57 protein-coding genes are annotated in these 49,499 nt (G+C 33.5%); 19 read left to right on the top strand and 38 right to left on the bottom strand.

Annotation, left to right across the window (positions count from 1 at the left end):
* From ACFFHT_RS09105 to ACFFHT_RS09085, 5 genes are all read left to right on the top strand, one after another.
* Nucleotides 1-475: hypothetical protein (locus ACFFHT_RS09105; protein ID WP_382375499.1), on the top strand; the 475-nt coding region annotated here is incomplete at its 5' end.
* Complete coding sequence (locus ACFFHT_RS09100) at nucleotides 475-702, top strand: hypothetical protein (RefSeq protein WP_382375497.1); 228 nt, start codon at nucleotides 475-477, stop codon at nucleotides 700-702. The genes ACFFHT_RS09105 and ACFFHT_RS09100, both read left to right, overlap by 1 nt.
* 372 nt (nucleotides 703-1,074) lie before the next feature.
* Nucleotides 1,075-1,269 (top strand): hypothetical protein, encoded by a 195-nt coding sequence (locus tag ACFFHT_RS09095; RefSeq protein ID WP_382375495.1) that lies wholly within the window; start codon nucleotides 1,075-1,077, stop codon nucleotides 1,267-1,269.
* A gap of 304 nt (nucleotides 1,270-1,573) precedes the next feature.
* On the top strand, nucleotides 1,574-2,260 hold the full coding sequence (locus ACFFHT_RS09090) for a hypothetical protein (protein ID WP_382375493.1): 687 nt from the start codon (nucleotides 1,574-1,576) through the stop codon (nucleotides 2,258-2,260).
* Between the two features lie 556 nt (nucleotides 2,261-2,816).
* Nucleotides 2,817-4,637, top strand: a complete 1,821-nt coding sequence (locus ACFFHT_RS09085; RefSeq protein ID WP_382375491.1) for an ATP-dependent nuclease — start codon at nucleotides 2,817-2,819, stop codon at nucleotides 4,635-4,637.
* Nucleotides 4,638-4,706: 69 nt separating this feature from the next.
* On the opposite strand, the gene ACFFHT_RS09080 is transcribed toward ACFFHT_RS09085, so the two are convergent.
* Nucleotides 4,707-5,171, bottom strand: a complete 465-nt coding sequence (locus ACFFHT_RS09080) for a type II toxin-antitoxin system VapC family toxin (RefSeq protein WP_382375489.1) — start codon at nucleotides 5,169-5,171, stop codon at nucleotides 4,707-4,709.
* 8 nt (nucleotides 5,172-5,179) lie between these two features.
* Complete coding sequence (locus ACFFHT_RS09075; RefSeq protein ID WP_382375488.1) at nucleotides 5,180-6,283, bottom strand: AAA family ATPase; 1,104 nt, start codon at nucleotides 6,281-6,283, stop codon at nucleotides 5,180-5,182.
* A 320-nt stretch (nucleotides 6,284-6,603) separates the two neighbouring features.
* On the opposite strand from ACFFHT_RS09075, the gene ACFFHT_RS09070 reads away from it, so the two are divergent.
* Nucleotides 6,604-7,014 carry an H-NS family histone-like protein gene (locus ACFFHT_RS09070; protein ID WP_382375487.1) on the top strand — a complete coding sequence of 137 codons (411 nt, stop codon included), beginning with the start codon at nucleotides 6,604-6,606 and terminating at the stop codon, nucleotides 7,012-7,014.
* A gap of 143 nt (nucleotides 7,015-7,157) precedes the next feature.
* Here ACFFHT_RS09070 and ACFFHT_RS09065 read toward each other — a convergent pair whose 3' ends face one another.
* The gene (locus ACFFHT_RS09065; RefSeq protein WP_382375485.1) at nucleotides 7,158-8,117 is read right to left on the bottom strand and encodes a tyrosine-type recombinase/integrase; all 960 of its coding nucleotides are present in this window, start codon (nucleotides 8,115-8,117) and stop codon (nucleotides 7,158-7,160) included.
* Nucleotides 8,107-9,918: a MobH family relaxase gene (mobH, locus tag ACFFHT_RS09060; RefSeq protein ID WP_382375484.1), complete on the bottom strand. Its 1,812-nt coding sequence runs from the start codon at nucleotides 9,916-9,918 to the stop codon at nucleotides 8,107-8,109. The genes ACFFHT_RS09065 and mobH overlap by 11 nt, the downstream gene beginning before the upstream one ends.
* A 383-nt stretch (nucleotides 9,919-10,301) precedes the next feature.
* Here mobH and ACFFHT_RS09055 point away from each other — a divergent pair, with 383 nt between their 5' ends.
* The 12 genes from ACFFHT_RS09055 to ACFFHT_RS09000 are packed head-to-tail and all read left to right on the top strand — an operon-like array spanning nucleotide 10,302 to nucleotide 20,102.
* Complete coding sequence (locus ACFFHT_RS09055) at nucleotides 10,302-10,625, top strand: integrative conjugative element protein, RAQPRD family (RefSeq protein WP_382375482.1); 324 nt, start codon at nucleotides 10,302-10,304, stop codon at nucleotides 10,623-10,625.
* A 3-nt stretch (nucleotides 10,626-10,628) separates the two neighbouring features.
* Nucleotides 10,629-10,859 (top strand): TIGR03758 family integrating conjugative element protein, encoded by a 231-nt coding sequence (locus tag ACFFHT_RS09050; protein WP_082987545.1) that lies wholly within the window; start codon nucleotides 10,629-10,631, stop codon nucleotides 10,857-10,859.
* A 12-nt stretch (nucleotides 10,860-10,871) separates the two neighbouring features.
* Nucleotides 10,872-11,249: a TIGR03745 family integrating conjugative element membrane protein gene (locus ACFFHT_RS09045; RefSeq protein WP_382375480.1), complete on the top strand. Its 378-nt coding sequence runs from the start codon at nucleotides 10,872-10,874 to the stop codon at nucleotides 11,247-11,249.
* Between the two features lie 15 nt (nucleotides 11,250-11,264).
* A complete protein-coding gene (locus tag ACFFHT_RS09040) occupies nucleotides 11,265-11,618 on the top strand; it encodes a TIGR03750 family conjugal transfer protein (RefSeq protein ID WP_382375478.1) in 354 nt (117 codons plus the stop codon).
* Between the two features lie 23 nt (nucleotides 11,619-11,641).
* Nucleotides 11,642-12,286 carry a PFL_4703 family integrating conjugative element protein gene (locus tag ACFFHT_RS09035; protein WP_382375476.1) on the top strand — a complete coding sequence of 215 codons (645 nt, stop codon included), beginning with the start codon at nucleotides 11,642-11,644 and terminating at the stop codon, nucleotides 12,284-12,286.
* Complete coding sequence (locus ACFFHT_RS09030; RefSeq protein ID WP_382375475.1) at nucleotides 12,286-13,164, top strand: TIGR03749 family integrating conjugative element protein; 879 nt, start codon at nucleotides 12,286-12,288, stop codon at nucleotides 13,162-13,164. The genes ACFFHT_RS09035 and ACFFHT_RS09030 overlap by 1 nt, the downstream gene beginning before the upstream one ends.
* A 1-nt stretch (nucleotide 13,165) precedes the next feature.
* Complete coding sequence (locus ACFFHT_RS09025) at nucleotides 13,166-14,599, top strand: TIGR03752 family integrating conjugative element protein (RefSeq protein ID WP_382375473.1); 1,434 nt, start codon at nucleotides 13,166-13,168, stop codon at nucleotides 14,597-14,599.
* Nucleotides 14,600-14,623: 24 nt separating this feature from the next.
* The gene (locus ACFFHT_RS09020) at nucleotides 14,624-15,019 is read left to right on the top strand and encodes a TIGR03751 family conjugal transfer lipoprotein (RefSeq protein WP_156536695.1); all 396 of its coding nucleotides are present in this window, start codon (nucleotides 14,624-14,626) and stop codon (nucleotides 15,017-15,019) included.
* A gap of 18 nt (nucleotides 15,020-15,037) precedes the next feature.
* Complete coding sequence (locus tag ACFFHT_RS09015; protein WP_382375471.1) at nucleotides 15,038-17,761, top strand: conjugative transfer ATPase; 2,724 nt, start codon at nucleotides 15,038-15,040, stop codon at nucleotides 17,759-17,761.
* Nucleotides 17,758-18,183 carry a hypothetical protein gene (locus ACFFHT_RS09010; RefSeq protein ID WP_382375469.1) on the top strand — a complete coding sequence of 142 codons (426 nt, stop codon included), beginning with the start codon at nucleotides 17,758-17,760 and terminating at the stop codon, nucleotides 18,181-18,183. Before ACFFHT_RS09015 ends, ACFFHT_RS09010 begins: the two co-directional genes overlap by 4 nt.
* A gap of 46 nt (nucleotides 18,184-18,229) precedes the next feature.
* Entirely contained in the window at nucleotides 18,230-18,553 is a 324-nt protein-coding gene (locus ACFFHT_RS09005; protein WP_382375467.1) for a hypothetical protein, read from the top strand.
* The gene (locus ACFFHT_RS09000; RefSeq protein ID WP_382375465.1) at nucleotides 18,546-20,102 is read left to right on the top strand and encodes a conjugal transfer protein TraG N-terminal domain-containing protein; all 1,557 of its coding nucleotides are present in this window, start codon (nucleotides 18,546-18,548) and stop codon (nucleotides 20,100-20,102) included. Before ACFFHT_RS09005 ends, ACFFHT_RS09000 begins: the two co-directional genes overlap by 8 nt.
* 55 nt (nucleotides 20,103-20,157) lie before the next feature.
* Here the strand turns inward: ACFFHT_RS09000 and ACFFHT_RS08995 are convergent, their stop codons facing one another.
* From ACFFHT_RS08995 to pilL2, 18 genes are all read right to left on the bottom strand, one after another.
* Nucleotides 20,158-20,496 carry a hypothetical protein gene (locus tag ACFFHT_RS08995; RefSeq protein ID WP_302500386.1) on the bottom strand — a complete coding sequence of 113 codons (339 nt, stop codon included), beginning with the start codon at nucleotides 20,494-20,496 and terminating at the stop codon, nucleotides 20,158-20,160.
* Nucleotides 20,497-20,693: 197 nt separating this feature from the next.
* Complete coding sequence (locus ACFFHT_RS08990; protein WP_382375462.1) at nucleotides 20,694-21,533, bottom strand: macro domain-containing protein; 840 nt, start codon at nucleotides 21,531-21,533, stop codon at nucleotides 20,694-20,696.
* A gap of 48 nt (nucleotides 21,534-21,581) precedes the next feature.
* A complete protein-coding gene (locus ACFFHT_RS08985; protein ID WP_302500388.1) occupies nucleotides 21,582-22,151 on the bottom strand; it encodes a TIR domain-containing protein in 570 nt (189 codons plus the stop codon).
* Between the two features lie 126 nt (nucleotides 22,152-22,277).
* Entirely contained in the window at nucleotides 22,278-22,754 is a 477-nt protein-coding gene (tenpIN, locus tag ACFFHT_RS08980; protein ID WP_382375460.1) for a type III toxin-antitoxin system TenpIN family toxin, read from the bottom strand.
* A gap of 336 nt (nucleotides 22,755-23,090) precedes the next feature.
* Entirely contained in the window at nucleotides 23,091-23,303 is a 213-nt protein-coding gene (locus ACFFHT_RS08975; protein WP_302500390.1) for a hypothetical protein, read from the bottom strand.
* Nucleotides 23,304-23,305: 2 nt separating this feature from the next.
* Nucleotides 23,306-23,593, bottom strand: a complete 288-nt coding sequence (locus ACFFHT_RS08970; RefSeq protein ID WP_065233008.1) for a hypothetical protein — start codon at nucleotides 23,591-23,593, stop codon at nucleotides 23,306-23,308.
* A 112-nt stretch (nucleotides 23,594-23,705) separates the two neighbouring features.
* Nucleotides 23,706-23,945, bottom strand: coding sequence for a type II toxin-antitoxin system VapB family antitoxin (gene vapB / locus ACFFHT_RS08965; protein ID WP_382375457.1), 240 nt, complete (start codon nucleotides 23,943-23,945; stop codon nucleotides 23,706-23,708).
* Nucleotides 23,946-24,046: 101 nt separating this feature from the next.
* Nucleotides 24,047-24,361, bottom strand: coding sequence for a hypothetical protein (locus tag ACFFHT_RS08960; protein ID WP_382375455.1), 315 nt, complete (start codon nucleotides 24,359-24,361; stop codon nucleotides 24,047-24,049).
* A gap of 442 nt (nucleotides 24,362-24,803) precedes the next feature.
* Nucleotides 24,804-25,160, bottom strand: coding sequence for a DUF4431 domain-containing protein (locus ACFFHT_RS08955; RefSeq protein ID WP_382375453.1), 357 nt, complete (start codon nucleotides 25,158-25,160; stop codon nucleotides 24,804-24,806).
* A gap of 25 nt (nucleotides 25,161-25,185) precedes the next feature.
* Nucleotides 25,186-27,120, bottom strand: coding sequence for an integrating conjugative element protein (locus tag ACFFHT_RS08950; RefSeq protein ID WP_382375451.1), 1,935 nt, complete (start codon nucleotides 27,118-27,120; stop codon nucleotides 25,186-25,188).
* A 12-nt stretch (nucleotides 27,121-27,132) separates the two neighbouring features.
* On the bottom strand, nucleotides 27,133-28,059 hold the full coding sequence (locus ACFFHT_RS08945; RefSeq protein ID WP_382375449.1) for a TIGR03756 family integrating conjugative element protein: 927 nt from the start codon (nucleotides 28,057-28,059) through the stop codon (nucleotides 27,133-27,135).
* Nucleotides 28,056-28,481: a TIGR03757 family integrating conjugative element protein gene (locus ACFFHT_RS08940; RefSeq protein WP_065232372.1), complete on the bottom strand. Its 426-nt coding sequence runs from the start codon at nucleotides 28,479-28,481 to the stop codon at nucleotides 28,056-28,058. The genes ACFFHT_RS08945 and ACFFHT_RS08940 overlap by 4 nt, the downstream gene beginning before the upstream one ends.
* A gap of 171 nt (nucleotides 28,482-28,652) precedes the next feature.
* Nucleotides 28,653-29,351: a TIGR03747 family integrating conjugative element membrane protein gene (locus ACFFHT_RS08935; RefSeq protein ID WP_382375447.1), complete on the bottom strand. Its 699-nt coding sequence runs from the start codon at nucleotides 29,349-29,351 to the stop codon at nucleotides 28,653-28,655.
* Nucleotides 29,344-31,563, bottom strand: a complete 2,220-nt coding sequence (gene traD / locus ACFFHT_RS08930; protein ID WP_382375445.1) for a type IV conjugative transfer system coupling protein TraD — start codon at nucleotides 31,561-31,563, stop codon at nucleotides 29,344-29,346. Before traD ends, ACFFHT_RS08935 begins: the two co-directional genes overlap by 8 nt.
* A 12-nt stretch (nucleotides 31,564-31,575) precedes the next feature.
* Nucleotides 31,576-32,088 (bottom strand): integrating conjugative element protein, encoded by a 513-nt coding sequence (locus ACFFHT_RS08925; RefSeq protein ID WP_382375444.1) that lies wholly within the window; start codon nucleotides 32,086-32,088, stop codon nucleotides 31,576-31,578.
* Nucleotides 32,089-32,136: 48 nt separating this feature from the next.
* On the bottom strand, nucleotides 32,137-32,856 hold the full coding sequence (locus ACFFHT_RS08920; RefSeq protein WP_382375442.1) for a lysozyme family protein: 720 nt from the start codon (nucleotides 32,854-32,856) through the stop codon (nucleotides 32,137-32,139).
* On the bottom strand, nucleotides 32,846-33,610 hold the full coding sequence (locus ACFFHT_RS08915) for a TIGR03759 family integrating conjugative element protein (protein ID WP_382375440.1): 765 nt from the start codon (nucleotides 33,608-33,610) through the stop codon (nucleotides 32,846-32,848). Before ACFFHT_RS08915 ends, ACFFHT_RS08920 begins: the two co-directional genes overlap by 11 nt.
* A gap of 28 nt (nucleotides 33,611-33,638) precedes the next feature.
* Nucleotides 33,639-34,256: a PFGI-1 class ICE element type IV pilus protein PilL2 gene (gene pilL2 / locus ACFFHT_RS08910; RefSeq protein ID WP_382375438.1), complete on the bottom strand. Its 618-nt coding sequence runs from the start codon at nucleotides 34,254-34,256 to the stop codon at nucleotides 33,639-33,641.
* A 442-nt stretch (nucleotides 34,257-34,698) separates the two neighbouring features.
* Here pilL2 and ACFFHT_RS08905 point away from each other — a divergent pair, with 442 nt between their 5' ends.
* A complete protein-coding gene (locus tag ACFFHT_RS08905) occupies nucleotides 34,699-34,911 on the top strand; it encodes a DUF3800 domain-containing protein (protein WP_382375436.1) in 213 nt (70 codons plus the stop codon).
* A 557-nt stretch (nucleotides 34,912-35,468) separates the two neighbouring features.
* On the opposite strand, the gene ACFFHT_RS08900 is transcribed toward ACFFHT_RS08905, so the two are convergent.
* From ACFFHT_RS08900 to ACFFHT_RS08825, 16 genes are all read right to left on the bottom strand, one after another.
* A complete protein-coding gene (locus tag ACFFHT_RS08900) occupies nucleotides 35,469-35,942 on the bottom strand; it encodes a JAB domain-containing protein (protein WP_382375434.1) in 474 nt (157 codons plus the stop codon).
* A 98-nt stretch (nucleotides 35,943-36,040) separates the two neighbouring features.
* The gene (locus ACFFHT_RS08895) at nucleotides 36,041-36,370 is read right to left on the bottom strand and encodes a hypothetical protein (RefSeq protein ID WP_382375432.1); all 330 of its coding nucleotides are present in this window, start codon (nucleotides 36,368-36,370) and stop codon (nucleotides 36,041-36,043) included.
* Between the two features lie 85 nt (nucleotides 36,371-36,455).
* Complete coding sequence (locus tag ACFFHT_RS08890) at nucleotides 36,456-36,968, bottom strand: hypothetical protein (RefSeq protein WP_382375430.1); 513 nt, start codon at nucleotides 36,966-36,968, stop codon at nucleotides 36,456-36,458.
* An 89-nt stretch (nucleotides 36,969-37,057) separates the two neighbouring features.
* Nucleotides 37,058-37,501 (bottom strand): virulence factor, encoded by a 444-nt coding sequence (locus tag ACFFHT_RS08885; protein ID WP_382375428.1) that lies wholly within the window; start codon nucleotides 37,499-37,501, stop codon nucleotides 37,058-37,060.
* A gap of 20 nt (nucleotides 37,502-37,521) precedes the next feature.
* Nucleotides 37,522-38,163 (bottom strand): DUF3560 domain-containing protein, encoded by a 642-nt coding sequence (locus ACFFHT_RS08880; protein ID WP_382375426.1) that lies wholly within the window; start codon nucleotides 38,161-38,163, stop codon nucleotides 37,522-37,524.
* Between the two features lie 97 nt (nucleotides 38,164-38,260).
* Nucleotides 38,261-38,596: a hypothetical protein gene (locus ACFFHT_RS08875; RefSeq protein ID WP_382375424.1), complete on the bottom strand. Its 336-nt coding sequence runs from the start codon at nucleotides 38,594-38,596 to the stop codon at nucleotides 38,261-38,263.
* A 118-nt stretch (nucleotides 38,597-38,714) separates the two neighbouring features.
* On the bottom strand, nucleotides 38,715-39,227 hold the full coding sequence (locus tag ACFFHT_RS08870; RefSeq protein WP_382375422.1) for a DUF3577 domain-containing protein: 513 nt from the start codon (nucleotides 39,225-39,227) through the stop codon (nucleotides 38,715-38,717).
* A gap of 741 nt (nucleotides 39,228-39,968) precedes the next feature.
* Nucleotides 39,969-41,786 (bottom strand): DNA topoisomerase III, encoded by a 1,818-nt coding sequence (locus ACFFHT_RS08865; protein WP_382375420.1) that lies wholly within the window; start codon nucleotides 41,784-41,786, stop codon nucleotides 39,969-39,971.
* Between the two features lie 104 nt (nucleotides 41,787-41,890).
* Nucleotides 41,891-42,400 (bottom strand): DUF3158 family protein, encoded by a 510-nt coding sequence (locus ACFFHT_RS08860; protein ID WP_382375418.1) that lies wholly within the window; start codon nucleotides 42,398-42,400, stop codon nucleotides 41,891-41,893.
* A gap of 1 nt (nucleotide 42,401) precedes the next feature.
* Nucleotides 42,402-43,118, bottom strand: a complete 717-nt coding sequence (locus ACFFHT_RS08855) for a PFL_4669 family integrating conjugative element protein (RefSeq protein ID WP_382375416.1) — start codon at nucleotides 43,116-43,118, stop codon at nucleotides 42,402-42,404.
* A 179-nt stretch (nucleotides 43,119-43,297) separates the two neighbouring features.
* Nucleotides 43,298-43,681, bottom strand: coding sequence for a single-stranded DNA-binding protein (gene ssb, locus ACFFHT_RS08850; RefSeq protein WP_382375414.1), 384 nt, complete (start codon nucleotides 43,679-43,681; stop codon nucleotides 43,298-43,300).
* A gap of 164 nt (nucleotides 43,682-43,845) precedes the next feature.
* Nucleotides 43,846-45,273 (bottom strand): STY4528 family pathogenicity island replication protein, encoded by a 1,428-nt coding sequence (locus ACFFHT_RS08845; RefSeq protein ID WP_382375412.1) that lies wholly within the window; start codon nucleotides 45,271-45,273, stop codon nucleotides 43,846-43,848.
* Nucleotides 45,270-45,845 carry a DUF2857 domain-containing protein gene (locus tag ACFFHT_RS08840; RefSeq protein WP_382375410.1) on the bottom strand — a complete coding sequence of 192 codons (576 nt, stop codon included), beginning with the start codon at nucleotides 45,843-45,845 and terminating at the stop codon, nucleotides 45,270-45,272. Before ACFFHT_RS08840 ends, ACFFHT_RS08845 begins: the two co-directional genes overlap by 4 nt.
* On the bottom strand, nucleotides 45,842-47,293 hold the full coding sequence (locus ACFFHT_RS08835; RefSeq protein ID WP_382375408.1) for a ParB family protein: 1,452 nt from the start codon (nucleotides 47,291-47,293) through the stop codon (nucleotides 45,842-45,844). The genes ACFFHT_RS08840 and ACFFHT_RS08835 overlap by 4 nt, the downstream gene beginning before the upstream one ends.
* Nucleotides 47,294-47,302: 9 nt before the next feature.
* Nucleotides 47,303-48,658: a replicative DNA helicase gene (gene dnaB, locus ACFFHT_RS08830; RefSeq protein WP_382375406.1), complete on the bottom strand. Its 1,356-nt coding sequence runs from the start codon at nucleotides 48,656-48,658 to the stop codon at nucleotides 47,303-47,305.
* A 20-nt stretch (nucleotides 48,659-48,678) separates the two neighbouring features.
* Nucleotides 48,679-49,431 (bottom strand): ParA family protein, encoded by a 753-nt coding sequence (locus tag ACFFHT_RS08825; protein ID WP_382375500.1) that lies wholly within the window; start codon nucleotides 49,429-49,431, stop codon nucleotides 48,679-48,681.
* Between the last annotated feature and the right edge of the window lie 68 nt (nucleotides 49,432-49,499).

Below are 49,499 nucleotides of genomic sequence, written 5' to 3'. Positions count from 1 at the left end.
CAGTGATAGAGCCTTTATCACTGCTCTGCAAGCTGAAAAGGCAATGGGTAAAATTTCGCCTGCATTACAATGGCTAGAAAAACATCCTATAGCGAGTGAAACGTTGATTGCAGGAACAGTTTCAACGGGGTTTGATGTTTATAATGATAAATTTACGCCTGAAGGGGCTATGATGAATTATGTTTTAAATGGGATCACGGCAGGAAAAAGTCTCTCAAAACAATTATCTATTAATACAATTTATCAAGGTATTATATCTGCCAACGATAATACTAAAAATGATAAGGAAGTATTAGGAGATATTATGAAGAAAGATATTTCAACAATAATTTCTATTGGTACGGCAGATAGTGTTTCTAAATTCGGTATTGTAGGAAATAAAGTTATTGTGGGAAGTTCTATTGTGGGTGGAATTATAGAAAATATAAATGTTAACCCTAAAACAGAAGAAGTTAAAACTAAGGAGTTAGAATAATGTTTAAGAAAGCATTTGGTATTCTTATTTTATTTATATGGTTTTATATTTCTTTTTTAATAGTTTATTTTTTACTTATATCTCTTGATTACTTTTATACAGATAAATTTATTTTTAACATGGGAATTTTATATACTCTACTATATAAATCTGGTTTAGCTACCTTTTTGTGGATATTGATAGGAAATTTGTCAAAGAAATTAGGGGTGAATGTAGATAAAAGATAAAATAATATTGATTTAATTATTTATATTAAAGATTATAAAAATCTAAGAAAATAATAATATACAGTTAACACCGTGAATTAGCTACAATTAGTAAAAGACGAAGAAATAGAATAATATTAAAATCTTGGGAATAGTGGTAACGCAATAATTAAAGGGGTTACTACTGTCGAAGCAATAGGCACTATAGTTGCACCAACTTTACAAAAAGTAGAGAGTAATCCAGTCGTACAAAATACAGCTATCGGTTTAGGGGCTAATGGAACAGTACAACTTGTATCAGGTCAAGAGTTTAATTGGTACGAGCTAGGTGGAGCTGGATTTGCAGGTGCAATAACACCTAAATTAAATAGTCTTGATGCTATTCGTGTCAATATGGGTATTGCTATGGGTATAAGTTTACTAGGAAATAATAGTAATGTAGGACAAGATGTTGGATTGGCTGGAATTGGTTCTTTTGTAGGTAGTAAAATTAAATACCCAATTTTAGGAAATTATATTTCTGAAACTATTCAGAAATACCCTTCTTTATTAGAAAAATATTTTGATGAAAAGAAAGAGGATAAATAATAATGATGTTTATTTATCGATTCTTTCGTAGATGTTTTGTTCTGCTTTTATTAACTTTAATATTAGTTGAGATAGCGGGGATAGTTTATTTTTGCAATGAATATAGTATTGTGTTTTTTATTGATAACATATTAAGAATACATAAAACTATTTTGCAAGTTAGTATAGAAAAAGGCTTTGTTTTAATTTTGCTAGGAGATGTTATATCAGGAGGTTTTTTTAAATATATTAAGAATGGATAAACAGCAATAAAAAGAATTAAATTTTGAAGATCAAGAAATAATATTTTTAGGATATATGTAATATGAGCAAAAATAAGATTAATCAAGAACGAGAGGAAAGATTTTATTTTGATAAAATAGAAAATATCCTTAGAGAGAAATATGGTATATACTCTCTTTTGGAGGGGCATAATGATAAACCAGATAAAATATTAGTTTTATCTAATAAAGATAAAGTGGGAATTGAATTAACTCAAGTTGATAATTCTGAGTATAATGAGTATTTTAATAAATCAGACAGTAAAGAAATATTAGAAATATTAGAAAAAGGTATTAATGTTGAAGTCCTTAAAAAGGATAAATGTTCTATAGACAGTGAAAAAGAAACTGTTTTAGAACTAATAAAAAAGAAAAAAAGTAAATTTGAAAATTATAAAACAAAAAATGGTTTGGTTGACTGTTTATTATTAATCTATTCAACTAGGTTTGGTTTAGAAATTAAGAATATAGATAATCTTTTTTATTATCTTGAAAAAGAATTAAGAAATATAGAATTTCCATTTCGATATGTTATTTTTACTAGTGATAAGGATAATTGTGGTAAGATTATATATGATAGAGAAGCTAAAATTGAGCTTACTTTAAGCAATGAAAATACTTCAAAAGAATCAATAGAGAAAGTCCTTTTTTTTATGAAGCCTGATACAAAATATAGTTTAGATGAAATTTTTGATAAACAACCAGTAATCTCTAAGAAAAGGAAAAAATAAAATAAATGGTAAAAAGTAGTTTAATTACAAAACAAGATGAGATTATGGATCTTTAGTAAAAAGCATATGACAAATGTCATATGCTTTAATATGAATTACTTATGCTGCGATTTTATCGGGCAGAAAGAGAGAAAAATAGTGAAACTTTAATCAAACAAAAAAATTCTAGCCTTATCGCATTCGGAATTGGTGAAAAAGATGTACACAGTACAGATCTTTATGAGGTTTCTAAAATTAATTTAACTAGTATAACAATTTTAGTAAAAATTTATTAGATATCTTTGATGATAATTCCTCGGTACATAATTACTATGGATTGGGGTAGCTTCAATGTACTATAACTTAGGTTACCGCTTTACAGTCCCATTATATTGGTGCTTAGCACAAGATGGTGATTATACTAAAATTTGTATGGAAAGTATGAAGTATAGGAATTGATATATAAGTTTCTTTAACTCTATAATACGATAAAAGAGAAATGTAGACTTAGATAAAAAATACCCATCTACTTTTCATATTTGTAACCCATAGATAAATTTTTTTGAGATAGAGCATTATGGAATTTCCTCTTTCTGTTACTTATGAAATTAATATTAAGGAAAAGTATTCTTTAGAACTTGAGATAAGATCACCATTAACGTTTATTATTGGTCCAAATGGTTCAGGGAAAACGCTTTTATTGAAAAGCCTAAAAAATAGCTTAGAGATGAAATATAAGGATAAAACAATTCGTTTTATTTCTTCTGGGCGTTTAAGTCCCTTAGAACAATATCGCTCAAAATGTAGTACAGTCTATTATGACAAAGATACACCTGATCAAGCTCAACATGGAGATAAGTATTTTTCCAAAGAGAGACATAAGATTGAATCTATTAATGGAGATTTACATACATTATCAGTTCGTCAGGATATTTTAATTAAGGTAAGAGAACGTTTACAGAAACTGTTTAAGCGAAACATTATTATTGATTGGGATTCTGGACAGTTAAAAGTTTCATTTTATAGATTAGGTGAAGAAAATTCCAGTTATTCATCTGGACGTGAGGCATCGGGATTATTGCATCTTATTGGTCTTTTAGCTGCATTATACGATGATGATGTCGGTATTTTGCTGATTGATGAACCAGAAATTTCATTACATCCACAACTACAAGCTTTTTTACTTAAAGAGATTTTACGAGTTACAAGAGAGCCTAATGAAAATAGCTATCAAAAAATTATTATAATAGCAACACATTCAGCAGAAATGATAAAAATATCAAAAACTGATGATTTATTGTCTTTTATTTTTTGTGATGATTTAAGAAAAGGTGCTAATCAAATTCCAAATAATGCTGGTGAATTAAAAAATAAAAATATTCAAAGTTTAATTGCTAGATTAGGACACGAACATAAATTAGCATTATTTTCGAGAACACCACTCTTGGTGGAAGGCTCTTCAGATGTAATTATCTGTAATACACTTTCAGATAAACTATACTTAAATATTGAAGCTGCAGGTTCACAGATATTGCCAGTTAATGGTAAAGAAATAATGTCTGATACAATAAAATTATTTAGGTTAATGGGAAAATCACCAACCATCTTAGTTGATGCAGATGCTTTTGCTGATAATTTGAATTTAGTGAAAGCTTATTTTAATAATGAAAAAGTAAAAAATGAAGCAGATAATTTAGCTAGTCAGCTTGGTCAGTCATCTATTTTAAATATGGCTGATTCTATCTATGAGGACTTTTGCAAATTAGTTGATGATGATTGGAAATCCATTGAGAGTGTAGCTACACAACACTCGTATTTTACTGCCTCAGGAAATGAAGTGTTAAAGAAAAGACGTTCAGCTTTATGCACTGTATTTAGTGAGCAAAATTTAAATAATGAGTGGAATAAGTTAAAAGCTAGGCTTGGTGCATTATTTGATATTTTTGAGAAAACAGGGCTATTTATTTTAAGAAAAGGAAATATTGAATGTTATTATCAATGTAATCATCAGAAGAAAAATAAAATTGAGGATGCTGTTATTGAAAGTGAATACATTTTAGAGAGTGAAGATAAGGAATTAGAAAATTCTTCATATCAAGAAATTTTGAACTGTTTGAAATATGCATCTAATAGTGAAATGATAGATGAATCGATCTTAATCAGGGATGAGTTGTTGAGTATCATATCTCCTGTTTTTGCACATTATCAAGTAGGTGAGAATATCTTACCTTTCCCAAATAAACCTTCTTTTTTTGATTATGAGGTAAGTGAGGAAGGTAAATTGAAAATAGAGATAAACAGTAAAGTGTTAGATGTACGAAAGGAACCTATTATATTAGATAAAAATGATCATGATATTATTGGAATTATCAATAAAGCTCTAGGTATAGTAAGGTAGATAAAAAAGTTGGTAAAAAGTGGTTTAAAAGCATATAGTACAAGGCTTTAAACCACGTTTTACCCAAGATTAAGAGTTTTTCTTCCAATTAATCATTTCAGAATATAAATTCTTTATTTTACAAATATCACCATCATTTGAAGTCATTTCTAAATTAAAACACATAGCGCTAGCCACATACATTGTATCAAAGTTATATTTATCTAAGCGCTTTTCTGTACCATCGGGTTGTTTTTGATACCGTTCAGAATAATTTGTTCTTTCATATCTAAAAATATCTGTAGCAATATCAGTAATATTCTTGTCAATATTAATAATTTCTAATGCAGATAAAAACTGCTCCGCTTTTTTATACTCAATAGCATTTGAGTCACTATAATCGTAAAAACGTAACACTTCATGTCTAATTAAAGGTGTTGTGAAAAATAGTGTTTGTCCTTCATTCAATTTTTTTATAAACCAACTACTATCCTGATTATTACCCTTCAAGATACTAATTATTTTATTTGTATCTAATAAAATATTTTGTTGCATACTACCACCTATTTAGATAATCCTAAAATATCAAACAATTTACTTTTCTGATTAACTGAACGTTTAGGTTGAATATTTGTTAATTTAATCTGATTTAGATCAACATTAAACGCAGTAGAAAGTAGATCAACAAAAGCTGCATTACTTGGATTTGGTATTTCTTTATTTTTAACAATACCATTCTCATTAACTAGTTCATAAGCTTTTCCATCATATAATTGAGATAATACTAATGATGAATGGGTTGCAACAATAAAAATAGTATTAGGAAAGGCATCATTTAATGCTGGTAATATTCTGGTTTGCCAGCTGATATGTAAATGGCTCTCTATTTCATCAATCAATACAACTCCTTTTTCATTTTCCAAATTTGTAGAGTTTGTAAAAAAAGCGTAACCAGACACAATCGATTGAACTATTTTAACTAATGAAGCAAATCCACTACTTAACTCACTTAATTTGCGCCATTTTCCTTCTATCATTAAAGATATAAATTTCCCACCTATAAGGCTCAATGAAGAGGGATCATTACTAATTCTTTCATCAATTCTATTTAGGATATGTAGTACTGACAGTAATTCGATTTCTCGATTATCTTCACTATTTTGATAACGATTAGCTGATTGAGCTCTCTGAATAAACCATGTTTCAATAGAATCATTATATTTATTATTATTGATATCTAGATAGATAGCCTCAAAATACGCTTGTTGACGTTCCTTAAATTCCCCCAAAACTTTGATGTAATCGGTATTGTTATTTTTAAAATATCCTCTTTTTTGGGCAGGAATATAAATAATAGGGTAGGGGGTCGTTTTCGCTACATGACTGATAAGATTCATTTTATCGATAAAAAAGTCATTATTATTAATTTTTGCTTTTTCAAATACTAATTTATTAGTTAAGAACCTATCTGGATTCAATTGATACTTATTACTAGAAAATAATAACGCTTGATATAGACTCTCTAGTGTTTTTGTTTTACCGACTCCATTATTTCCAATAAATACATTCATTTTGTCGTTAGGATCGAGATTTATTAATACTCTATCAATTCCCTTAACATTCCAAAATTCGTATTTTGAGGGTATCTTATCTTGTTCTATATTCATATTTACCTCCTCTAAAATAGATTGTAAAAACAATCAAATGAGTTCTAGATATTTATAATATAAGAAAATTATAGCCATTTTGCACTAAATTTTTATTCAATATTAAGTGACTCATCAAGTAAACTATTGCTAGGTATGTAACATGTTTACTTTGTGAAGTGAAAGTATCCTCGTCTGGTGTCAGACTTTCTACTAACCAATGCATAATATTGGCAATGTGTTTTCAGCGAAGTTAAGTGTGTTTGATGTGTTGGGTAATATGCAAAAAAGTGATATTCTATTTCCATTAATACCAAAATATAGACACATAAGGAGCATAAGTGGAAAAGTTATTAAAGACATTGAATAATATTCGTTCTCTGCGTCTTTTAGCAAGAGAACTCTCTTTAGAGCAATTAGAAACAATTTTTGAAAAATTTGAGATTGTTGTTCAAGAAAGAAAAAAAGAGGAAGAAGCACAACAAATTATTTTAGCTGCTCATCAAGAAAAAATTGAAAAATATAAAGAATTACTCAAATCTGAAGGTATTTCACCTGAAGAACTCTTAGAAGTAATGAATTTTCACCGTTTTAATCCATCTCAACATAAAAAACGCGCTCCCCGTCCAGCAAAATATAAATATACAGATTTAGATGGTTCACAAAAAACTTGGACAGGGCAGGGTAGAACGCCAAAAGCAATTCAAATTCAGCTTGATAATGGTGCAAGTCTGGAAAGTTTTGAAATATGATATAGGGATAATCTTTTGGATAGCCAAGTAATTTAGGCCCATATATACCGATTAATTTATGGTTAATAAAATAGAGGTTAGTGGTTTAAATGAAGTATTACTGAACTTTAAACCACTTTTAAACAATTTTTATAGTCTTTTATTTAAAAATATCGCCTCATAACAGGTTTTCGAGTTGACTCAATTGCATTTCTAAGTTGCTCAACATCTGGTTGAATATAGGTTAATGTTACCTTGATATCTCGATGACCTAGAATTTTTTGTGTAGCATATAAATTTTGTTCCGGATTTTTCATCAAGTTGGTTGCCAATGTATGTCTAAATTTATGGGGAGAAAGAGAGACCCCTAATTCTTTAGATATTTTTCCAAAATAATGAGACAATTGATCTGTAGTCATATTTCCTTTATTTCTTGTCACAGACGAAAAATTATTCAAATTGAATAATTGACTATTTTTTGCAATATGTCTTGCTTGTATTTCTTGCAAAAGTCTTTCTAAGTAAGGAAATAGTACCGTTGAAATTGGGATAATATGATCATCATGATTCTTATTAATATCAGATGAAATAAAAATGGTCCTATCAATAAGATTAATATCTCGCACTTTTAGTTTTAATAATTGCCCTCTACGAATACCTGTATAGATAAATGTAAATATAATAGCTTGTGTAAAAAATAAAGGAGAGTAGCTCTCTGGTAATAAGTTTTTATCTGAAACTAAAGTATCTTCTAAAACAGATAAATGAAAATCTCTGATAACTTTTTTGCGTTTTTTACCAACTTTAACCTGCATACTCTTGAATGGATTTTTATTTGTACGAATTAGGTTATTTTTAATTCCAAAATTAAAAATTGCATGGCAATGAGACATGTAATTATTCCAAGTAATAGGACAAATTTTTTGTAGAGAACGTACTCGCCATTTCAATACGAGTTCTTGGGTGATTTCATCAGCAAGAATATTAGGGGCAAATTTTTCAAATTGATTAATCACTTTAATATAACTTTCTTTTGTATCTGGCCTTAAATATTTAAAGGTTACATATTCATTCAATATTTCTTTAAATGTCATTCCTGTTAATGGTATAGCATTATCTATCATAAGTTCCCTCTTTATCTTCATCTTTCAATGTTAAATACATATTGTCGAATAATTGTTTATTAGTGAGTAATTTAATATCTTCAATGATATATCCTTGTAAAACTGATGTTCTTCTAGGTCCTTTAATTTCACATTTCCATATATTATAGTTTCCCGGTTGTCTCTTTTTATGTATACCTAATGCTTGGAAGTTTTTTTGTAGTAACTTCCAGTGTTCATTTGCAGATGAACCTATTTTACTTTGGCAATAAAATTGAAAAATGCCGGGAGATACTAAAAAGACATGTTGGTTAATAATATGTATTTTTGCTTTTGGTTCATTTATAGACAATGATTCATTGACAATAGATTTTTTTAACCAATCTAGGAAGCATTCTCCACTTAATTTATCTTTGCTGTCATTGTAAATTACCTCATTATGTGTAATTGTTTCATTATATTTATTATTTGTTGATGAATTTTTTGATCTATCTTGATTATTTGTATTATTCATATTTTTAGATAATAAATTTAGTGTAAAATCAAATAGATCTGTCTGATTGTTATCTGATGTATCTTGAGTTTTAGTTTCATTTGAGACAATCAATTCATCTTCCTTTTTTGTCATATTATTTATTTCTTGAATGACAGTCACTGTACCATTAAATATTGGTGGGCGTTTTTCAATATGTTCCCAAATAAGAGATGGAGAGAGTCTAAGTAAGGTAAAAGAGTTCTGTGGAGACCAACCATCATGAGATTTTACATGACAGTGCCAAATAGCCTTATTATCAGGTGTTGCTTCAATTATTTTATGTGTTTGCATTTCATCGAATAGTTTACTATTTTGTGTCGGTACAGAAATGCCTTGTTGCATAAGATAAGCTCGAATTTTATCAGTTACTGTTTTACTGATTAGCCAAAGGCTATCATTCGTAAGCCAACCATCAGAGCCGCCGTGTTGATTATTTAAAATAAGATCATGTGTTGTGATATAACGAAGTGCAATAGTTAATTGATTTGCAAAAGATTGTTGTGGTTTTTCTAATCGAGAAATATCACCGCCAAGATGTATAGCAACACTCATTTGATCTGCTTTTTGTATAATTTCGCCAACAATACCTGCTTTATCATAATGTCCTGCGCTTAAATAAAAAAAAGTGGATAAAGCGTCGGGATATTTAGCAATCCAATCTAATGATAATGCAGTAAGCAAATAATTTATCATGTAAGATCCCATTATCGGGTGTAAGTGATAATCACGGGTAGGGATGTATTTAAAACGATAGAAATTGGCAAGTTTACCTTGCCAAGGATACCAACGTTGATAATTAGGGTAGGTGTCAATATGAATATCAGTAATAATCTTTGCAATATCATGAATTAATGCACTATAAAAAATGATAATTGTCCAGATATCACTTTGTTGTGCCTGATCTTCAGCTTTTGCATTTTGTGGCAATAGATAACTTTGGCGTAGTTTGAGAGCAATAAAAATGACATCTAGTGTATGGTCAAGCATACCGCCTAAGTAAGCATGATGATGATTTTCTGACGCCGGAAAATCCTGTACCAGTTCTGCATATTTTTCGATAGGTTTAAGGCAAAGCAGATCAAAATTTTCTTCTGACATAGAAACAGATTGATAAATTTTTTTTAATAATATTCTCCTATGATTCGTATTTAGTAATTCTGCTGCTAATTTTGGTTTTAGCCATTCTGTCGTTGAAGTATCAATTTTTTCTTGATGATTAATTGTATTCTGTTTTTTCTTTTTATTTAGAAAAAGAGTAATTAAAGATAATAATTTAAAGATACTCATTGCCTTTTCGCCTTTTTATTTGCCTTTTTCTTTTTGTCTATAACATCATTCTCGGGGTAGGCCCATTCCTCTTAAAATAACAATTACCCTTATCTTCCTTTAAAGCCTTTTTATTCCTTTATTTCTAGTATGTAGCTGAGAAGTATTTTGAATATTAATTGAAGTTATATAAATAAATAGAGTTAAAAGAGAGTATGAAATTTTTAGAGGAAATGGAAAGAGAAAATTGATTATTCAAAATAATCAATTTCTGATGATGATTAGAAAACAGCAATTAAGATATATTTTTTATTTTTATTCTATAAGTAATTTAGAGTGTATTTATTGAGGAAGTTTTACGGATACTTAATTACCTGATTTATTAATTGTTATTAGGTGTGAGTATGCTGAAACGTTATTTTTTTCTATTTTCATTGTTGTTTGTACTAAATCCAATTATTGCAATGGCTAGTGAACAAGCTGAACTTGCACAAGCAATCAAACAGCTTCAGTCCGCAAAACAGGCTCTGCAACGTGCAAAAGCGCTTGCAGGCACTGAACCTCAACAACGTATCTATTTTCATTACGATCAGGCTAACAAGGATATTAGTTTAGTTGAAAATGGAATTTTCAACTATCTGAATTATTCTCGCGCACAACCTCGTAAGCCAAGTCAATTACAAGAGCTTTCTGGTGATTACCTCAAACAATCACAAACAGTGAGATAAGTTATGAGCTTGGTATTAGATACATTTAATCAATTAATGGGATCTGACGCAGATACATCATCAAAAATTTTCAGAGGACTATTATTGATGATTTTCCTGACAATTTCAGCTTGGATTTTATCCAGTGCGTATAAAGGTCTCGCCTTAGATAACCTGACAAAAGATGATTTTGCCAGTATTGCAATCCGACTCTCCTTACTTTTCTGCATTCTCACTTATTTTATTCTCAGTTAAAGGAGCTTTTTTATGCTTAAAAATTTATTCAAATATCCTATGAAAAGTGAGAAAAGAAAAAGAATCTCACAAAAATTAAGCTGTGTGCTATTTGCATTTTTACCCACTCTTGTATTAGCAGAATTGCCAAAAATGGAAGATCCTTCGCGGGGTGCAGGAAAGGGAATTATGGAAACAATAAAAAATTATGCCTATGACGCAGCTATTTTAGCAGGTTTAGCGATTGCAGCATTTAGTTTTTATCGTGTCGCTTCTAATGTAGTGTCAATTTACGGGGAAATTTCGTCGGGTAAAAAAACGTGGGGTGATCTTGGTATGCACGCTTTAGTAGGGTGCATTTTGTTAGTCGTCGTTATTTGGTTAGTAACAAAAGCCGCTGACATTCTATAAGTAAGAGAGGGAATAATGATGGCAAATGATAATACTATCACGTTTCTACCAGAACGCTTAAATCGACAACCCGTTGTGTTTCGCGGAATGACAATGTCTGAACTGTCTATCATTTTCTTGGCCGGATTTGGCATTGGGTTAGTGATTGGCATTGTTATGATGTTGTTTATCGGTGAATGGGCCATCATTCCCTCTTGTGCGTTGGGCATTGCGTTTTTATTTGTCTTTAAGGGAGGTAATTTAATTGCCAAATTAAAACGAGGCAAACCTGATACCTGGTTGCCTCGTTACCTTGAACAACGATTTGGGCGTAATCGTTTACTTATCAACTCATCTCCACAAAAACGTCATTGGTCAATTCGTCGCTAGCCATTCATTATTAGTAGGTTTCTATGAAAAGTATATTTAAAAATCGTTTAACGGATAAAGAACATCACATTAAGACATTGCGAATTGTTATTGTTGGTTTATTTGCCGTAATCCTTTTAATGGGAATTGGCTGGTCAACTGCACCTAGCCGATTACAAATTTATACACCACCTGATTTAAGAGGTGGTAGTCAGCGTCCTTGGTGGGAAGTGCCAACTTCCACAGTGTATGGCTTCGCATTTTATATTTTTCAGCAGCTGAATAGATGGCCTGCCAATGGGCAAGAAGACTATAAGCGTAATATTTTTGCACTCAGTAATTATCTCACACCTGGTTGTAAAGCATTTTTAGAGCAAGATTACAAAGATAGAGATAGTTTTGGTGAGCTAAAAAATCGGATTCGGGGTGTTTATGAAATCCCTGGACGTGGATTTAGTAACAGTCGGGTACAAGTACTAAGTCAAGATGATTGGATAGTGAATTTAGATTTAACCACAGACGAATATTACGGTGATGAAGCAGTGAAACGTACATTAGTACGTTATCCCGTCAAAGTCGTTAGGATGGAAAGCGATCTTGAACATAATCCATGGGGACTTGCTTTAGATTGCTATGCCGAAACGCCAAAACGCTTGGAATTGATGAATGCAGAAGAAGGAAATAAATAATGAAATTATCTACTACAACGAAACTAACTTTATTTGTTGTTACCAGTGTTATCTCCCTGCAAGCATCAGCAGAGATATTAATGCAGTGGCAACGTACTCCTTTAGTGATTGACTTAAATGTGGAACAAGAACGGATTATTTTTGTTGAGCGAAATGTAAAAATTGGTTACCCACCGTCTTTATCTGGAAAGTTGCGTATTCAAAATGCAGGCGGAACACTCTATTTAAAACCCACACAAGCATTTCCTGAAACCCGTTTGCAATTACAGGATATGCAAAATGGCGAAATTATCCTGCTTGATGTCGAAGCGAAAGAAAATAAAGATAAATTAGAGCCAATTAAGTTAGTTTATGAGCCAAAACAGGCAACAGACAGTGCCACTTTTGGTGACATTGAGCAAGAAAACCAGCCACTTTCAGATGTTGCCCAACCAAAATCCAGTTTACCTACGCCAGCAGCACTAACGCGTTATGCAGCCCAATCTTTATATGCGCCACTTCGCACAGTTGAACCGCTAGATGGTGTACAAAGTGTTCATCATCGTTTGCCTACTAACATTACAACACTGTTACCAGGCTTACCTGTTAAAGCAACACCATTAGCAGCTTGGCAACTAGGTGATTATGTAGTCACAGCCGTAAAACTTAAAAATCAATCTGCTGAAATTATCAAACTTGATCCTCGCTATATTCAAGGACGGTTTTATGCGGCGACTTATCAACACAACTGGTTAGGCGGAAAAGGAACGGCAGAAGATACAACAACAGTTTATCTTATCTCTCTCGGTAGTGCAGATAATGCGGTGATTGCAGAACCCAAACGTGTAGCTAAAAAAACAGTGAAATCTACTCGTACTCATCAATCGGAGGGAAAATAAGATGCAACTCAAGCAAAATAGCCTGTTAAAAATTATTGTACCGTCCGCTATCGCTATTGCTGTTTTTATCGGGATTAAAGCCTATAAATCAAATTCTGATGTCAGTGCTACACAAGTACAATCAACCATTTATGACTTAAAGCCAGAAGAATTGCGTGCATTAGGAATTGATGGTGATACACCGCAGGATACGATTCGTACTTTAGTCGGTACACTAAAGCGAACTCGTCAAGATGTTGAAGATGTGAAAACGCAAAATGCCGATCTCTTAAAACGCAATAAACAGCTAACTGATCAACAAAATAATGTTGATGCACAGATCCAAAGTGCATTAGAACGTGAACGTAATAACCTCACCGTTGAGTTTGAACAACGTGCAGCAAGCTTAACTGCTCAGCTTGAGCAGAAGTTAGCCAATTTACCACAGTTTGATTTTAATGCCACTTCACCAACTCAAACTCAAGAACAAAAGAATATAAGTGTAGATGAGGGCTTTAGCGATATTCCTATTAATGGCGATGTTTCAATGGGTATGCAGTGGGTGATGCCAGCGGATATGCGAGCATTAGACCGTAATGGCAAACCTGTCGCAGCAGGACAACAAGCCGATTCATTCGGGTTTCCAAGTTTATTTAATGAGCTAGATAACTCAATGGTAGGAAAAGCGTACGAAGATTTAACTGGCGTAAAAAGTAAAACGCGTGATGAAAAACCACCTGTACCAATTTATACCTTGCCTGAAAATTCCACCTTAATCGGCTCTGTAGCCATGACCGCACTCTTGGGACGTGTACCCATTGATGGTGTAGTCAATGATCCTTACCCGTTTAAAGTGTTAGTTGGCAAAGAAAATCTCACTGCCAATGGCATCATGTTACCGAATGTAGAAGGTGCGATTCTTTCTGGAACCGCTAGTGGAGACTGGACACTTTCATGTGTACGAGGAAAAGTAACAAGCATCACATTAGTATTTAATGATGGGCGTGTTCGAACGCTTCCACAAGGTCGTCAAGGCAATAGTAATAATGATGGTATTGGTTGGATATCCGATCCTTATGGCGTGCCTTGCGTACCTGGTGATCGTAAAACTAATGCACCTGAATATCTCACTTCTAACTTTTTACTCGGTGGGGTTGCTGTCGCTGCGGATGCGTATGCACAAAGTCAAACAACCACCGTGGTTGATGGTTCCAGTGTAGTTGGGGCAGTAACGGGGGATCAAGGTAAATATCTAATAGGGCAAGCTATTGGTGCTGGTTTAAAAGATACCGCAGAATGGCTACGCAAACGCTATGGTCAAACATTTGATGCGATTTACGTCCCTCCAGGACAAGCTGTCGCAATTCATTTAACTAAATCAATTGAAATTGACTATGAGCCAAATGGTCGTAAGGTCAATTACCTACAACAAAAATCGCGCCGTCAATTAGATTAAGAAATTAAGGAATACATTATGAATATGCTGATAAAAACTGTGACTATCGTAATTTGTTTATGCGGACTTGCGGCGTGTTCAACGTCCCAAGAGAAGCTTTTGCCTCGTGGTGAACAAACAATGTTAGATTTATGGCAGAAGAAAAGCGGAAATGCGAATTTGCTTCCCACTCGTCAGAATGTTGCTCAAGATCCTGTTCGTACCGTAAGCTTTGAAGAACAAGCGAGTTATACCCGCTCTGCTGAAAATGAAGTTAAAAACCTGTTTCCACGTCTCCCAAACCCTGATTTAGTGATGTATATCTTCCCTCATCTCTCTGATACTGATGAGCCAATGCCTGTGCCTGGTTATAGTACCGTTATTCCGTTTTACAGTCGCGTGCAATATGCACAAGCTGGCGAGCGTGTTGCCACTTACTAAGCACAAGAGAGGGACGGAATGACAGAAATTAATACAGTGAAACGTGAAGATTACACTAATAAAGCCTACCAGCAAACATTTCAGCAATGCAGTTCCTTTGTTGCGCGACTACCTTGGGTTGAATTTATTGATGATGAAAATGCAATATTACTTGAGGACGGGCAATCGCTTGGTGCCGTCTTTGACATTAAACCAATTGGAACAGAAGGACGCTCGGTTGAATACTTAAGTCAACTTAGAACACAAATTAAAGACGCACTACAAGATAGTTTTGAAGAACGAGACAACCATCCTTGGGTAGTGCAATTTTATTGTCAAGATGATGACGTTGCCTCAGATTATCGTGACGTGTTAGTTCAGTATATTCAGCCTAATGCGCAAGGTTCAGCCTTTAGTGAAGCTTGGCTAAATTTAATGGGAAAACATTTGCAGGATATTGCCAAGCCTGAGGGTTTATTTATTGATACAAAAATTACTAATACCCCATGGCGAGGGCAACTACGCCGTACACGGATGGTGATTTATCGTTATATCAATACAAAATCGAAAAAAGATGAGCTTTTATCACCATTGGAAAGCTTAAATAATGCGTGTGAGCGAGTAATGAACGCCTTATCTGGGGTTGGGGTAAAGTTAGTCCGTTTAAACGGAAAGCAAGTTCATCAATGGTTACTGCGTTGGTTTAATCCAGCTCCGACATTATTAGAGCCGTCTGAATTTTATCAAAAAATGCAGTATGCCAAACAAGGTGATACCCCTGACGATTTAATCATTTGGAATGATTTTGCCGAAACCTTATTTGTACAATCCCCTACTTCACAAGGCGATTACTGGTATTTTGATGGAAAGCCACATGAAGTTGTTGTCGTTGATAGTCTGCGTAAACCGCCAGAAGTGGGGTTATTAACTGGTGAAATGCAACGAGGGGATAACTTTAACGCATTATTTGACTTATTGCCTCAGGGAACCGTAATGGCAATGACAATGGTTGTCTATCCGCAAGATCTCCTAGAACAGCATATCCTCAATATTATGGATAAAGCCAAGGGCGACAATACTGAATCACGCTATGCAAAGCAAGACTGTATGACAGTACAAGAATATCTCAAAGATAAGCACAAAATGTACCGAAGTAATTTAGCGTTTTACTTACGCGGTGATGATGAAGAAGATTTACGCAAAAAAAGCCGTAAATTACGTGCGATTTTACTGGGAAACGGCTTAGTTCCCGTGCGTGAAGGCGATGAAATTGCGCCGCTCAATAGTTATCTGCGTTGGTTACCGATGGTCTTTAATCCGCAAGATGATCGCAAAAACCTCTACACCAAATTTAACTTTGTACAGCATATTGCCAATTTGCTCCCGGTTTTTGGCCGTTCAACAGGAACAGGACACCCAGGCATTTCCTTTTTTAATCGCGGTGGTGCGCCACTTGATTTTGACCCATTAAGTAAAAAAGACAGAACCAAGAATGCACACCTATTAATGCTAGGGCCAACAGGAGCGGGAAAATCAGCTACGTTAAACGGTAAAATTGCCCAATTAATGGCAGTATATCGTCCTCGATTATTCATCATCGAAGCGGGAAACTCTTTTGGTTTGATGGCTGATTATGCGGCATCACTAGGGTTGAGCGTGAATAAAGTTACGTTAAAGCCAGGGAGTGGCGTAACGCTGCCTCTCTTTGCGGATTGCCATAAATTGATCGAGGATACCTCTATTAATGATCGGCTGTCGGAAACCGCGATTGAAGACGAAGAAGCCAAAGAGCAAGTGGCAGAAGATGGCGATGATCAGCGTGATATTTTAGGTGAAATGGAAATCACGGCTCGCTTGATGATTACTGGAGGCGAAATAAAAGAAGATGAAAAACTCTCTCGCCCAGACAAAGCGATGATACGACGCGCTATCATGATTGCGGCTGAGAAAACCTACCAAGAAAAACGCCAAACGTTGACCCAAGATGTGCGTGATGCGTTGTATCAAATTAGTCGTGATGAAGAACTTCCAGAGAAGAAACGGGAACGTGCGTTTGACATGGCTGAATCAATCGGAATGTTTTGTCAACTTGGTAGCTTTGAAGCAGAACTTTTTAATCGAGAAGGCGAAGCGTGGCCCGATGCCGATATTACCTTGGTGGATTTGGCCACGTTTGCGCACGAAGGCTATGAAGCTCAACTTTCTATTGCTTATATCTCATTAATTAATCATATCAATAGCCTTGGAGAAAAATACCAATATGCAGGGCGACCATTGGTCAATATTACCGATGAAGCACACATTATTACAGTTAATCCTTTGTTAGCCAAATTCCTCACTAAAGGTTCCAAAATGTGGCGTAAGTTAGGGATTTGGTTATGGTTGGCGACGCAAAATATGAAGGACTTCCCAAATGATGCTGTGAAGCTCATTAATATGCTGGAATGGTGGGAACTGTTATGTGGGGTTGACGATTACGAAATTGGAGAGATTTGCCGTTTTAAACCACTTACAGCAGAGCAGAAAAATCTTATCCGCTCCGCACGAAAAGAAGATAAAAAGTACACAGAGGGTGTTGTGCTATCAGATAGCCTGGAAGCACTTTTTCGAGTTGTCCCGCCAAGCCTCTATCTTGCACTTGCAATGACGGAACCAGAAGAAAAAGCAGCGAGGATGCAGCTCATGCGCGAACACAATATCAGTGAATTAGAAGCAGCTTTTATGATTGCGAAACAGCTTGATATAGCAAGGGGGATTGTATGATGGTTCGCTTATTTGATATGACAACTCCACCGTTTAGTCATTGCCAGTTAGATATTCAATCTTGCTTTGTTCATTCATTGTATCGATTAAAACAAGCTATTATAAGGGAAATTGGTCAGCTGATTTCTATGAAGTTAAAACCTTATCGTGTTTATCAGCAACGTTATATTCAATTATTGTTTATTGGTAGTGGAGGTTGGTTCAATTTAGTCTTAAATGTAATGGGACAAACTCGTTTTCCAGATTTATCACCAAAGTTGCGTTACTACATGGAAGTGATAGATGAATTTGATGCTTATTATCTGATTGATACGTTACATCACTTACTACGTGAGGACAAAACAACAAGCTTATCCACAAAACCTGTGGATAATATTGTTAAACACCAGAATAAATCGTATCAAAAACAAGATGATAAATAGATTGTTTTTATATGTGTAAAAAATAATCTATTTATAAGGGGCTATTATGAATTGGCAAATGATAAAACAAAGTACACGGCTGATAATTGTCGTATTGCTTTCCTGTGTGGGGCTGACATTACTCAGTGCGGTATTAATGCACTTTTTCCCTAATCATGAGTTAAAAACATTTACTGAAGAATACCGTTCATTGTTACTGTTTTGGCGAATTATACTTTATGCCGTTATTTTTTATATCTTATACAAAATTGGGCAGAAAAATGCACATTGGGCAGTAGAAAGCAAACGTTTAGCAAAAAAAATGGGCATTTTTGTGGCGTTTGCTGAACTTGTCAACATTATGAATTTATTGGAGGCAAGCAATGTTTGATATGACGCTCCATGTAAATAGCTATTTTGAGTATTTCCTCACATTATTAGGCTGGATCATCAATGAAAATATTTGGTATTTGTTTGTCGAAACGGGGTTATTTGCGTTACCGATGATGTTATCTATCCTAAAACTTTGGCTCAAAGTTCGCGAAGAGGGCGATGATGAGGGAAATAAAGGAAAGCTGTTAATATCCAGATTGGAACACGCCTTGTATATGCAAGTTGTAATGATAGTGTTCACTTGTATGCCGTTAATGACGGCTTCAGTGAATAATCTTGTGTATGATGAAAGCCGTTCACAGCAATGTGGCTATACTATCCTAAAACCACAGGACACCAATCTTGGTGCAATGCAAAGTACCTTAGATGGGCAAGTTGCCAAATTACCGCTTTGGTGGGCATTTACGCACACCTTAAATAAAGCGGTAACGCAAGCAGCCATCACGGCGATACCGTGTAAGCCCGATTTACGTCAATTACGTTTTGATGTGCAACGTACCCAAATTACCAGCCCTGTATTGCGACAAGAGGTGCAAGAATTTTATGAGCAATGCTACGTCCCTGCTCGTACCAAAATTAAACGTCAACAAATTGAAGTCGATGAAGTACAAGCAAGAGATTTAGACTGGATCGGTTCTCGTTTAATGGTTGAAACACCAGGATTATATGACCGTTATCGTTCAAAGATGCCGCGTAGTCAGTGGACGTATGATCCACAGCGTGATCAAGCCTTACCGAATACAGGAAAAGGCGGTTTTCCAACTTGTCGCGAATGGTGGGACGATGCAGGCATTGGACTAAAAGCAAGGTTATTAGAACAGTATGATCCAAATTTGATACAACGGTTTAAAAATTGGGTAGATGGTAATAACTTACGAGGCTCATTATCCGAAAGTGATATTTTAGTTCGAACATTAGTACGTCCCGAAAATATTAAAGTATCAACGGGAGCAGCTTATTCTAATTTAAGTTATAACCTTACCCCAGACGATGATCTATTTTCTTCTGCGCGATCAGCTGTTTCAAGATTCTTTTCAGGTGTGGGAACAACTCTAGGCTTAACTGCAGCTACACCTGGTTTCGATGCCATGCGTCAAGCATTACCGATGATACAGGGGTTCTTAATTATGGCATTAACAATTAGCATGCCAATTATTTTGTTAATGAGTGCATATAGTGCTAAAACCGTGATGACACTTACCTTTGTGCAGTTTGGCTTATATTTTTTAACATTTTGGTGGGAATTAGCAAGATGGCTTGATACTTGGTTACTAACAGCACTTTATAATTCAGATACACATAATGCCTGGAATATAGTTGGAGTTATGAATCTTGAAGATGATACCGTAGTTAAATTGGTTATCGGAACAATGTATTTATTGTTGCCATCATTTTTTATGATTGCAATAGGATGGGCTGGTATTACAGTAGGAAATATAGCATCTTCTTTTTCTAGAGGATCTCAATCAACACAAGCATCAGGTAGTCAAGTAGCACAAAGGGGAACGAATATAGCACAACAAACAGCAACGAAAGGAATGAAATAAGAAAATATAAAAAAGCCAAGAATATTAAATTTCTTGGCTTTTCTAAATAAAAAAATCAGTTATCATCCTTAACTTTGCCCCAATACTCACCCCAACCATGTTCATATAAACCTGCTCCATGATAGGAGTTTTCTGAATTATCATTCTCTTGAGTAGAGAATGCATCAGATAATACCTCATCTTCAGAAGTACCTTTCTTGAGAAAATTAAGCACAATATATAGTGCAAATAGCAATACACCAAACATTACACCAAAAGCAATAATCGAAAATACAGCTGCTCCAATTATTGCTAATTGAGCATAATACAATACTGGTTGACTAGCTTTCTTTTCCAATCTTAATTTTTTCAGATAAGTGCCAAATCTGTACCCTAAATTATTAGTATCCGTCATTTTATGCACTCCACTTGTTTGGGTGATTAATTACTGTTAGGTATAGTCTATTTTTGGGAAGTTGTCAATGAGTTAAAACAATTCTGAATGACTTGCTAGCCGTATTAATTCAATTTGTTTAAGTTTCTTATTTGAATAAATTTCCAAAGTTTTTTTCACGATTACTATCAATGTAAAAAAATTAGTCATAATTAAGATTAAATTCCATTTTGCATTGATTTAATTTCAAATAAGTTAATTTGATCAATTTTCTCTGGGTGAATAACAATTGTTAATTTTGCAGGATATTTAAACCTAGTCTCACTTATTTTAAATGTCCATAACATTATTTTTAACAGCTCTTCATCTGTAATATTTTTGTGTTCTCTAATCCTTGTAATTCCTGAGCCAAATATAGGAACAGAAACACTTTTTTGAGAATATACAACATTTATCTCATCCCAAAACTTAATTAAAAATCCTAAATATTCAGGCATTGTTAAATAAGCTTGATTTCTTTCATTAAACTTCGAAAAAGCTGTCAATATATAGTCATTGTATAAACAAACTGTACCTATTTTATATCTTTTCGTCTTTCCAAAAATACGATTAGTATTTTCATCTAAAATATCTTCCTTGTTAAAAGGATATGTTTCAATATGTTTATTCAATTTATCTACATTAAACACTCTTTCTTTTATAAAAATACCATTTAATGACTGTTTTGAAATGATTGTATCATCTACTTGTGTATCAAAATATTCATTAAAAGCAATCACCTTTAAACCATCCTGTTTAAAGATATCACCTGTAATGATAGATATAGTAGTGTTCTCTATATTTATATTGATACTTTTCCATTTAGATACCCAAATCCATAAAATAAAATATATTACAATAAGAAAGATAAAAACAAAGCTAACTAGGCAGAAAACATTTTCTTTAAATACATTATTATCAATAATGAAAGCAAAAATACCTAAAAAAGTAGAAAATATAGAAAAAACTTCACAATACAATTTTCTTAAATTCACATCAAAAAGACGAACTTTTCTCATAAATAATAACCTTATTATTCATTTTAGAATAAAATTAGTAAAAATCTGTTATTTATAATAATATACTCCATTTTCTATTTTATTCTTAAATTGTATAGTAAAATCAGTTATACTGAGAGCTTTATAAATAATCTTTTTATTCATTGGAATATGAAGAGTCGGTACATTGTGCATTAACTTATCAAAGCTTGGTAATTTGTTCCATAAGTCTTTAATTTCTTGTCTTAAATTACCATTCCCACTCAATAAATCATTTTTTTCCTTATAATCAGGATAAATAACAATTACAGGTAAACCCAGCGTTCTAATGCCATATTCAATTTCTTCTGTTAACGCTCTTGAATTTCTAGTATTTTTACTTAAAAACAAGATAATATTCTTGGATACTTTTAATCTTTCATGTAATCTAGGTTTTAAGGTTCTTTCCCAATCACTTCCGTCACGTACACTATAAGTTGCATCGTGTGCATTGATAAAAGAAAACGTATTATCTTTTCCTTTCCACGCTCTTAACATATTGTAATAACAGAAATCTTTAGTTGCATGTGCACCTAAGTTACTTTCATTAAAGGGCTCTGCAACATAAAATGCAGAATAGTTTTTAGTTTTATTTAACATTATGGAGTCTCCTTTTTCACTTTAATAAAACATACACTCACTAACTCTGTTTCAAATCTTATTGTTGCTACTATTTTAATAATTGCATGTATCAAATTCCATTACTGATGACTGTTATGCCATATCTTATTTCTTAATTTTTAGCTCACTATGATAATTAATTAACGTACAAAACTGAAAATCATTGCTTAATTTCTCCGGTGAATTTTTCATTTCAGTAATGTATCGCTCAACAAACTTTTTGAAGTTACGGATAATTTTTTTCACATTGCCTTGAATACAAAGAAATTCTTGCTTATCTCTGAGTTGAATATTGGTATTCATAATATCATTATGTAAATCGACAATAATAGCTTTAGTAAAGTCTATCCCTTTATAACCTCCTTTATCATTATGAATGGTTTTAAAGCAAATTTTGTCGTTCTCTGGTTGTGGTAGATTAGTTCTTAGCGGTAATGCAAAATGAAGATTTTTAACTTGAACAAGCAGAACACAATAAGGGCGATGATCTTTTTCAAGAATCTCATTAAGCATTGGCGCTTTATTAACAAAAAAATCTTGTGATAAGAGGTCAAGTTGTAAATCAAGGTTTTTTATTAGCATACATTTTTTTCAAAAAATTCTATAATATTGAATTATATAGTTTCTAAGAAATAAATATAGTCATTAATACTTGATCTTTTCTCTATATCATCTATTATATAGATGTGGTGCTAGAGCATGCCCACGTTAATAAACACATAGCTCAAGAGATGAATTTAGTGGTGCTAGAGCATGCCCACGTTAATAAACACATAGCTCGATAGAAGACCCTTATTTCGTATAAGGTTTTTTTATTTTATCTCCCTATCCATTAGATATTTTTTCTATTGCTAACATCTCCATATGCTTTGATTGTTCAATGGTATAGCCTTTTTTACTTTTTTGATAGCTTGTTTCTTATCTAATCAAAGACTGTTCCCAGTTAATTTGTTCTGCATCAATTATCTTTATTCCCATTTTACGAATTTCACTTAGAGTACTGTGATAAGATAATGCCATTTTTTCAATGTCAGCTCGACTCGTGATACGAGGAATAGTATGTTCTTGAGCTTGCTTTTCTTTGTAGCGTTTTGTATTTCTCTCAATACTTAAATCAATATTAATCGGCAACTTTAAATGCTCATTCTTAACTTATCGTATTTGTCGCTTAATTCGTAGATTTTTTCGATAATATCAACGGCTTTTACTTGGTCTTTTTCACATAAAGATAAATACTCTTGATCAAGCTTATGTAAGAGAACTTTATCTTGTTCAAGACTTGATAAATCTATCTTTCCTCTTTTTAAAACGAGCATATCAGCTTTAGTATCAGCAACAACTTCACAAACAATATCTGTTAAAACAACATAATCTTCTTTTAGGCTTTGTATCATTTCAGCTTTTCGTTCTGTACTTAACATTTTATTCTCTCTAAAAACTTATAATTATTAACACTTCTTAATAAACTATATTTCTTTACTCCAGTCTATTACTCTTAAACCATTTACTTTAGTAAATTCTTTGACATTAACATTAGAATGACTCTCGTTCCTGCATTTGCGGTTGTTCTCTATCTGGCATAAAATCATCAGATACTGTATTCACATCATAAAACCAACTATCCCAAACATTATTTAATGGCGTGATAATACGAGTATTACCTTGAATGATAATATTCACATTTTTTGTCGTGGTCGGTAATTCTGCAATTTTAGGGATTCTAATTGCTTGACTTTTATTATTCATACAAACTGTCGCAGTTACTGTAGTCATAGCCCCTCCTTTATGTATATATTCTTTGTATATACTACAGCTTATTTGATATCTATAAATCGTTTCTATAGTCATTAACACTTAATTGTTTCTTTATATTGCTAACTTTGATTATCTAGTTGGATAATGACATCACAACGTCCGTTTTCATTAAATTTTATGATAATCTCAGAATCACGGTTAATTGTAATGTGATCTTTACCAGATGGTCTTTGCAAATAATACCTGGTACAATGGTCATTAAAACTTATGCTATCATCATGAGAGGCTTCATATTTATCAATCCACCATTCAATTCCAATTTTTAATAGAGTAAAAATTAGGAATGACAATGAAAGTATCACAACTGCCATTAATATATTGTTTGTGATATCGCGTATTTTTTTTCTATAATAATATTTGTTTTTCTTAATCATATTTTTCTCTAGTTTATTTTAAGTAGTTCTAATTGAATATAGCCAAAGAAATGAAAAAACATATTATCCTTTATACTTTTTGTTGTTTTTTGTAATAATCACTAATACCTATTATCATTAGTACTAACATTAGTAAAACTATCCAAAATTGATTTTTTATGTACTGCCATGCAAAATCAATGAAATCAATGTTATTCATTGTTTTTATTATTGCTAATAACACAATGTTAAAGATAATGTATAAAATAAAAACAATGATGTTTGCTATTATTAATTTCTTAATATGATTTATTTTCATATTACTAACTATCGCTCTCACTAGCTTGATTGTTGAATCTTTGTAAACGTTGTTAGTAAGTCACAATGCCTACAAAGATTTCAATTAAAAATCTGACAAACACACATTATTTTAAATGAGGACTGCCAGATTGATATGATACTACTATTTACATTTTTCAAATGATTCTGCTTGAATTAAGACGGGGGTTTGGTGATGCGCTGTTTCCCATCCAAAAAGTGAACCATGGACAACTTGGCATCCAAGCGGTGTTTTTTCTCCAGGTTTACGATTGATATTGATCACTTGCATCCGTTTCACATTTTTTGCAGCATCATAAAAATCAGCTTTATTAACATTGATACCTTTTTGTAAATATAAGAATGGATAATCATTCTCTAGTTTAATGATTCCTGTTAATGTGACGGGTTCATTATAATTATATGTCTTTGCTTCAGCTAAAGTACATACACCTAAACTAATACCAAGACCAAGTATTGTTATCATGAAAACCTTTTTCATATTGTATTATCCTCTCTAGTGAACATTAAATTTCTTTCCCAACGATCCAGCCTTCGTGCTTACGAATAGCTTTTACAAATTGTTCTCTCTGTGCATCTGATAGTGCGCTCATTGGAGTATTCCTATCAAGCCCTGTGGCTTTTGTAATCTGATTGATATATAGTTCAGTATCATTTTCTTTTGGCGGTGCATATCGTTCCATCGCTTTCGCTATACTAAGATTGTTATAGGAGTTTGTTTTTAGTAAAGCATGAATTGCTTTCTCGCCAGCTGTTTCATCAGGAAATACAGCAAACCCGCTTGGCCCACATCCTATTGCGCCCATACTCCGTGAAAAATCCCCACATTTTATATTTCCGGGATTGTTATTACGCCAGGCTAACGAACCACCCTCACGCCGAGTTAATGTTCCATCTGCGTTTTTATAGACAGTAGCTCGCCCATCTGCATATGCACCATCAGATAATTTAGATAGTGCGCTTGCACCACTATTACTATTAGAGGTACTACTACCTCCTGAAGAAATGCCATTCCAGATACCTGTACTGCCTGATCCTTGTGGTACATTTAAGTCAATTGGCTCATCAGGACGAATATAGAAATTACCTTCATTGCTGTTATCTATTTCTTCTTTTTTCCCTTCTAAGACTCGCTGTTTATCTTGAGCATTGCTATCAAGTGATGTCTGTTGTTCTTGAATACGTTTATTCATCACAGCTAATGTCGTATTGTTAGTTAAGCTATGTTGTAATTCCATCTCCATGCGCACTTGATTAATTTCTCTATCAAGCATCGTTAAAGCTTTTTCAAGCTCTGCTTGTGCTTTTTCATTTACCGCAACATTTGGCTCTCTCATACCCGCTAAAATTGTTCGTCTTGCAAGTAATGCTTTGTCTAACACTCGAGATAACGCTATTTCACTTGCTAAACGATGAGATAATACGACTGCATCAGGATCTTCTTTTAATGCTTCGATTAAACCTCTTGTTATTGGAATTTTTGGAGAGGATACAGCTTGTAATTGTTCTGCTGTTGGCTCTTGTGTATTAAGGACATCTTCCAAATCTTTTAAGACCTGGATATGCTCCTCTTCAATGATTGGTGATAATCCAGCTCCCGCAGTTGCTTTTTGTTGTCCGCAAGTGTTACAAGTTGCCAGTCCTTTGTCGCCAATTACGCGCTTAGTAAAATTACGCACCTCTTCAGGTTTAGTAAATGCTTGACATAGCTGCCCACTACATTCATTATTTGCAATCGCATTTTTATTTAATACTGGCTTATTATTCAGCAAATTATAGCCTGCTTCAGCAACATCACCAATTACATCAATGAGTTTTTGTCCTTCACCACCACGTTTTGCACCACCTATCCAATTGATACCTTTCTTACCCCCATCTTCTTCTGATTTTTTCTTCGCTTTAACTGCATCTTGTTCTTGTGAGGCAATTTGTACAAAATTTTGTTGTTGTGCCATTACACCCCAATTTGCATCAGCCATATAATCTGCCATTTTACTCGATATGGCTTCACAGCTTGTTTTTGCCGCAGCAAAATCTAATCTACCTTGTAAAACCCCATTAGTCAGGAGATCATATAATTGTGGATTAGCACGCTGAATAATCAATGCTGGCATACTAGCAACAGCTCCTGTCGCTGATTGAATAATATTACCCATTAAATCTTTAAATCCTTCGGTGAGTCCATTTAGCTGATTTTTTACGGTTGTCTTAATGTCAAAATTACCGCACATTAAATTTGCTTTCCACCCTAAACCGAATGCAAGTTCATATGGTCTTTTTCGGCTTGGTGGTGTCATCACTGCAGATCCTCCGCCGATTTGATAATACACTCTATCCGATAAAACTGAACCAGATTGATTTACCGCATATTGGTTTGCAGCTTGTATAGAGCTTGTACAAGAGAAAAGTAATAGCGTTAATAAAGAGAGTTTAAATTTCATTACATTATCCTTTTAATTCCAATCTGTGCTAAATAAGAAAGTTTGTCCGCGCCGTTTACAACAGCTATAAGGTCGCCATAACGCCCAAGCGTAATCTTGTTGTGTTGAGATTTTGTCCGAGTAAGTATCTGATGGAGAACGATCAGGAAAAATGGCACAAGAATTTTCCATTTTTGGATATAACATTTGCCATTTGTGCGTTTTAATCTTCCCTTCCTCAATAGGAGGCGGAGGCCAATAGCCACGGCTAGGTCGTGCTTTTTGTGCTGCGGGAATATATACGTGTAATTGTCCTGAACGAGAGATAATATCTGCTGCTCGTTGTGTCGTAACAGATGCCGCCTTATACGGATGAATTTGCGTAACAGCTCCCGCCCTCGGATAAATATTCCCCCATATATCACCTAGATTTCCGATTTCACGCAATCCTGGTGTAATAGCTTCTGGATAGAGAGATTCAGGCATACCAGTACGCCAACCAACCACATCAAGTCCACTTAAAAAATGTGGCTTAAAGGGTGATGTTTGCGTATTACAATAATAGCCAGATCGACTTAACAATTGAGTAATTGCACCACCTGGATGGCCAATAACGTCCACGTTCTTAAATGTCAGTTGGGAATATTGTTTTGTTTGTGGACGTTCATTTTCTGGCCCAGCTTTGATCCCCAGCCCCAATAATTTCACTTCCGTCCACGGATTCTGTCCCTCATGGTTATAGCTACTTACCACTTGTTCGGGTAAGTAATGCCGTACTTTGACTGAAGTACGAACTCTGCATCCACTCCAACCACAATATAGCCAATAGCAGATACCAACGACACGATATTCCATACAACTAGGCGATGCACTAGATGCCATAATTTGGGCAGTATTTAATGCAAATGCGGTACTTACTGAACTAGATAATAATAAAACAGTAACTTTTAGTAGTTTCATTTTTGCTTCTCCTCTTTATATTGTTGATAACGAGTTAAAGCTTCTTGTACATCAGTAATTCCATACATCACATAATTTTTATCATGTTCAGTAAAAACAATTGCTGGGACTTTCTTAATGCCTTGCATAAATCCTTTTGTCAAACCATCATATGCTTGCTTTAATAACAATTCTTGTTGTTGCCAATTATCAGTTTGACGGAGAGTATTTATGATATTTAGGGCCTGTTCAGGGTGATTTCCAAGCTGAAATTTTTCAGCAAAGTTAGACTCTACTTTTTCGACTTGATCTAAATGATAGATATGATGAGCAAGTTGTTGATTTGATAATGTGTAATGTTCAGTTGTGTACACGGTAATATCTATTTCCGAATATACATAACAACTTATACTTAAGAGAACAACGCCAAGTAATTTTTTCAATGATTACTCCTTATGTTTCATGACAACAATGCATAATGAGTAACGTAAAAAATTCTATGATCAAAAGATATTGTTAATTATTTATCCAGATTGAATAAAAACTTATTTAAAAAAAGAGGAGATTGGTTTAATAAAGAATTAGCTGGGACTGTTTGTTCTACAATAATAGAGTTATAGGTATTTCTTGAAGCTCGCAGAAGCGATTGAAATTGCTGTTCCAACTAAAAATGCAGCGGGTATCAGTAATAAATTAGGATAGATGCTGAAAGGTAATGAAAGATATAACATCCAAGAGCTAATTAATAATGGCAAAATAGCACGTTTAGCATGATGATACATAAAACTTGATTCATAACCATAACCAAATCGTCTTAGATCACGACGCACTAGACCATCTGTGAAACCGACAATTGCCACTAATATAAATAACGGACTTGTAAAAAATAAAATGAGTAAGCGAATAATAAATGTCATCATAATATAGATAATAGCTTCAATATAACCTCGTATTACCATAAAGACGGAGTGATTAAGTTTCATTGAAACTTGTGCGTTATTTAGCCAATTAAGTAGTCCTGTCTTCACAAACACATAATGGTTTACGGTATCCATTGTTTGCTGTGCAAATACAATAGGATCTGAATGTAAGATGCTTTGGGTAAAGTGAGTAGAGAAGTATTGCACTTCTTGAAGCATCATTTGTTTACTATGTAATGCGCCTTGTTCTTGCCAAAACCATGTCACTCCAACCCATTCAATGATAATACTTAAAATCAATGATACGACTAAGACACCAAACGTTCTACCGATTAAAGATAACAACGTACTTAACAAACCTTGTCTGGGTTCTTTTACCTGTTGTTCAGCCATTAGTGACCTCTTCTTGTTGTTCTATTACTTCAGTATTAATACTATTGGCCACATCCGCTGCTATATCTAATGAATTGATCACACCACTACTAACCACCTGCTCAAACGCCGCAATCGCTTCAGAAGATGGCGTATATTCATACGCGACTCGTGACCATAACGCTTCCCCAGTTTGATAATTCTTTTTCATATATTCACTTAATTGTTCAATAGATGCGGGCATATTTTCATATTTATCGGAGACAGGTAACGGCATTCGAATTTTCCAAAGCTTGCCGCCTTCGAGCAAAGCAAAAGCTTGTCCTTTGGGTAGGCTAATTACGTTGGCTGGAGTAATCATGGGGACTTTTTCAGAGCTAACACGGTCTTGTGTATTAGACGTGAAATGTTGATCGCTGTAAGGATTGCTACTATCTGTTACGCCAGAAATCGTGGTATTTTTCAATACATCAACTTCATGTAATTGATTCGTTAAAAGTTCAGCAGTAGCTGGTTCGCGTACTCGCAACATAATCAAATTATTAAAGTTACCAATGACCTGTCCTGCTTTCGCTTTATTGCCAATTCTGGCTTCAATATCAGATAACGTTTGCGTATAAGCAGTAACTTGAATACCCGCACCGCCTCCTTTATTAATTAATGGGATAAATTCATCCCCCATTAATTCGTTAAATTCATCACAATGTAGATTAATAGATACTTTTTGTGATTTACCCTGTAACGAATCAGGTAACCCCTGATTAATCCCATATTTATAAATATGCCCCGCCATTGACACCAAATCTGCAAACATAGAGTTACCTACGGCACTGGCGACAGTTGTATCGGATAATGCATCTAATCCGATATACACAATACCCCGTTTACGGATAATTTCTTGCCAGTCGAAAATTGGGCGTTCATCGTGGATGTCACTGTAATTTGGAGCAAGCAATTCAGCAATTTTCCCCGTTGTGAGCTTTTCTAACAAAGGCAACAAAGATGCCACAATTTTATCAAAATAAGTTTTATCGTAACGCACGGCACTACGTAATCCATCTAATACAGGATCGTAAATTTTGGCTTGTGTGAGATATTGTTCAAGGGCAATCACAATCGGATCCCGCCCCATCATATTGCGAGGTGTATTTTTATCATTAATTTTACTTGCGGCAGCAGCAATAGCTTCCCATGCTTTAGGCTGTGTTTTCCCTAAAAATTTGGTTGCATAATCAATAAATAACTCATCAATATTTTGTACGTAGCGAGCAATCGAAGGATAATCAGGACGGCGGCCAAGCTCTACTTGCGCACGTGCAATGATATTTACAAATCGCCACGCAAACTCCTTAAATGCAGCACTATTCCCCTCCGAACTTAATTGCCCTGAAATACGTCCAGCCACCTCTGATACACGTCCGAATCGTCCTACTGCATTATATCGAGCAGATATTTCAGGCCAGCCCAAGTGAAAAACATAAAACTCATTTTCGCGTCCTGCGCGCTTTGCTTCTGCATACATACGTTTTAGCATATCAGCATCACCCTTTGGATCAAAAAATACGACAACTTCGCGATCATCAATGCTTTTACCTCGATGAATATCTTGCGTAACCAACATTTCAGCTAAACGTGTTTTTCCTACACGTGTTGTCCCTAACACAATCGTATGTCCGACACGTTCTCCAAGCGGTAATAACACATCTTGCTCATCTAATTCGATACCGTGAATAATGGGGCTACCACCGACAGGCGGTAGAGGACGAACAGGGTTATACCATTTATCAGTACGTAACCATTTAGCGAGTTTTGGTAAATGCTGATCGCTCCATTTTTCGAGCGATCTTGCTTGTTGATATAGAAAACTAGGCTTCACATAATCAGCTACTTCAGATCGCGTACACGTATAAAGACGTTGCGTATGCTTTTGCTCCCAGGCGAAACCACGTCCTAAGAAGAGGTAACGAGAACTTACGGGCATCTGTTTACTGGTTAATGCGTAATAAGGTAATCGGCGTATATTTTTACGAAATTTGAGGATACGCCAACCTTGTTTAAAACGCACAAAAGAAAACAGCCAAAACGCTCCACATATCCCATAGCCAATGCTTGGCGTTAAAGCCAAGCTCCAAGGAGCATAAAGGCAAACTGCACCCGCACAAAACGACACGATAGCAGAATTTAACTCAACAGCAGGACGAAGTACGGATTCAATGACGTGTTTATTACTCATTAAGTTCCCTTATCATTGTTCAATGCTTTGTTGTGTAATTAATACAGGATAATGTGTTAATTTAAGACGTTGGGCTAAATCATCTGCACTTACAGGCAACAACGGCATATTTTTAGCGATTGTGCGTAATTGCTGTAATCGCTCATAATCTTTAATATTTACTACAAGCCCTGTTGCACCTATTTCCGTTAAATAAGCTAAACGTTGTCTTAACCACATTTCAGATACTTCATCACCACCAATTAAAAACATGGGTTGCATTGTGGGTAAATTCATTTTTCTTGGTACCACTTTCCCGACTTTCATCAAATGCGACACAATCGGTAATAAATCTTTTTCATGAAACATCGGTGGCAGCATATCTGAATGAACCATAGCCTCACTATTACTGTCAATAATAGGCTGAATCGGCTCATAAAAACGTAATGCACTTTCACCACCGACATCGGCAATGACTTCTAATGCGTGAGCTGTTATTGAACTGCATAAACTGCATAAAAACAAAAAAATAGCAAAAAATCTCATTATAATTCACTCAAATATCAAAATATCAGATAGACTAATTAACGGGATTTAAGGGTTTACCCAAATCAAAGATGTCGTGGTTGCTACATTCACAGTTTTTGCTGTTGATGGCAAAATCCACTGAAAATGCGTTGATTTAGGTGTATCCCATGTGGCAATTGGGGGCGGTGCAGTCCAGTTTTCTGCTTTTACTGTCATTGTATTCGCATTGGTGTTACTCATCACTGGACGGGAAATTAAGGAAAGGTGTTTTTTTACATTATTGATATAACGTGCAGCGATATAACCACCTTTCGGGTGATGATAACAACCACTCGCCACTAACCAATTTCCTCTCTCCAAATAACAATCTCGCAAAATTTGTGCAGCAGCAATCAAATTAGAGGTTACATTGAATCCCTCACACGCAGATCGAAAATACCGTACGCCATTCCAGCCTAAATTGACTTGAGCAATGCCAACATCAATATTTTTTAACGGATAGCGTGATATAAATTGCCTTAGCGCCTCACACGCTTTTGTATGTGATGGGTAAAAATAACTTTTACCGCTTACATTAATGGCGTACGGATAGGGTTGTTTAACCTGTTTTTGTGTGAATGTTTGACCTGTTTCATTCAAAGCAATGGCATAGAGTAGAGAAGAAGGAACTTGATGATGTTCGGCAATTTGATGAAAAATGCCTGGAATAGGTTGAGCTATGACAACTGTCATATTGCAATACATTAATAAAGCAACAAGAATATGAAGAAATGCTTTATAAACCATATACCCTATCCCAAGTACCTGCTTTAAAAATGACTGGGATTTTGCCTTGCCCATGTTGTAGCCACATACCCTGATCGTGATTCAACGTGATTTGGCGAGAACGGACTTTATTGATATCAATATGCTGTGAAACAGCCCAGTCTCTGATTGCCTTATCATTTTGTGCTGAGTCAACAAAGTAAATATCAATTGATTTACCTTGCTGAATAAGTTGTCGTAATTTTTGATTACATTCATTGCAACTTAAACGTGTGAAAAAGACCAAGCGTCCCTCAATGGAAATATTTTCTGTATTAGAGGATTGAGAAATAGGGGAGATATTAGGATAAAGTTCTTTAAAAGCCGCATCATAAGCAAGTTGAAATTTAAGTTCTTTCTCGACACGTTCAAATTCTTTTTTCGCAAGCAATCTGGCATATTTTTGTCGTTCAGTATCTGTTTTCGCTTCGATACCTAATGTTGTTAAAGGGTCAAGATTTGGCGACCAATATTGTCGTTCAGATTTTCTAATCTGTTGATAACGTTGCCATTCTTCGTTGGTTAATCCCCATTGTTTAGCTTGCTCATCAGTCGTTAATGCTTGTAGTGATGAAGAAACTCGTTGTTCTGCTTGTGTAATGGCTTGTGCTGCGGTCTCTTTTGCAGTATTAAACGTCTGTGTTAGCGTTTCAGAAATAGCAAAAACGGAAGTTGAACACATTAGAATAGACACTATTAATAAACTTTGTGCAGTCAATTTAGCTTGATTAATCATATTAAGCCTCTTTTAACACTTAAACGCTTTATTGCGCTGTATTAATAACGTGTTGTGTTGATTCGTTATCTGATGAAACAACTGGAGCTTGTTTAGGGGACTCTCTAAGCTGGAAACATACTGTGCGAGTTTGCTCATTGATAGTCAGTTGATAAGCGGAGCCAGCTAACATTTGTAGGGCATCACGTAACCGCATTGGGCCAAATTTTTGGTGAATTTTAGGTAATGGACGAGAATAGAGCGTAGAGAGATGTGGTTGACCGAGTGATGAACACAGTGCTAATCCAGTATCTTCTAATGTAAAACGCAATCCTTGCTCAAGGATAAATTTTTGATTCTTTTTTGGTTGCATTTTTACAATAACGAATTGATCGAGTAGATATTTTTGCGTTTTTTGTGTATCAATGGATGTCAATTGATAGCGATCAGTTTGAATAACGCGAGGTTCATCTTGCTCATCAATATAGATATCAGGGGAAACGACCTTCACTTCATCAAGTAATCTAGTTTTTTCTTGTTGTGCAACGGGTGTAGGAATAGAACTCACTTCTTGTTGTAATGATGTATTTGATATATTTTTAGAATGGCTACATCCCGTTAAAATAATAAGACAAGTGACTAAAGTAGCAAATAAAGATTTTTTCATTTTGTTCATCTCCAAATGGTTGACGATTAAAGATGGAACAAAAATAGAAAAGACACTGTGAAAAATGAACAAGAAATTAATTATCGAAAATAATTAAAAAAATTGCGTTTTAAGAGCAGTTAGTTATGATGTTTCATTAATTCACATTTCTTTTTTCTCCGACTCAGAATAACGAAAGTTCACTGTTAATTTGCAGTCTTGTTTAAATCATTCGTAGTTGGAAAAATACAATATGTTGACAAGGAAAATAATGTTGTGATATTGGTTTTTTTGGGTATAATAATACGGAGCGACGGGTAAATCCTAGTTAAACTGCGAAGCGGTTTCTGTATCGTAAGCGTATGTGAAGTACGTCAGCATTAGGGGCTGTCGCCCAAGTTTTCAAGCCACCAGTTTTATGATAAATTGGTGGCTTAATTATTTGTATTAAAGGATCATTAGAATGCAAATTTCAGTTTATCTTGATGAAAGCGGAGATCTTGGATGGAAGTTTGACGCACCTTATCGTCAAGGTGGATCAAGTCGTTATTTAACGATTGCTGCAATCGTAGTTAATCATGATAAACGTCATTTACTTAAACGGTTGATGAAAGATTTGTATAGAAAAACAAAGACTCCTACCAAACCAATAAAGAAGTTAAATGGGCCAATCTAGAATCAGAACATCGCCTTTGGATAGCACAAAAATTAGTTGATTAAAAAAATAAATTAGGAAATGATCTTCAATATTTTTGTATTACTGTATATAAAGAAAAAGTAATGCCTCATATCCGAAAAGACCCAAATAAGTTATATAATTATATGATAAAACTTCTGCTAGCTAGAGAGTTTGCTAGATATGATGAAGTTATTTTCAATGTGGATCAATGAGCAATAAAAGTTGAAAGTGGGAATTCATTACATGATTATCTGCAAACATCGATTTGGTTTGAATTAGGTGCTAAAACGATTATCCATACTACACAGTGTGATAGTAAATGTCATCTAGGTGTCCAGTTAGCAGATATTATTTCAGGAATTGTTCAAAATCATTTTGAAGATGAGAAGAGTGAGCCTTATAAAACGCTAAGGATATATAACGAAGTGAAAACACTCTATTTTTAGATCTTGATAACTATAAGAGAATATATTTGTACGTTGAAATTTCTTTTTAGGAAATAAGAGCTGGTAAATAAAAAAGCGACCGAAGTCGCTTTTGTTGACAAATTAAAGCTAAGCCATATCATCGTGTTCAACGAAAGAATAAACATCTTTCATCGATACCACTAAATGATCTAAAAGCCGAATGTCAAATAATTCGCAAGCTGCTTTTAGTTTTTTAGTAATGGTAAAATCAGCATTACTTGGCGTGACATCACCTGATGGATGATTATGTGCAATGATCATTGCCGCAGCATTTACCTCCAACGCTTTCTTAATAATATCTCTAGGAGATATACTGGCTTGATTGATAATGCCTTTGAATATGATATCTGCACAAAGCAGCTTGTGCTGATTAGACAAAAATAATACTAGAACCACTTCTCTTGTTTCTGCCCCAATCTTCAATCGACAATAATTAGCTGCAAGTTCAGAAGAAGTTAACATTGGCGAATCAGATTGATATACTGGAGATTCCTCCATAATACATTCAAGACAAGCTAAAGCATTATTAATAGTTAATTTTTGTTCCGCAGTTAAATTCATATCGGTCTTCCTCTAATTTAAAAAATAAAAAAGGGAATACCGCCCAAACGGGAGTATTCCCGCTTGGGTGATGAAATAGAAAAATTAATTATCTTCTTCTATTTTTTCTTAAATTTATCTATACAGCCCCAATAATCTGCAACTGTACAAATATCCCATCCATTAATAACAAGATGCGTATCAATGGAATTGATAAAAAGAAAGATATCTAAATCCTCTTCCTCAACACCAGTTTCATCACAAAAATGAGATATGATTCGATCTAAAACTAAGTTTTGATAAATATTACCTAATATAGGTAATTCTTTACTTTCTCTAGCGATTTTCCAAATATCTTCATCTTCAACATAATCTTGATAATGATTGAGGATTTCTTCCCATTCATCATATTTTGGTGAACAATTACGATAAATATCGAAATAAGACATAGCAATTCTCCTAAATAAAATAGGGAAACACTATATTCACCAGAGAATAATATTTCCCTGATGAGTAAACCTAAAACAAGATTGATTATATTTCCTTTTGATAAAGTGTTGATTCAAGTAATCTATATCCTTCAGTCTCTAATTGTCGAGACACATCTTGAATATATACTTGCAGATCATAAATAAAATCATTCCAGAGTGCCTTATATCTTGATACGTATTGTTTAGGAAAATACCATTCTGTTTGAAGATTCTTATCACAAAAGAACAGAAGATCATCAGAACAAGGTGCATCGAGTTTCATAGTGTTCCAATGTGAATATCGCCAACTGAATGAATTTCCCACGATACTAATCGTGTCGTAAAAAAGAGCTTCCCAGCCAAAGATAGCACTGATTAAACGCTTAAACATTTGGTATTTACGCTGCTCATTTGGATAGATATGTTTAAAAAGATTTAAAAAATCTTCGTAACGAATATCGCCATAGAAAGCAACACCATCTCCTTGGCAATGGCTTAGAGAATATTCAATATTTAAGTCCATTGGAAAGCCAAATTCAATTAAACGTTTTTGAAAGTAATTTGTTAAGGTATTCATTGTGTTTCTCCTAAGAAATAAAAGAGGGAAACACAATACCCATAGGGAATTATGTTTCCCTAGTGGGTAGGTAATAATGAAAGGTTAAACTATTTAATAAGTTGATTTTCTTGTAGGTATTGTAGTGAAAAAGCTCTTTTTCCGATAATTTCTTCAACTTTTGTTGGAGAAAGACCTGCATCTAGAAGTTCTTTTCTTAATGCTTCAAGAGAACGTTTAAACGTTTCTCTTGCTGCCTGTACGCCATCTACAATAAATTGTGCATTAAAATCATCTTTTAGATCATAAAATTGAATATTAGATGCACATTTGGCAAACCACTCATAGCGTACAGCAACTTCTTGTAACGCTAATGTACCGTGAGCTTGTTTTATACCAATATCACTTAAATAAACAGTACCCTGAATATTCGTAAAACCGTGTTTTTTTAAGATACGTTGAATGTCTGAATACGCATTACGCCAACTAATGTTGTGATAATTTTGTTCTAGACAATGAGTATCCATATCAAACACAATAAGAGTACGATCCATAATCGTTCCTTATAGTCAATTTATGCCCAAAGGCGTCGAGCTAACTCAACTTTTTTCATTAACTCATTAACAGCTTTTTTAGCATAAGTTAACGAATAAGTATGCGTCCGTTTTTCAGGATTATTTTTTAACTCCTGATGTTTAGCTTTGGCTTGTGCCAATTCAAACAAAAAATATTCTAGACTTTCTGGCATAGATAAATCAACAGTCTCAGCTTTTGCTTGCCAATAAGGGATTTTATCCTCATATTGTTCTGCTTTTTGCATTTCTTGAATGGCTTTATCCATACGTCTTGCATTACGTTCAATCAATGCTCTATGGCGTTTTTCACTATGGTGTCCTACTTTAATAGGTTCACCAAGCGAAAGAAACTCTCGTCCTTCATTCGCTGCTTCAATGTACTGATTGCTTCGTGTGGAAGCATTATCCGCACAATCTTGATAACGTTGAGCCTTTTTCATTGCGTACGTTTGACGGTTTAATCCATCACAACGAACAAAAGAATAGAAGAAAAATCCCTCTTGCTGTTTTACAAGGTTATAGATTTCAACTTCTGTTTCTTTGCCATATTTACTTGTTAAGGTGATAATTTCACCTTTTGCGTGCATTTCAGGGCATCTTGCAACAAAGACATTAGGTGCAAATTTTGAGTAAGTATTCATGAAATTTCTCCATTAAGTGTTACTAAATAACAATTATAGAGAACACTTCCCTCACGAGGGAAAGTGTTCCTTGGTGAGGGTAACAATAAAGATCTTATTAAGATTCGTTAATAATCTTTTGAAACATAGTTAATACATTTTGGTAAGTATTATAGGAGTCGATGAGAATACCATTAATATAGAATTGCGAATCACAGCTATTCAGATAAAAATAAAAGTAAGCATCTTTTTCCTCGATGTTTAATTGATCACAAAAATGTTTAATGATACGTTCTATAATAATATTAAGATAAATATCAAATATAGAATTAGATCCTGATTTTTTTGAACGTTGCATTACATCTGCTTCTGTAACGCAATCATCATAAAATGCTAGAATTTTATTCCATTCTTCTAAATAAGGATGAAATAGATCGTTAAATTGTGAAAACATAATATTTTCCTTTTTGGGGATAGATTAGTTAACGCATATAAGAATTTGCTTATTAATAATTATTTAAAGCAGTTGATGAGAAAAGACTTTATTTGTATTGATATATTCTGATTAAAAATTAAAATGAATCCTCATTAATAAGTTTAGAAATCTTTTTTGTTGATTTCTTTTTGCTTGTTGCAGAATTCACATTATTTTTATCAGAGGCTATTGTGATATTATTTTTAGTATGAATATCTTGATCGGAAAGATATTTAGTTTCACCGTCAATTTTGATCATGTTTATTTTGATCAAATATGCTTTTAATGAAACACCAGGATCTCCTTTTTTATAATACTTCCCATTTTTCTTATGAAGAAAAGTTTCATACCAAATATCGGATAATACAAATGAAATAAGAACTTTTTTGCCTTGATTAACAGCTTGTTGGCAACGTAGAACTAATTTTTCTACATCTTTGTTAGAGATAATCGTATCAAATGAACGATATTTAATATTGGTATTATTACCTACAAGAGCAGAGATTCGACAGGTAAAAAAAGAATTAGTAGATTCTTCTGTATCTATTTTCTGAATTTGGTTTATATAACCTATACCATTAGTATATAAATTGAAATATTGAATATTCATAATGTTTCTCCGGAATTAATACATAAACATAAGGGAAACATATTTACCCCGCAATAAAGGGAAAAGTGTTTCCCGTTATTTTGGGTGATGAAAGTAAAAACATAAATATCACTATAAAAAGTGAGTAAGCATATAGCTTAAAGGCGACCATTTATATCAAATAAAGATATCAGCACATTACAGGTCAGTGCTTGGTTTTAAATGCTACCTACGATAGCGATTTAATGACATTATTGAAACAGAGATATGGTGAAATTTAAATTTTTTTTTAGTTATAAAAAATAGATAAAAAGAAAGAGAGAGTTTACATACAAAAGAAAATAAGAAGCCATCTGCTACGACTAATACAGATGGCAAATTGATGTAGACGAAAAAGAAGATAACTTCTTCTGATCATAATTCGCCTTGATCAGATAAACGGTGGCACATACTGTACAAAAGGAGAACATTTTTCACCATTGTTCATTGGTAATGATAAAATAGTCGTAAAGTTTTTATTGTTTTTATATTAATACACATAAAATAGAAATAATAAAAACTTTACGACAGAGATAAATTAAATGTATTTATTGATGAATTGCATTTACTCTTAAGAGAAACCGTATTTCAAAATGCTCAGTAAATTCAAGTACTTTACTTCAAACGGTTTTAATACATCTCTAGAAGTTACCCAACACTATAAGATGTATCATTACTTTATAATATATTTTAAAACGAAATATGGTATTTTCAAATATTTTTTTATTGAAATGAATATTTTTTTATAATTTGCTGGATAAATTGAGATTGACTATACATAAAATCATTTAAACTCATTTTATTATTGGCTATATCATTTAAAGCTTGCTCCCACAATGCAGTCATACCAGGATCTTTAATAATATCTGGTAAAATATCAATTAAAGCACTACCGGATTCAGTGGACACAATATTATTTTTCTCTTTTTTCAAATAGCCACGTTTTAATAAGTTTTCAATTACATCCGCTCTTGTAGCTTCCGTTCCCAGCCCCTCCGTTTCTCTAAGACGCTGCTTTAATCTTTCGTCTTGTACAAAACGTGCCGCATTTTTCATTGCTGCAATTAATGTACCTTCTGTGTACCGTTTTGGTGCAGTTGTTTTCAATGTTAACACTTGAGCATCTTTGATTTGGCAACTATCTTTCTCATTTAATATTGGTAAAATCTGTTTTTCTTCATCATCCGCTTTATCATGTGTAAATAGCGTTTTCCAGCCCAATTGAATGATGCGTTTACCTTTCGCTACAAATTGATGTCCAGAATGTTCCAACGTAGCTACCGTATTTTCCTCTTTGTACAATGGTAAGAATTGAGCAAGGTAATGTTGTCTAATGAGCTGATAGACTTTTAATTCATTATCATCCATTTTGCTTAAATCTACTTTTTGTGTTGTCGGAATAATGCCGTGGTGAGCTGTAATTTTACTATCATTCCATATGCGAGAACGTAATGTGAGATCGAGAGTAGAAATGATTTGCTCAATTCCAGGATCGCTTATCATTAATGATTTTATTACTATTGGAATTTCAGCAATCATCGATTCGGGGAGATAACCACAATCGGTTCGCGGATAAGTGGTTGCTTTATGTGTTTCATATAATGACTGAGCAATCTTCAACACCTGAGCAGCGCCCATACCAAATAATTTGGAACAAGTTTGTTGTAATGTACCTAAGTCAAAAGCGAGAGGTGACGATTCTGATTTGGGCTTTGTTTCAATCTTACCAACAATCATTGTTGATGACACATTTAACCCTGACATTACTTGATTAATGGCTGCCATATCGATACAGCGTCCCTCATCATCGCAATTTGATTCAGGTGCTTGCCAAAATGCAGCAAACATTTGATTTTGCTTATTCACTAAATCAACTTTTACTTGCCAAAAAGGCTTTGGTATAAAATTTGCAATTTCGCGATCACGTTGTACAACAATAGCCAATGTAGGGCTTTGTACACGCCCTACACTCATGACACCTTTATAGCCTTGTTTTTGTGCAATTAAGGTAAATAATCGAGTAAGATTCATACCCACTAACCAATCAGCACGACTTCTTGCCAGTCCAGCAAAATATAAGGATTTTGTATCTGCATCAGATTTCAAAGATGATAGTGCTTTGCGAATACTGCCATCATCTAGTGCGGATAACCAAAGGCGCTGTATGACACCTTTATAATTTGACATATCAAGTAATTCACGAGCGATAACTTCGCCCTCTCGGTCTGGGTCAGTTGAAATTACAATAAGTTGTGCTTTTTTAATCAACCCCATCACAATCTTGTATTGTTTTGCGGTTTCTTTTTTGACTTTCATCAGCCATTTAGAAGGAATAATTGGTAACGCATTAAAATCCCATATTTTATAGGTCTCATCATACTCATGGGGTTCTGCTTGCTCCACTAAATGACCGACACACCAAGTAACCACCAGTGATTTGTCATGATTTGATAAATAGCCATCTCCCCGTTGTGTAGCACCTAAGAATTTTGCAATATCTCGACCTTGAGAGGGTTTTTCACATAAATATAATGTTGTCATATGTATATCCTATATAATGCTGTCTTTATAAGAGTAAAAGGCTAGCTTTCTCTTACTTTTAAAAGGCCTTTTAGTGGATAGTTTGCATTTTTTTATAATAGGATTTACCTGTAATGAACTTCTTTATTATGTTCCATAAACAATGTATCAATTTCTTGTATTTTCAGTGAGCATTCTCTGCATTGTCGTAGAATAAAATTTAGAATGGACATTTGCATATTAAATGCAATACGATCTTTTTCTAAATCACGTAATGCAGATCTGATTTCTATTGGAACATGGTTATTTATTATTAGTTTATCCCATGCATATTTTCCGGAACGACCGTTAGATTGATCTCTCCAACGTAAAAACTTTCCTCCTGATGAATTTTGTGAATCTATAATAAAAATTATAGGTAAATGATTTAAAGGATAAGACTTTGCAGCATATAAAATGGATTGAGCCATTTTAAATAGTTCATTTCTAGATTCTTCAATATATTGTTTTAAGATAGTGTAATCATCAGCACTTTGTATTGGGTTAAAAAGCATTTTTAGTGCTGAATTAAGAGGTGTATTAAAAATAAGATTTTGGTAGTCCTCTTTTGTTAGAGCGTTATAATTATTAGGCATTTTATTCTCCTTCTATAGCACTTTTAGGACTTTCATCTTTACTGTTTGTAGTGTTAGGTGCAAATTGACTACGTTGTTTTCTCTCTAAAATTTCCAAAGGGAGTTCACCAAATCTCTTAAGTACTGCTTGGGCAGAAATAGAGCCTGATTTCAATTCATTTCTTGTGATATTTGCATTTTGATACCGTTGAATAATACCTAGAATAGAACGTAATAGATGAGCTGTTCTTTCTATAATATTTTTCGTTTCATCTCTATTAAGAATAGCAATATGAGATGCGGTTAATGCAATACGAACTAGATTATCAAAATCAGATAGTAAATATATTAATTGATAACCTATACTAGAACGGATGATCAAAGGAATTTTTACGGGATTAATATTAAAACTTTGGGATAGTTTAATATCTTCAGGTAGTTTATCTGTATATAAATCAAGTAATTGTTCTTGTTTTTCACTTAATATTTTACGAGCACTAAGAATTTGTTGTTCTATTTTTAAAAGATAAGCATCTGCATAGGGATTATCTTGTGCAGAATGTTGATGAATTTGATTTAAAATTTTTAGACAAGATGGAATGCTAATAATACGAGTTGATAATGTACCATCTGGCAAAGAAATTTGTTTTCCTTTCCAGATTTTGGTTGCATGATGTGTATGTAAAGTTAGAGTAATATCTGTATGTAATGCGCCAATATTAAGATTTAGGTCAGTCATAAAAACTCTCTCCATGTTAATTAAAAAGAGCTTACATCATAAATATTAGAGATATTAAAACAATTATTAATTAGTTATTTATTTTGAATAAAAAGTGTCGCCAGTGGCGACAGTCAGTTTTTAACTGGGAAAATAGTAAAAATACTAGTATAGTGAATATTGAAGGGAAGTAGAGATATTTAATTTAAGCTTTCAATATTTTCTGAGGTGTTTTTTTGATGAGATGTTTGATCTATTTTATCAAGCAGTTGTAATCGCTCAGCAATAATAGAGGTTGTCCATCTTTCAATTCCGTTATCATCAGTCCATTTTTTTGTTTGTAAGTAGCCAGATATAAATACTTTATTTCCTTTTTTTAAGAAATCTTTTGCAATTTCTGCAAGTCGTCGATATAAAGTTATTCTGTGCCATTCTGTAGTACTGTTTTGTTTACCAGCTTTATCTTTCCAGATCCGACTTGTTGCTATATTTAATGTCGCGATAATATCTCCATCAGGCATCACTCTAATTTCGGGATCTACACCAAGATTACCTAATATAATAACTTGATTTACACCAATCATAAAATCTCCTGTATTTATACCTATAAATTTAGGTACTAATTATCATAGTAAATTTTATGATAAAAACTACATATAATTAGTTATTCTAAATAGATAAAAATATTCTTGATATCATTATCCTAATGAAATCTTGTACAAAAGTGTCGCCAGTGGCGACACTCGGATTATGAATGTAATTTCAATTTATTATCTAATTCTTGAGCTTGCTGTATTATTGCTGAGCGAGTCTCTGAATTGTGTTTTTTATGTGCTGTTAATACACTAGATTGTTTATAATTTTGCTGTCTTTGTTGATTAGGTAATGTATCAATTCGATTTTTAATTAGATACTGATTAAAATTTCCTCTTTTAGCTTTATTCAATAAGCTACAAATGTAATTAACAGGCCTTTGTATGTTTCCCATATTGATGCGTAATAATGATTCTGAGAGTACTTGCTCAACAATATCATTTGATAAATTAAGTTGTTTAATGAGTGATAATATAACTGTTCTTTCAGTATCATTGAGATAAAGATTATTTAGAATATTGTTGATAGTACTATTAGTACAGTATTGATTATATACATTACTTGTACTATACGAAGATATTGTATTTTTTTGACTAGGTTCCATAGCGGAACTTTGAATATTTGTTGAATTTTGACTAGGTTCCATAGCGGAATCTTGATTATTTCTAGTGTTTTGACTAGGTTCCATAGCGGAACTTTGAATATTTGTTGAATTTTGACTAGGTTCCATAGCGGAATCTTGATTATTTCTAGTGTTTTGACTAGGTTCCATAGTGGAATTTTGAGTATTTGGATTAAGTTCCTTGATGGAACTTGTAGTGTTTGTTGTATTTTGACTAAGTTTCGTGTAGGAACTTTGATTATTTTGAGTATTTTTATTAAGTTCCGTAGAGGAACTTTGAGAATTTAAAGAATTCTGACTAAGTTCCATAGCGGACTTTTGATTATTGAGGATATCCTGATCAGAATCTTTATGCAAAATGTCGTTGATAATTTGTTTTGCACTTTGTGAGCTATGATCTTTTTGCAGAATAGATTGTTCATGCTGTTCTAGTCTACTTAACATTAATTCTATGTGAGAAATAAAGTAAAAGTTTTTATCACTTTTGAGTTCATCAACTATATAATTTGCAACATCTCTGACAATTTTATCGTTGTGAATAGTTGACTCAGTAAGTAGCGTTAAATAATTAGAATCAAAGTGGATAGCATCAGTAATGCTAATGGGCTCATCATGAATGATATAAATATTACCAAGTACCCTTCCTTTTGGATCCCTTTTTTTATCACAGAGTGTTAACCATCTTGTAAGTCGCAACAATAACAAAGTTTGACTTACGAGTTTTCTAGAGACTTTTTCATGTTGATATACTTTATCAGATAAAAGTTCTTGTAATTTTTCATAAGATGGGAATAAACTACCGGCAAATGTTTTTGCATGGTATCTAATCATTTGCCATGTATATTTAGCTTTAATTGTTAGCAGTGGATCTTGTAATAATTTAAGAGGTACTGTTTCGTGCTGATTTCCAAAATAAAATAAACCAGCAGGAGATGTTATAGATTTATTATTTTTTTTCATTTGATTCTCCTTTTTTTATCATCTTCCCATTTTTTTACTTGTTTCCACAGCATTGTAAGATCGAGATCTAATTTTTCTGCAATAGAGATTAAGCTGTCTAATGCTTTTAAGGAGCAAAGGTTACTTCGTTGAGGATCTTTCTTGCATTCATCTTGCCAGAGATACCATGCATCATTGGATTTTTCATCAGAAATATAAGCTGAACGACGGCCAGCAGAGATACATTTTTGTAATAACCTTCTTCTTTCGCTCACTTCATACCCTTGAACGCCAAAAAAATATTTCATTAATTCGATACTTCCTCCTAGGAGTAATGCTCGATCAAATAAATCTTGAGAATAACTTTGTTCTTTTGAACGCTGAAGCATTTTATTTAGTAAATTATGATTAATATTAAAATGAATAAAAGATGTATTCACTTGTCCTAAATAAATTAACTCATCTACGGTGAGTTTATTTATTTCAGATAATTCTTCTGGAGTGAATCCGAGTTCTTCACAATTACGTAATTTACCTGCCTTTATTTGTGAAATTACATGCGTTAGCATAATTTGATTGATAGCTTGCATCATGACAAAGCACCTCTTAAATGTTGTCTTAATTGACGTGTAATGCGTATAAGCCGAAATATTTTGACTAATAATTCATCGGTAATTATGGGGTTATGAGTCAGTCCAAGTAAAAGAGATTCATCGATTTGCCAATTGAGTATTTCTTTGTGAGCATCACTAGCTACTATAGATAGTAATCCATGTATACTTATTGATAGATCATCGTGCTCATCTGTTGATAGAGGATCTAATGTGAAACTAAAATCTCTTCCTAATGTATGTAAGTAAGGTTTTAAATTTGTGAGATTTGCAATGTCAGTTGCCAATCCAAACATTTCAAACTTTATTTTTTCTGGTGAATCAAAAGCAGGAAATATTTGCCATATGTCATCCACTGGTTGGCATCCAGTATTGGCAAAAGCAATGCCATTTTGTTGAGCACGCTTTTTCCTTTGTTCACTTAAGCTTAAATTATGAGATTGAGATGATGTCACACCAAATTGAGTAAGAATATTTTGCTCGACAGATTCATTGTTAATGTCGCCACTGGCGACACTGATTGTTTTTTCTTCATGTATTTCTTGACCATTATTTTTTGATTCTGCTTGTGTGCCTTGTTTATCGATATGATTAATATTAAATTTCTTAGATACATGTTTATCTAATTGTTTTTTTATACTATCAATATTAAAAGCATCATTATCAAATTCATTTAGGGTATCTATCCATACATTTAGAAACTCCTTTTTATCAATATGAATAAGAGTATCTTTTGTTTTGTCGAATAGTTGTAATAATTTTTCGATTTGTGGTTTACCTAGTCCATTAGAAAGGACATTAGGTATAGCAGGATATAATAATTCAATACATCTATCCATTTTTGATAAATGTTGGTGTGATATGATGTAACCATTATCTTTAAGCAATTCTGAAAATTTTCTTAATGATAAGCTAGAATCTTTTTCTTGAGAGAAAGATTGTCTTATTTTTTGGAGCGCTAAAGCCCTTTCTATGAATGTAAGATCACCTCTTAAATCATTTTCTGCTAAGTGTCCTATCAGACAGTGTATAGCGCCACTGTAGGGCTTATATAAACAGGTAATAGAATAGTATTGAGGGTCATTAGTTTCTTTGTATAGTTCATATAGAGCTTGTAATCGCGAATTGCCTCCATCAGAAATAATGTAAAAATTATCATTAGGACGTTTAGTGATATTAGGTGGAAAGTCTAATCCTCTCATTCTAATGGATTCCTTTATCTCATTATATTTTGGATTTTTATGTTTACGAGGATTATCATCAAAAGGGCGTAGTTGTGATAAGGTTACAGTAATATATTTAGATGAATTATCTGTATGATTTATCTCATCTTGAGAATTGTAATTTTCTGAATTATTTTGAATAACACCAATTTGCATACTCTGTCTTAAAAGAGCTTTTTTTCTGTCTCTAGAAATTTTTTCAGTCATATGTAGCTCCTAATTAAGTGTTGTAATATTATCTTGTGTATAAGATTCAAAGCGGGAGTATTGTGCAACAAAGTGAGATATAACATCACCAGTAGGACCATTACGTTGCTTACCTAGTATAATTTCTGCTAATCCAGTGCATTTTTCTTTGCTTTGATAGTAATCTTCACGATGTAGCAAGATAATGACATCTGCATCTTGTTCTATTTCGCCGGAATCTCGTAGATCTGCGTTAGTAGGTCTCTTTATTGTTCTTCCCTCAACAGCTCTGTTTAGCTGAGAAAGCGCTATAACAGGACATTGCATTTCTTTTGCAAGAGATTTGAGTGTGTTAGAAATCCGACTAATTTCTTCATATCTGTTTGGCTGATTAGGGAGTTTCATTAACTGTAAATAATCAATAAAAATGACAGAAGGATGTCCGTGTAAGCGAGTATATCTACGAATTTTTGATCGTAGGATTTCTGGGGTTAGTGTGGCAGAGTCATCGATTAATAATCTGTTTTCCCAATTTTGTTGAATATATGTCATAGCATTACTTAATTTATTAAAGCTTTCTGTATCTAACAAAAGAGGATTTCTTAAGGCTTGCAAACTCACATTGCATAACATTGACATAAGACGCATTAGTATTTGATCACTAGGCATTTCCAAGCTATAAAATTGTACGATTGCTTTTGGATTTTGTTCTAGTGTTGCTTTAATACAAGTTAATAAAAAGGCTGTTTTACCCATTCCAGGTCTGCCAGCAATTACGACGAAATCAGATGGCTGAAATCCGGTTGTCATATAATCAAGTTCTTCAATACCTGTTGGTATACCAGTAATTGAGGAGTTTTTCTGACATGCAGATTCAATTTTTTTGATAGTAACTCGCATAGATTCAGTGAGAGTTTTGATAGTAGAAGAGGTTTTATTTTCTGCTATGGTAAATAATTGGTTTTCTGCAATAGCAAGAATAGAATCAGCAGATGTATTTTTACTATAAACAGCATTCTGTAGAGTATTGCCTAGTTCAGCTAGTTCACGAAGTTTCTTCAATTCATACAGTTTTTGGACATAGATATCAATATTATTTGATAAAGGTGTTTTTTGTACAAGTTCTACAAGATATGCAAATAATCCTGCATTATCTGGTAATGATTTTTTTAGATCTTGTTCTAATATTAGAATATCAATAGGAGAACCATTGGTAAGTCGGGTCTTTATCGCATCAAAGATTAATTTGTGATAGTGCAAATAGAATATATCTGATGATAGTAGAATAGAAATATTATCCCATTGTTCGTTATTCATTAATAGTGTTCCTAGAACAGCTGACTCTAAGTGTTCATCAAATAAATTATTTATATTTTTGTTTGTCATATTTCCTCCTTTCTATTTAACTAGTTAAATAGATGTTGGAATTGTGGAAATAATACAGAACATAGTTTTTTCATTGTGTTATGTTCTGTTTTCTTATAACGATGAATTGGTATGCATAATGTGTTAGCTTCTCGATAAGCAACTCGAGATGGAATAACAAGATCTAGGAGTTCTATTTGATAGTTTTGTTTGAATTGAGGTTCGTTAAATATTTGGCGTAATTGTGCAATAATATCTTTTGCATCATTAGTATTATCAACACGATTTGCTATAGCTTTTATTGGAGGAAGTTGTAATCCAAATGTTGAATAGGTATGTAAATCAGAATATAAGCTTAAAGTTCCTCTTAGGAACTCTCTCGTAGATAAGAGCTCAGGTAAGAGTGGAGAAATAATAAGATCACTAGCTAGTACTGACATTTCAAGTGTAATATCTCTTGTACCTCTAGTATCAATAATGATCAAGTCATAACCATGAATTTGTTGTAGAAGATAATTAAAACGAATGACACCGTCTGGCGAGTTGCGCAATAAGAAACTAATTTTACCAGTAGGGTCATTAGACTTTATAAGATGTAGATTTTTGATATTTGTATGTGAAATTATATCTGTTGGATTTGTGTTTTTATCTATAAGGAATTCATAGATACCACCTTTTGCAGAGTAATTTAGTTGATAATAGGAACTCAAAGATGGTTGTACATCTGTATCAATCATAAGCACTTTGAGTCCATGATCGGCACAAAAAGCAGAGATGTTTGCAGCATTAGGCATATAGGACAAAAAAGTTGGTAAAAAGTGGTTTAAAAGCATATAGTACAAGGCTTTAAACCACTTTTTTG

Origin of the sequence: Gallibacterium melopsittaci (assembly GCF_042433085.1) — a bacterium.
GTDB lineage: Bacteria > Pseudomonadota > Gammaproteobacteria > Enterobacterales > Pasteurellaceae > Gallibacterium > Gallibacterium melopsittaci.
This window is presented reverse-complemented; position numbering and strand designations above follow the sequence as displayed.

What these genes read in the sequence shown, in the direction of transcription:
- ACFFHT_RS09100 (WP_382375497.1), top strand. Translation starts at nt 475, where the DNA reads ATGTTTAAGAAAGCATTTGGTATTCTTATTTTATTTATATGGTTTTAT.
- ACFFHT_RS09095 (WP_382375495.1), top strand. Translation starts at nt 1,075, where the DNA reads ATGGGTATTGCTATGGGTATAAGTTTACTAGGAAATAATAGTAATGTA.
- ACFFHT_RS09090 (WP_382375493.1), top strand. Translation starts at nt 1,574, where the DNA reads ATGAGCAAAAATAAGATTAATCAAGAACGAGAGGAAAGATTTTATTTT.
- ACFFHT_RS09085 (WP_382375491.1), top strand. Translation starts at nt 2,817, where the DNA reads ATGGAATTTCCTCTTTCTGTTACTTATGAAATTAATATTAAGGAAAAG.
- ACFFHT_RS09080 (WP_382375489.1), bottom strand. Translation starts at nt 5,171, where the DNA reads ATGCAACAAAATATTTTATTAGATACAAATAAAATAATTAGTATCTTG.
- ACFFHT_RS09075 (WP_382375488.1), bottom strand. Translation starts at nt 6,283, where the DNA reads ATGAATATAGAACAAGATAAGATACCCTCAAAATACGAATTTTGGAAT.
- ACFFHT_RS09065 (WP_382375485.1), bottom strand. Translation starts at nt 8,117, where the DNA reads ATGATAGATAATGCTATACCATTAACAGGAATGACATTTAAAGAAATA.
- mobH (WP_382375484.1), bottom strand. Translation starts at nt 9,918, where the DNA reads ATGAGTATCTTTAAATTATTATCTTTAATTACTCTTTTTCTAAATAAA.
- ACFFHT_RS09055 (WP_382375482.1), top strand. Translation starts at nt 10,302, where the DNA reads ATGCTGAAACGTTATTTTTTTCTATTTTCATTGTTGTTTGTACTAAAT.
- ACFFHT_RS09050 (WP_082987545.1), top strand. Translation starts at nt 10,629, where the DNA reads ATGAGCTTGGTATTAGATACATTTAATCAATTAATGGGATCTGACGCA.
- ACFFHT_RS09045 (WP_382375480.1), top strand. Translation starts at nt 10,872, where the DNA reads ATGCTTAAAAATTTATTCAAATATCCTATGAAAAGTGAGAAAAGAAAA.
- ACFFHT_RS09040 (WP_382375478.1), top strand. Translation starts at nt 11,265, where the DNA reads ATGATGGCAAATGATAATACTATCACGTTTCTACCAGAACGCTTAAAT.
- ACFFHT_RS09035 (WP_382375476.1), top strand. Translation starts at nt 11,642, where the DNA reads ATGAAAAGTATATTTAAAAATCGTTTAACGGATAAAGAACATCACATT.
- ACFFHT_RS09030 (WP_382375475.1), top strand. Translation starts at nt 12,286, where the DNA reads ATGAAATTATCTACTACAACGAAACTAACTTTATTTGTTGTTACCAGT.
- ACFFHT_RS09025 (WP_382375473.1), top strand. Translation starts at nt 13,166, where the DNA reads ATGCAACTCAAGCAAAATAGCCTGTTAAAAATTATTGTACCGTCCGCT.
- ACFFHT_RS09020 (WP_156536695.1), top strand. Translation starts at nt 14,624, where the DNA reads ATGCTGATAAAAACTGTGACTATCGTAATTTGTTTATGCGGACTTGCG.
- ACFFHT_RS09015 (WP_382375471.1), top strand. Translation starts at nt 15,038, where the DNA reads ATGACAGAAATTAATACAGTGAAACGTGAAGATTACACTAATAAAGCC.
- ACFFHT_RS09010 (WP_382375469.1), top strand. Translation starts at nt 17,758, where the DNA reads ATGATGGTTCGCTTATTTGATATGACAACTCCACCGTTTAGTCATTGC.
- ACFFHT_RS09005 (WP_382375467.1), top strand. Translation starts at nt 18,230, where the DNA reads ATGAATTGGCAAATGATAAAACAAAGTACACGGCTGATAATTGTCGTA.
- ACFFHT_RS09000 (WP_382375465.1), top strand. Translation starts at nt 18,546, where the DNA reads ATGTTTGATATGACGCTCCATGTAAATAGCTATTTTGAGTATTTCCTC.
- ACFFHT_RS08995 (WP_302500386.1), bottom strand. Translation starts at nt 20,496, where the DNA reads ATGACGGATACTAATAATTTAGGGTACAGATTTGGCACTTATCTGAAA.
- ACFFHT_RS08990 (WP_382375462.1), bottom strand. Translation starts at nt 21,533, where the DNA reads ATGAGAAAAGTTCGTCTTTTTGATGTGAATTTAAGAAAATTGTATTGT.
- ACFFHT_RS08985 (WP_302500388.1), bottom strand. Translation starts at nt 22,151, where the DNA reads ATGTTAAATAAAACTAAAAACTATTCTGCATTTTATGTTGCAGAGCCC.
- tenpIN (WP_382375460.1), bottom strand. Translation starts at nt 22,754, where the DNA reads ATGCTAATAAAAAACCTTGATTTACAACTTGACCTCTTATCACAAGAT.
- ACFFHT_RS08970 (WP_065233008.1), bottom strand. Translation starts at nt 23,593, where the DNA reads ATGTTAAGTACAGAACGAAAAGCTGAAATGATACAAAGCCTAAAAGAA.
- vapB (WP_382375457.1), bottom strand. Translation starts at nt 23,945, where the DNA reads ATGACTACAGTAACTGCGACAGTTTGTATGAATAATAAAAGTCAAGCA.
- ACFFHT_RS08960 (WP_382375455.1), bottom strand. Translation starts at nt 24,361, where the DNA reads ATGATTAAGAAAAACAAATATTATTATAGAAAAAAAATACGCGATATC.
- ACFFHT_RS08955 (WP_382375453.1), bottom strand. Translation starts at nt 25,160, where the DNA reads ATGAAAAAGGTTTTCATGATAACAATACTTGGTCTTGGTATTAGTTTA.
- ACFFHT_RS08950 (WP_382375451.1), bottom strand. Translation starts at nt 27,120, where the DNA reads ATGAAATTTAAACTCTCTTTATTAACGCTATTACTTTTCTCTTGTACA.
- ACFFHT_RS08945 (WP_382375449.1), bottom strand. Translation starts at nt 28,059, where the DNA reads ATGAAACTACTAAAAGTTACTGTTTTATTATTATCTAGTTCAGTAAGT.
- ACFFHT_RS08935 (WP_382375447.1), bottom strand. Translation starts at nt 29,351, where the DNA reads ATGGCTGAACAACAGGTAAAAGAACCCAGACAAGGTTTGTTAAGTACG.
- traD (WP_382375445.1), bottom strand. Translation starts at nt 31,563, where the DNA reads ATGAGTAATAAACACGTCATTGAATCCGTACTTCGTCCTGCTGTTGAG.
- ACFFHT_RS08925 (WP_382375444.1), bottom strand. Translation starts at nt 32,088, where the DNA reads ATGAGATTTTTTGCTATTTTTTTGTTTTTATGCAGTTTATGCAGTTCA.
- ACFFHT_RS08920 (WP_382375442.1), bottom strand. Translation starts at nt 32,856, where the DNA reads ATGGTTTATAAAGCATTTCTTCATATTCTTGTTGCTTTATTAATGTAT.
- ACFFHT_RS08915 (WP_382375440.1), bottom strand. Translation starts at nt 33,610, where the DNA reads ATGATTAATCAAGCTAAATTGACTGCACAAAGTTTATTAATAGTGTCT.
- pilL2 (WP_382375438.1), bottom strand. Translation starts at nt 34,256, where the DNA reads ATGAAAAAATCTTTATTTGCTACTTTAGTCACTTGTCTTATTATTTTA.
- ACFFHT_RS08905 (WP_382375436.1), top strand. Translation starts at nt 34,699, where the DNA reads ATGCAAATTTCAGTTTATCTTGATGAAAGCGGAGATCTTGGATGGAAG.
- ACFFHT_RS08900 (WP_382375434.1), bottom strand. Translation starts at nt 35,942, where the DNA reads ATGAATTTAACTGCGGAACAAAAATTAACTATTAATAATGCTTTAGCT.
- ACFFHT_RS08895 (WP_382375432.1), bottom strand. Translation starts at nt 36,370, where the DNA reads ATGTCTTATTTCGATATTTATCGTAATTGTTCACCAAAATATGATGAA.
- ACFFHT_RS08890 (WP_382375430.1), bottom strand. Translation starts at nt 36,968, where the DNA reads ATGAATACCTTAACAAATTACTTTCAAAAACGTTTAATTGAATTTGGC.
- ACFFHT_RS08885 (WP_382375428.1), bottom strand. Translation starts at nt 37,501, where the DNA reads ATGGATCGTACTCTTATTGTGTTTGATATGGATACTCATTGTCTAGAA.
- ACFFHT_RS08880 (WP_382375426.1), bottom strand. Translation starts at nt 38,163, where the DNA reads ATGAATACTTACTCAAAATTTGCACCTAATGTCTTTGTTGCAAGATGC.
- ACFFHT_RS08875 (WP_382375424.1), bottom strand. Translation starts at nt 38,596, where the DNA reads ATGTTTTCACAATTTAACGATCTATTTCATCCTTATTTAGAAGAATGG.
- ACFFHT_RS08870 (WP_382375422.1), bottom strand. Translation starts at nt 39,227, where the DNA reads ATGAATATTCAATATTTCAATTTATATACTAATGGTATAGGTTATATA.
- ACFFHT_RS08865 (WP_382375420.1), bottom strand. Translation starts at nt 41,786, where the DNA reads ATGACAACATTATATTTATGTGAAAAACCCTCTCAAGGTCGAGATATT.
- ACFFHT_RS08860 (WP_382375418.1), bottom strand. Translation starts at nt 42,400, where the DNA reads ATGCCTAATAATTATAACGCTCTAACAAAAGAGGACTACCAAAATCTT.
- ACFFHT_RS08855 (WP_382375416.1), bottom strand. Translation starts at nt 43,118, where the DNA reads ATGACTGACCTAAATCTTAATATTGGCGCATTACATACAGATATTACT.
- ssb (WP_382375414.1), bottom strand. Translation starts at nt 43,681, where the DNA reads ATGATTGGTGTAAATCAAGTTATTATATTAGGTAATCTTGGTGTAGAT.
- ACFFHT_RS08845 (WP_382375412.1), bottom strand. Translation starts at nt 45,273, where the DNA reads ATGAAAAAAAATAATAAATCTATAACATCTCCTGCTGGTTTATTTTAT.
- ACFFHT_RS08840 (WP_382375410.1), bottom strand. Translation starts at nt 45,845, where the DNA reads ATGATGCAAGCTATCAATCAAATTATGCTAACGCATGTAATTTCACAA.
- ACFFHT_RS08835 (WP_382375408.1), bottom strand. Translation starts at nt 47,293, where the DNA reads ATGACTGAAAAAATTTCTAGAGACAGAAAAAAAGCTCTTTTAAGACAG.
- dnaB (WP_382375406.1), bottom strand. Translation starts at nt 48,658, where the DNA reads ATGACAAACAAAAATATAAATAATTTATTTGATGAACACTTAGAGTCA.
- ACFFHT_RS08825 (WP_382375500.1), bottom strand. Translation starts at nt 49,431, where the DNA reads ATGCCTAATGCTGCAAACATCTCTGCTTTTTGTGCCGATCATGGACTC.